Raw genomic sequence first — 42,767 nt, forward strand, 5'->3', positions numbered from 1 at the left:
CCGCTCTAAAATTTGTCCGGACAAATTATAAGTCAAGCACAAAAGCGCCGACCCGCGCTTTCCGTCAGAACGGCTTAACCGTCCCAAGGTAGGAGGTGACAATCAGCAGCCCGTAAACGATGAAAACCCAGATACGGGTACGGTCCATCGTGCGGCGCAGCGGCACCTCCGTCTCATCGCTCGACCCTTCCTTCAGCAGGCGGCCGAGCTGCGGACCCACCGGCTTGAAGGCGACGTCGATCATGATGGCGGCAACGAAGATCAGCCCGAACAGCAGCGCCTTCATGGCAAGCCATTTTTCGGCCAGCGGCGCGCCCGTGGCGAGCGAAACGATCCCCAGGCCCAAATAGCCGATGGTGATCACATTCTTCAGCCAGAATTCGATTTTCCGGTTGCGCGCGGCACGCGGCGTCATGTCGTGGAAATGCGCGTCCCAGACGAGCCAAAGCCATGCGAGCCCCGTCAGCCAGGCACCTGCCAGCAACAAGGACGGCACCGCCCAATACCCCCCCAGGGTCACCACCGAAAGCGACACTGGCACCATCAGGGCCCATGCCGTGCGCGGCGTCATGTCGACCAGGACAAGCAGCTTCAACAGAGCGATTCGCTGGTCCAGCGTATAGAGGTGGCGCTTGCGGAAATGCTGCCCCGCGAGAAAAACGCCGACGTCGCCGCCGAGCCACAAAACAAAGAGAAACAAGTGGAAATAGACGAGGCTGGGATAGGCCAGATCGGCGAGTGACATCTGAAATTTCTCCTCCATGGCTCAGGGCCGCTTGACAGCTTCCTGCTTACATGAAAATTTGTCCGGACAAATTAGAAAATCGTCGGCAGGCGGAACAAGCCGATCCGGAACCAGAAAAATAGGGAGAATGATATGAAGCGCCTTCTGCTTGTAGCGACGACCGCGCTGAGCGCAGGCATTGCCACGCCACTGCACGCCCAGACCAACAACTCGCAAACGCCTGTCCAGGCTGGCGATCAATCGGGCGGCGGCATCCAGGAAATCGTCGTTACCGCCCAGCGCCGTTCGGAAAGCCTGCAAAATGTACCGATCGCGGTATCGGCCTTCTCGGCGGATCAACTGCGCAGCCAGGGCGTTTCCAGCACACTCGAACTGGGTCGCTTCGTCCCCAATCTGGTGTCGATGAACAATACCGGCGTCGGATCCGCAAACGCCTTCTACCTGCGTGGCCTGGGCAATACGGAAACCATTCCGACCTTCGACCCGCCGGTCGGCACCTATGTCGACGAAATCTATCTCAGCCGCCAGAATGCCAATAACATCAACCTGTTCGACGTCGAGCGGGTCGAGGTTCTGCGCGGTCCGCAGGGCACGTTGTTCGGCCGCAACACGACCGGCGGCGCCGTCAACGTGATCCTGAAAGAGCCCGGCAAGGAATTCGGCGGCTTCGCGGAAGTCGGCTATGGCCGCTTCAACAAGAAGATCGCCCGCGGTTCGGTCGACGTGCCCTTGGCCGACACCCTTTCCATCAAACTGTCCGGCTATTGGCAGAATGACGACGGCTATGTGAAGAACGTCACGACCGGCCAGCGCATCAACGACGATGACGGTTGGGGTGCGCGCATCGGCATCCATGGTGAATTGAGCCCGTCGGTCCGCTGGAACGGCTCCTACGCGCATATCGTCGCCAACGGCGAGAATATCCTGAACTTCCAGTGCAATCCGGCCAATCCCTCGGACTGCAACGGCCGTTTCGCCACCACCGGCATTCCTTCGGGCAAGAGTTCGCCCAACTCCCCCTTTGCATCGCTGCCGATCAGTGGTCGCAAGAAATATTTCCTGATGGGCAATTATACGACGACCAATCTCGTCACGTCGAACTTCGAAGTCGACCTGGCGGAAAAGATGACGCTGAACCTCATCACGGGATTCGTCGCCCAGGACCAGCAATATGGTCTCGATTTCTATGACGGACGCAGCGGTCCTTCGCTCGCCAATCCGGTTCCAGCCGTGCGGGGTTATGAGCGGGGCGGGTTTGCGATCCTCAACGACGGCACCCACCAGCAGTTCAGCCAGGAAGCCAAGATCAATGGCAGCATCGCCGATGGGCTGATCGACTATGTCACCGGCGCCTTCTATCTCGTTGAACGCAATCGCACCGACTTCGCCGACACCTTCACCCTGTCGCCGACCAGCACGCTGGTGCTGGCGGATCGCATCCTGCGCAACAAGACCGAGGCGCTGGCCGGATACGCCCAGATCGATGTCAACGTCACCGACCAGATCAAGCTGACCGGCGGCATCCGCTACACCGACGAAACCAAGACCCTGCAGGTGCAGGACAACCGAGCGAGCTGTAATGACGGCACGATCGAGGCGACCTGCCTCGACACCTTCAATCTTGTCGGGCCTTCGGGACTGAAGATTCCCAACAAGCTGAAGACCAAACAATGGACGCCGCGCTTCGCGATCAATTACAAGGTCAATAAAGACATCCTGCTCTTCGCCTCGGCGACGCGCGGATTCAAGTCAGGCGGCTGGAACGCGCGCGCGACATCTGTCACGTCCTTCCTTCCCTTCGGACCCGAAAAGGTCTGGAGCTATGAAACCGGCATCAAATCCGAATGGTTCGACCGCCGCCTTCGCGCCAACCTCACCTTCTTCTACATGGACGTCAACGATCTCCAGACGCCTTCCGCTCTGGTCAATCCCAATGGCTCGGCCACCTTCATCACCCGCAACTTCGCCGACATGACGAACAAGGGCATAGAGGCCGAGTTCACTGTCGTGCCGGTCGAAGGGCTGAACCTTTACGTCAACGCCGGTTATCAGGACGCCAAGTTCAAGATCGATCGCAACGCGCCCGATTTTGACGAATATGGCATCCAGTCGGTCAATGCGCAGCAGAAGGCATGCCAGGCCCTGATCGCCGCGGGCAATATCCCTGGCGGCACCGGTACCACGGCATCCTGCGGCGTGGGCATCGTCGCCCCGGACGGCACCATCGCCGATCCGACGCGTGTGCCGAACTGGACGATCGCCTTGGGCGGCAACTACACGATGCCGCTGGGCGGCAGCGGCCTGTCGCTGGTTCCCTCCCTCAACGCCAGCTATCGTAGCAGCCAGGAAACCAACGCCGCCAATTATACGATCTACTCAGGTTCGATCACGGGGACCAACGGCACCTATCCGGCCAATCCCTACGGCGGCGACGAGATATTGAATGGCTCGTTCACCCCATCGGCCTGGTTCGTCAATGCCGGCCTGGCGTTGAACGGCGCGGACAAGAAGTGGCAGCTTTCGGTGTCCTGCACCAACTGCCTCAACAAGACGGCTGCCAACACGTCCCTGGCGAACACGCGCTATATCGACCCGCCCATGACCTGGGTGGCGCGCGCTCGCTACAACTTCTAGTAACCTCCCCGCCCGGCAGGACTGCAAAGCGCATCCTTGCCGGGCGGCAGCTTGGAATAGGTCCGAGATGTCGCGTTATGACACTGTAATACAAGGAAATGGTCCAGGCATGACGATCGCCACCGGCGCGCGCTCGGAATTCAGATTAGGTGCCAAGCCGCTCGCGGCGGCGTTGATCGGGGTCGCGTGTGGCGCGTCACCGCTGCCGTTCAACGTCCTGCCGCTGGTCATGGGGCCGGTCAGCGCGGAATTCGGATGGGATTTCGCCGCCACCAGCGCGGGCGTCACCGTCTTTGGCATCATCGCCGCATTGCTCGCGCCCTTTTACGGCGCGCTTTCGGACCGTTTCGGCGTCCGTCCGGTCGTGCTCTGGTCGCTGTTCCTGTTCGGCGTCGTCTTCGGCTCCTTCTATTTCCTGCCTGCTTCCAAGATCGGCTATCTGCTCTTCTGGGCGGTGCTGGGCGCGATCGGCATCGGTTCGACGCCCGTCACCTGGAGCCGCGCGATCAGCATGTGGTTCAACCGCCATCGCGGTCTGGCCCTGGGCATCATGCTGCTGGGCACCAGCCTGGCCGCCATGGTCGTGCCGCAGATCGCGCAAAGGGCCATTTCGGCCGGGGGCTGGCGGATGGCCTTCCCGGTCGTCGCGCTGCTGCCTTTGCTCGTCGCCATCCCCCTCGCCTTCCTGTGGTTCCGCGAGCCCCGGCCCGACGAACGTCCTGAAGGCGTGGCCGACGCGACCGGGACCATCTTCGGCATCACCTTGAAGGAGGCCATGGGCGGCGGCCGTTTCTGGATCCTCTTTACCTCGATCCTGCTGACCGCCTTCGCCTATGGCGGGGCGCATATCCATATCGCGCAGATTGTCGGCCTGCACGGTTTCTCCGCGCAGGTCGCCGCAAGCGTGCTGGGCGTGGTCGCCATCGGCATCCTCGTTGGGCGACTGCTCGTCGGCTATATGTTCGACCGTTTCTGGGCGCCGGGCGTCGCCTTCCCTGCGCTGCTGCTGCCCGCCATCGCCTGCTGGCTGCTGATGGGCACGAACGCGTCGCTCAGCCATGTGATCGTCGGCGGTTTCCTGCTGGGCTTCGCGGCTGGAACGGAATCCGACATCATCGCCTATCTTGCCGCCAAATATTTCGGCATGGCGCATTATGGCCGCATCTACGGCGTGCTCTATATGCCCTTCGCCATCGGCTCCGCCATCTCACCGATCGTCTACGGCATGGTGCGCGACCGCACCGGCGGCTATGATCTGATCCTTGGCGTGGCGATGGCCATGTTCGCGGTCGGCGGCGCGCTGTTGTTGGCGCTCGGCCGTTATCCCGACCTCAAAACGCTCCGTTCAGGAAATTGACGTGGAAATTCTCGCTCCCCAAGATGATCTCGCCCTCGCGGCGATCACCGAGGCCGTCGGCGCCGAAGCGCTGATCACCGACGCCGCCGAACGCGCCTATCATTCCCAGGACGTGTTCAGCACCGGCCCGACCGTCCTTGCCGTGTTCCGTCCCACCGACAAGGACATGCTAGCCCGCGGCATCGCGGCAGCGACGCAGGCGGGGGTGGCCATCGTCCCGCGGGGTGGCGGCATGAGCTACACCAGCGGCTATCTTGCGCCGGAGGCCGGGGCGCTGCTGATCGACACCGGATCGATGAACCGCATCCTCGACCTCAACGAGGAAGACATGACCGTCACGGTCGAATCCGGCTGCACCTGGGACAAGCTGCAACGCACGCTCAAGCCCAGGGGGCTGCGCGCGCTCGCCTGGGGCACGCTGTCGGGCATCAACGCCACGGTCGGCGGCGGCATGAGCCAGAACGGCGTCTTCTGGGGCGCATTGGGCGGCACGGTGGTCGACGCCGCGCTCAGCTTCGAGGTGGTGCTGGCCGATGGCACGATCCTGTCGACCGGCAGCAATTTCTTCCGTCCCTTCGGCCCCGACATCACCGGGCTGTTCGCCGCCGACTGCGGCGCGCTGGGCGTCAAGGCGACCATCACCCTGAAGCTGGTGCGCGAAGGCACCGCCTTCTCCTATGGCTCCTTCTCCTTCCCCGACGCCAATGCCTTCTTCAGCGCGATGAGCGCGATCGCCCGCGAAGGGCTGGCCTCCGAAAGCTTCGGCTTCGACCCCTATCTTCAGGCCCAGCGCATGAAGCGCGACAGCCTGACCAAGGATGCCAAGTCACTGGTCAACATGATGAAGGCGCAGGGCTCCGTCCTCAAGGCGCTGAAGGAGGGCGCGAAGGTCGTCGCCGCCGGCCGCTCCTTCCTCGACGACGTGCCCTTCTCGCTGCACCTGATCTGCGAGGGCCGCTATCAAAGCGCGGTCGACGCCGACATGAAGGCGATCGAGGCGATCGCGGTGAAACATGGCGGCAAGGCCATCGAAAACACCATTCCCAAGATCATGCGCGCCAATCCCTTCCCGCCCGTCAATTCGATGGTCGGCCCGGATGGCGAGCGCTGGGTTCCCGTCCACGGCTTCCTGCCCCACAGCCGATTGATCGAGGCATGGGACCGCATCCAGGCGCTGTTCGAGGCGAACAAGGCCGAGATGGAAGCCCAAGGCGTCGCGGCGGGCGCCATGCTTGCTGCTGTCAGCCGCTCCACCTGCCTGATCGAGCCGGTCTTCTTCTGGCCCGACGCGCTGGAGGAACTGCATTGCCGATCGCTGGAACCTAGCCATCTCGCCAAGCTCAACCGCTTCCCCGCCAACGCGACGTCGCGCGCCGTGGTCGACCGGCTACGCAAGGAGATCGTCCGGATTTTCCGCGATCTCGGCGCGACCCACCTCCAGGTCGCCCGCACATACCCGCTGGAAGAGGCCAGCGACCCGCGCGCCTGGACCCTGCTAAGGGCGGTCAAGCAGACCGTCGATCCCCAGGGGCTGATGAACCCCGGCAGCCTGGGGCTGTGACGCGATGAGCGCCGTCAAGCCCTATGCCGCCCTCGCGCTTCAGATAGCCGCCCGCTCGGTCGAGCGGCTGCCTGACCGCGCCGCCGCAACCGCCCAGATGCTGGCGATGATCGAGGAGATCGGCGTCAAGCTGCGCGCCTCCTCCGTCTTCATCCAGCAATATGGCGGCAGCCCCGTGCGCCTCGCGGTGCTGCCCGAATATTTCCTGACCAGCTATCCCGGCCGCATCTCGATTCCCGACTTCGCGGAAAAGGCGGCGCTGGACATGGACGGCCCGGAATATGAGGCGCTGGGCCGGATCGCCGCCGCGCAGGACCTGTTCCTGGCGGGCAACGCCTATGAACGCGATCCGCATTTCCCCGGCCTCTATTTCCAGACGAGCTTCGTCGTCGCGCCATCGGGCCAGGTCGTGCTGCGCTATCGCCGGCTCAATTCGATGTTCGCGCCGACGCCGCATGACGTCTGGTCGAAATATCTCGACATTTACGGGCTGGACGGCGTGTTCCCCGTCGCCCGGACGGAGATCGGCAACCTCGCCGCCATCGCGTCCGAAGAAATCCTCTACCCCGAAATCGCGCGCGCCCATGCGTTGCGCGGGGCGGAGATTTTCGTCCATTCCTCCTCGGAGGTCGGATCGCCGCTCGCCACGCCCAAGCAGGTCGCCAAGCGCGCCCGCGCGTTCGAGAATATCGCCTATGTCATCTCCGCCAACACGGCCGGGATCGAAGGATCGGCCATGCCGCTGGCGTCCGCCGACGGCAATTCGATCGTCATCGACTATAAGGGCAATCCGCTCGCGGAATCGAGCCCCGGCGAAACCTTCACCGCCTTTGCCGATGTCGACATCAACGCCCTGCGCGCCCAGCGGCGCAAGCCCGGCATGAGCAATTTCCTCGCCCGCCAGCGGCTGGAGCTTTTCGCCCCCGTCTATGGCGGGGAAACGCATCAACCCGCCAACAGCCTGATCGCCGACGGGGTGGTAAAGGTGCCCGACCGTGACCATTTCCTGAAGGTGCAGGAACAGGTGATCGACCGTCTTTCGAAGGATGGACTGATATGAAACAGGATGTACCCCCGCCCTATACCGCCGTCGCCCAGCATGCGGTCTTCCCCCAGCCGACCCATGACGAGGCGGCGCGCTACAATTTCCTGACGGCATTCAACAAATATCTGTCCGGATCGATCGGCGCGGGCAACAGGATCGCCTATGACACGCGCGTCCTGCCCGCTTTCCAGGCGGACCATGGCCGCGATCCGCAGGATCGTTTCGAAATCCGCGATGCGATGAACCAGGACCCCTGGCACCGCTACTGGTCGGCGCTGAAACGCAATTCGATGGAAATGCGCCAGCAGAACGGCCGTTCGATCACGCTGCGCCAGATCGATGAACTGAGCGCGAAGGTGCGCCAGTATAATGAGGGCCGCGAGACGCTCCAGCTCGATCCCGACCTCCCCATCCCGCACTATATGGATGCGGTCGACATCCACTGCATGCCGGGCAATTATCAGGGGGAGGAACGCCCCGGCGACATGTCGGCGGGCGCCAATTATGACAGCGGCCTCTTCGCCACCACCGCGGGCGGGCTGGGCGCGCTGTCGGACGGCGGCGGGCAGGCGCTGGTCGAATGGGTGCGCAAGGAGCGCCCCGACTGGCAGCCCCGCCGCATCCTCGATCTGGGCTGCACCGTCGGCCATAATATCGTGCCGCTCGCGCTCGCCTTCCCCGATGCGGAGGTGATCGCCATCGACACGGGCGCGGCCGTGCTGCGCTATGCCCATGCCCGCGCCCAGTCGCTGGGCGCGACCAACATCACCTTCATCCAGATGAATGCCGAGGATATGAGCCGTTTCCCCGACGGCCATTTCGACTGGGTGCAGACCACCATGTATCTGCACGAACTGTCGGGCAAGGCGCTGCCGAAGATCATCGCCGAAAGCGAGCGCGTGCTGGCGCCGGGCGGCCTCATGTTCCATCTGGAACAGCCGCAATATAGCGACGACATGCCGCTGTACGAACAGTTCATCCGCGACTGGGACGCCTTCAACAACAACGAACCCTATTGGTCGGCGATGCATGCGCTGGACCTGAAACAGGTGATGGAGGACGCCGGCCTGCCGCGCGACTGCCAGTTCACCGCCCGCGTGCTGGCCGTGGTCGACCGCACCATCTTCCCCGCCGCTGCCGAGGGCGCGGAGGAAGATCATGGCCGTGCCGCCGCCTGGAATGCCTATGGAGCGTGGAAACCCGAAGCATGAGTGACAATGACGTGGATTATATCGCCCGCGCAGGAAAGCGCGCCAAGGGTAAACGCCCCGACACGCTGCACGATTTCAACGCCGAACGCACGCTGTCCATCCTGATGGCGGTCGCGGGCGAAGTGGCGGTGCTCAAGGAACGGCTCGACACGGTCGAACGCCTTCTGGACGACAAGGGCACGATCAGCCGCGCCGATATCGAAGCCTATCAGGCGACGGGTGACGCCGCCTATGAGCGCGCCGTCGCCACCAAGGAATATGTCGCCCGCATCATGCGCGGCATGCAGCAGGAGATGGAAGCGATGCAGGCAGCGCCCGAACGGCCCACGGCCGAAATCAGCATCGAACTGAAGAACAGCTGATGCAGCACAGGACCATCAGCGGTCGCATCCGCTACACATCGAAAAAGCCCGAAATGCTGGATCGGGAGCGGGGCCGCGAATGGTTCAGCTTCACCCATCATGGCGACGGCAGCACCATCTTCCGCGCGCGCTGCGAGATAGAGGAGCCCGCCCCCACGGTGATGCGCGACATCGTCTATGTGCTGGACGGCCAGGGACAACCGCAGGATCTGCACGTCCACCTGACGGTGGGTGACGAGTATATGGGATCAGGCTGGCTCCACCACACGCCCGGCGAGAATGGCGGGCTGATCGAATGCGAAAGCTACGGTCCCTCCATCGGCCGCATTTCGCAGAAAATGCCCTATGCCGGACGGATCGACGGCTTTGGCACGCATCCGATTGCCGGCGATGGCTATACGACCCGCTGCATGGATGTGTCGAAGGGTCCGCATCGCCGCAAGATCCGCGTCTTCCTGCCTTCTCCCGACCATCGCGGCGCCACCCCACCTCTCATCGCCGAGGTGCAGATCGGCCTGGAATATGTCGGCGACGAAACCGTCACGGTCGCAGCCGGAACCTTCGACTGCCGCCATTTCCGCTTCATCGACGACGAAGGCCCCGGCATGGGCGGCACTCCCCACCCCCATTATGACATGTGGGTCACGGCCGACAGCGACGCCGTCTTCGTGCGGGGCGGCGTCGGCGGCTATATGCAGACCTGGTACGAACTGGTGGAACTGGAACGCTGAACCGCCTTCCTGGCCGGGGGCGTTGCATCACCCCCGGCTTCGATCAACCGCCCAGCGCTTCTTCCGAATAGGCGGCCAGCGGCAGCGCATCGCCGGATTGACGGATCAGCGCCTGCCTGCGGAAAAAGCGCAACAGGCCGCTTTCGCCCATGCGCGATGGCCCCAGCCCGCTTTTGCCGAAGCTCGACTTCTCGGCCTCCCAGACCAGCCCCGTCAGCGATCCGTCATTGATGGATACCCCGCCCGCATTCAGCCGCACCGCGACCGCCTCCGCCTCCTGCACGCTCCCTGCGATCACGGCGGCAGACAGACCGAATATGCCGCTGTTCGCATGGGCAACGGCCTCATCCTCGGTATCGAAGATCCTCACCGGAATGACCGGCCCGAACGTCTCCTCCTCCATGATCGCCATGTCCGGCGTCACGTCGACCAGAACCGTCGGGCGGAGGTATCGGCCACCGCCCAGCGTTTCGACCTGACCGCCCGCCAATAGGCGCGCGCCCTTTGCCACGGCGTCGTCGATCTGTGCCTGAACGATGCCCGCCTGCCTGCCGAAGATGAAGGGGCCGATGTCCCCCGCATGCACATCGGGATAGTTGAGCCGCGTGGCCCGCGCCTTGCGCACCAGCGCCGCCAGAAACGGCTCGGCGATGGCGCGGGCGACATAGACCCGCTCGATCGACTGGCAGGCCTGCCCGGTGTTCAGGACCGACGCGCGCAGGGCGATGTCCGCCGCCTTTCCCGGATCGGCGCTGGCCAGGATCAGCATCGGGTCCTTGCCGCCCAGTTCCAGGCTGGCGGGAATGAAGGCGCGCGCGGCGGCCTCCCCCACCTTGCGCCCTGTGGCGACCGATCCGGTGAAGGCGATGAAATCGACCTGATCGACCAGCACCGCACCTGTCGCGCCATCCCCTTCGATCAGGGTCAGCACGCCCGCAATCTCCGGCACTTCCGCAATGGCCGCCATCAGCGGACGGATGAAGCGCGGCGTCACTTCGGATGGCTTGATGATCACCGCCGATCCCGCCGCCAGTGCCGGAATCGCATCGATCAGCGCCAGCGTCAGCGGGAAGTTCCATGGGCTGATGACCCCCAGCAGCGCATAGGGCACCAGCCGGGTCGTGGTCGTGATCGTGGGAATGCCGGTCGGCCGATCCTGTACCTGCGCCGCCTTGATGATCGCGGGCGCGCTGTCGGCCCAGCGGATCAGCGTCCGGGTCATGGCATCGACCTCGATCGCGGAGATCGCCGCCCGCCCGGTATCCGCGGTCAGCGCCTCGATCAACGGGCCGCGATGACGGCCCATCGCTTCGGCCAAGGCACGCAGCACGACGCCCCGCTGTTCCGGCGACTGCGCCGCCCAGCCGATCTGCGCCTGCCGCAACCCCGTGGCGATCGCGGCGATATTCTGCCCGTCGAGCGGAGTGATGCTGTAATCCACCTGCCCCGTGCGTGGATTGACGACCGCCAGGCTCATTGCTGTCCCTCCCAACTGGTCACAATCTCCTCGCCGGTCGCGAACCATGCCTCGGGACGCGCGGCAAGGGTCTGGAGCAATGCCTCGAACGCGGCGATGCGATAGGGAAGCGCCATGATATAGGGGGTGATGTGCAGCGGCAGGACGCGTCCGCCATGATCGGCCGCTTCTTTCACCAGCCAGTCGAAGGCATCGACCATCTGCTGCGCATAGCTGTCCGCCGACTGCTGCTGCACGGTGATGATCTGCCGGTCCGACAGTTCATGGTTGAGCGGCAGGTTGACCAGCCCGTTGGCGAAACGCCAGGGCAATTCGTCATTCACCCAGTCGCAAGTGTAGCGCAATCCCGCCTCCTTCAGCAGCCGGGGCGTGTTCCAGCTTTCCGAACGGGCGATGGACAGCCATCCGGCCGGCCGCTTGCCCGCCGCCGCCTCGATGGAGGCGAGCGACTGTGCGATCAACGCGCGCTCATCGGCTTCGGGCAAAGTGCTGGCGATCGTGCCGTTCATGTCGGTCGAATGGGCGATGATTTCATGCCCGTCCGCCATGATGTCCGCGATGATCTGCGGATAGCGCTCGGCAATCGCGCCGTTGGTCGCGATGGAGGCCTTCACCCCCGCCTTCCGAAACGCATCGAGCAGGCGGTAGAAACCGACCCGCGTGCCATATTCCCGCGCCGTATAATGACGATAGTCGGGATAGCTCGTCTGCATGTGGCCGGGCGCCCGGAATGGCGTGTCCGACGGCGTCATCGGAAACCATTCGAGGCTCACGCACAGCCAGACCGCGACCGGCTTGCCGTCCGGCCAGGCCACGGGCTTCCGATCGAAGATCGACGACCAGGGATAAAGATCATGGTCATAGCCTTCACGGCGCTTGGGATATTCGAGATAGGCGGGATCAAGCGCCATGAGCGGCCTCCGCATAATGATGGTCGTAATAATGGTCGGCAATCTCGCCCGCCCGCGCGATCCAGGCGCGTCCGTCCTCCGCGATATGGCGCAGCACCTCGGCAAAGGGGCCGATGCGGTGCGGCTGGCCGATCAGATAGGCGTGCAGGGGAATGCACATGACCGTGCCGGACGTCTCCCCCTCTTCCGCAAGGCGTTCATATTGGCGGATCAGCGTGTCGGCATATTCGCGCGGCGACATATTGTAGACGAAGAAGCCATAATGGTCGTTGACCTCCAGACTATAGGGGATGGAGATCAACTTGCCCGATTGCACCTTCACCGGTTGCGGCTGGTCGTCATGATAAAGGTCGCAAGTATAGTCGAGGCCATATTCCGCGATCAGGTCCAGCGTGCGCGGCGTATGCGTCAGCGCGGGCGCCAGCCAGCCCCGGATCGTCTGCCCGGTCGCATCGCGCACGGTGCGGATCGAATCCTCTATGATCGCGCGTTCCTGCGCTTCATCCATGCCGTAGGTGTAACGGGTGTTGTAGATGCCGTGGCTGAAAAATTCCCAGCCGCGTTCATTGGCATCCTTCACCACGTCGGGATGATGCTGGCACAGCGCGACCGACAGCGAAACCGAGCCGGGAAAGCCATATTTGGACATGGCGTCCGCCATGCGCCAGTGCGACACCCGGTTGCTATGATCGCGATGCGCATAGCCCACGACATCGGGATGCGGTTTCGTCCAGCTTTTCCGATGCGGATTGGCCGGCGGGTCGATTTCATAATATTCCAGATTGGGCGCGACCCAGATCGCCACCTTCTTGCCGCCCGGCCAGACGATCTTGCTGCGGTTGCGATAGGGGACGAAGTCGTACAGTCCCGGATCGGCCTTCTGCGCCTCGCTCATCAGCGCGCCTCCAGCCAGTCGATCACCGCCTGCACCGGCTCCACATCCGCATATTTGAGCTGAAGATCGGTGAGGTTGGCGAAATGATAGCTTTCATGCTTGTCCGCGCAGGTCTCGATCGGAACGATCGTGCGGAACCCATAGGACAGCGCGTCGACCGCCGTGGCGCGCACGCAGCCCGACGTGCTGCCGCCGGTGACGACCACCGTGTCGACCTTGTGCCAGCGCAGATAGCTATTGAGCGGCGTTTCGAAGAAGGCCGACGGCATGCGCTTGGTATATTGCAGGTCGTCGGCATCGATCTCGCAACGCGGGTCGAAGGCATGGCGTTCGCTGCCATATTTGATGTTCTGGAGCGAATCCGGCGTGTCGGTGCGCGTGCCCCAGACACCCGCATCGCCCGCATCATCCTTGTACCCCACGCGGCTCCAGATCACCGGCATGCCCCTTTCGCGGGCAAGGCGGGATATGGTGTTGGCATATTCGATCTGGCGCGGGTCCGTTTCATAGGCCGTCTTGAACATGTCGGTCCGTGTATAGGCCTGCTGGAAGTCGACATTCACGATCGCCAGCTTCTCCCCGAATCCGAATTTGTTCCGAGCCGGATTCGCCATCACTTCCTCGAAAATCTGTCGCGCGGTCCGCCCGTCACAGACCATGTTCGTACCCAGCAGCACCATGTGAAACTCCTGCAAAATCGTGATTCGTACAGTAGTTTGCAAAAAAGACTTGTCGAGTGGAATTTGTCCGGACAAATTAGGCGGCATGACGATCACCCGCCACTTCATCCGCGTCGGCAACCGCCGCGTCCACTATCGCAAGGCAGGCTCGGGACCGACCCTGCTGATGGTCCACCAGAGCCCGCGCAGCTCGGCCGAATATGAGCCGCTGATGCGCAAATGGGCGCAGCATTTCACCTGCATCGCGCCCGACACGCCGGGCTTCGGCCAGTCGGACGCCCTGCCCGGCAATCCCGACATCGAGGCCTTTTCGGCAGCGCTGGTCGGACTGCTGGACGCGCTGGGTATCCAGAAAACGGCGGCCTATGGCTTCCATTCGGGCGGCATCATCCTGGTCGGCGCGGTCAAGCGTCACCCGGAACGCTTCACCGCGCTGGCGACCGGCGGCTACGCCGTCTGGACGCCGGAGGAAATGGCGATCTTCGACAAGGATTATCTGCCGCCCTTCCAGCCCAGCGGCTATGGCGAACATCTGACCTGGCTGTGGAACCGCATCATCGAACAGACCTGGTTCTTCCCCTGGTTCGACGTGCGCGACGGGGCGCGGATCAGCGTCGCCCATGACGATCCGGTCAAGACCGACGCGGTGATCCGCGACATGCTCGACAGCGGCGACGCCTACCGCGCGGGCTATGGCGCGGTGCTTCGCGCCCCGCGCGACATCCCCGCGACCGATGCGGAAACCATTCCCGTGCTGATCGCCGCCTATAATGGCGACCCCCTGCAAGCCCATATCGCCCGCCTCGGCGCCATGCCGCCGAGCTGGCGGGCCGAAGCGGTGGCAACCCCCGCCGATCTGGAAGATGCCTGCCTGGCGCATCTGCACGCCGCCGACGCCCTCCCCTGTCCCGCCATCGCGGAAAGCCAGGACGGCGGCTTTGTCCATGTGGACAGCGCCGGTTTCAGCGGGCTGATCCATTGGCAGGGCAATCCGGAAGCCGAAACGGTGCTGATCCACGCCCCCGGCCGCGCCGCCGAGCTGTTCGACAGCGGTGATGCGTTGGCGATCGATCTGCCGGGCCATGGCCTGTCGGACGACTGGCAGCCAAGCTTCGCGCCCGACATGGAAAGCTGGACGGCGATTGCAGCGGCCATCATCAGCGGGATCAGCAAGGCAAAAGCGCCAACGATCATCGGCGAAGGCTTTTCCGCACTGCTCGCCGCGAAGGTCGCAACGCAGGTCGGTGCCCGTGGCTGGGGCGCGGTCGACGCGCATCTCCCGCTGCCGGAAAATGCATCGCTCTGGGCGGAAAAGGCCATTCCGGACCAGACGCCCGACCGTCATGGCGCCTATCTCAACGCCGCATGGAACGCCGTGCGCGCGGGCCATTTCTTCTGGCCCTGGTTCGAGGCGAAGGCCGCCCATGCCGTTCCCTTCACCGCCACGGACATTGCGCCGGAAGCGCTTGCCATCGAACATCGCAGCCTGATCCGCGCCCGCGCGGGCCGCGCGCTGCTGGCAGTGCTGGCATCGGCGGATCGCGACGCGCTGATCGCCGCCGCGCCCGCCCCGCTCACATGGGAACGCGCCGACTGGGCGCAGGCCCGTGCCGACATCTGGTCACCACAAGGTTTCTGAAAGGGAGCATCAAATGGGAATTCGCGAAGACATGCCACTGCTCGCGCGCCATGAGGGCGTGTGGGACGGGGTCTACACCTATTATAATGCGGCCGGCGAGAAGATCGACGAGCACAAGTCGCGCCTGTTCTGCCGCTTCCCCGAAGGCGGCGAGTTCCCCTATCACCAGACCAACCATTATCTGTGGGACGATGGCCGCACCGAAGTCCGCGATTTCCCCGCCGCCTATCACGACAAGCGCGTATGGTGGGACAATGAACTGATCAAGGGCTGGGCCGCCGAAGTCGGGCTCGACGAATATAACCGCACCGTCATGCTCTACTGGCAGCGCCAGGGCGATCCCAGCCTCTATCTCTACGAGATGATCCAGCTTGCGGATGACGGCCTGACCCGCTGCCGCACCTGGCACTGGATCCGCAACGGCCTGCTGGAAACGCGCACCGCGATCCAGGAAAAGCTGGTCAGCCGCGACTGGGCGGCGGTGGAAAAGGAAATGGAGGCTCAGACTGTCTGATCCCCAGACCCTGTTCGGAAAAATCTGGGACCGGCACGTCGTTGCCGGTCTCGCCGGCGGCGCGGAGCTGCTGGCGATCGACCGGATCTTCCTGCACGAGCGGACCGGCGCTGCTGCCCTCAACAGCCTGAAGGCAGCGGGCCGCCCGGTGGCCGACCCATCGCGCGTCTTTTGCGTGATGGACCATATCGTCGATACCCGGCCGGGCCGGGGCGACCAGACCTTGATGCCCGGAGGACAGGCCTTCATCACCGAAACGCGGGCCGCCGCCAGGGAAGCGGGCATCACCCTGTTCGACGTGACCGATCCGGACCAGGGCATCGTCCATGTCGTCTCGCCTGAAATGGGTATCGTCCTGCCCGGCTGCACGCTGATCGCGCCCGACAGCCACACCTGCACGCAGGGCGCGTTCGGCGCGCTGGCATGGGGCATCGGCTCGTCGGAAGCCGAACATTCCATGGCGACCGGCACGCTGCGCCTGACCCGCCCGAAGACCATGCGCGTCACCTTCACCGGCACGCTGGCACCCGGCGTCACGCCCAAGGACATGATCCTGACGCTGATCGCGCGCCACGGCGCGGGCGGCGGCAAGGGCTATGCCGTCGAATTCGCCGGGGAAGCGGTCCGCGCGCTGGACATGGAGGGGCGCATGACCCTCTGCAACATGGCGACCGAATTTTCCGCCATGACCGGCATGATCGCCCCCGACGCGAAGACCTATGACTGGCTTCGCGACCGCCGCTATGCCCCCCGCGATGCGATGTTCGACCGGGCGGTCGCTGACTGGCAGACGCTCCCCTCCGATGAAGGCGCGCGGTTCGACATAGAGATCGACATCGACGCGTCAGCGATCGAACCGATGATCAGTTGGGGCACCTCGCCCGAGCACAGCACCGGCATTTCCGGCAGCGTGCCCGCCAATCCGCCCGAACGGCCGGTCGCCTATATGGGCGTCGAACCCGGCCAGAAACTGATCGGCATGCCGATCGACGCCGCCTTCATCGGCAGTTGCACCAACGGCCGCCTGTCCGATCTTCGCCGCGCCGCCGCGCTGCTGAAGGGGCGCCATGTCGCGTCGGGCATCAAGGCGCTGGTCGTGCCCGGCTCCATGGCGGTGCGCCGCGCCGCCGAGGCGGAAGGGCTGGACCGCATCTTCACGCAGGCCGGTTTCGAATGGCGCATGAGCGGCTGTTCCATGTGCTTCTATGCCGGGGGTGAGAGCTTCCCCGCAGGATCACGGGTCATTTCCTCCACCAACCGCAATTTCGAAGGGCGCCAGGGACCGAATATCCGCACCCATATCGCCAGCCCGGAAACCGTCGCCGCCAGCGCCATCGCCGGTTGCATCGCCGACCCGCGGGAGATTGCGGCATGAAGCCCTTCACCACGCTCACCGCCATCGCGGCGCCGCTGATCCGCGACAATATCGACACGGACGCGATCATCCCCTCGCGCGAGATGAAAAGCACGGGCAAGACGGGACTGGCCGAGGGGCTTTTCGCGCCATGGCGCTATCTGACGCCGGGCGGTCGCGATCCCGATCCGCAGTTCATCCTCAACCAGCCTGCCTATGCGCAGGCGGAAATCCTGCTGGGCGGCCGCAATTTCGGTTGCGGGTCGAGCCGCGAACATGCGGTCTGGGCGCTGGCCGAATATGGCATCCGCGCCGTGATCGCGCCGAGTTTCGCGCCGATCTTCGCGGGGAACTGCACGCGCAACGGCATCGTTCCGGTCGTGCTCGACGACGACGCCATTGCCGCGATCGGCCATGACGGTGGCCTTGTGACGATCGATCTGGCCGCGCAGACCGTGGCCCTTCAGGACGGCCTGCACTGGTCGTTCGAGATCGGGGCGGAAGCCAAGGCGATGCTGTTCGAAGGCCTCGACCCGATCGACCTCACCCTTAAAAGCCGGGCGGACATCGCCGCCTTCCAGACCGCCGACAAGGTCGCGCGCCCCTGGATCTACCTTGGAGACTTGATGCCATGACGCGCATCCACATCAGCGAAGTCGGGCCCCGCGACGGGCTGCAAAGCATCAGCCGGGTCATGCCGCTCGAAGCGAAGAAGGCATGGATCGCCGCCGAAGCCGCCGCCGGCGTGCCGGAGATCGAAGTGGGCAGCTTCGTCCCACCCTCGCTCCTGCCCCAGATGGCCGACACCGCCGAACTGGTCGCCTTCGCGAAAGGGATAGAGGGCCTCGCGGTCGCCGTGCTCGTCCCCAATTTCAAGGGCGCCGAGCGGGCCGTGGCGGCGGGCAGCCAGAAAATGTCGCTGCCCTTTTCCATGTCCGAAACGCACAGCCTGAAGAATGTCCGCAAGGATCATGCCGCCGTCCTTGGCGAAATCCGCGCCATCGCCGAACTGGTCGCCGCGCAGCCGCCATCGACGCGCCCCCATTTCGAGGTCGGCCTTGCCACGGCCTTCGGCTGCACCATCGAGGGGCCGGTGGACGAGGATAATGTCGTCCGCCTCGCCGCCGCCGCCATCGAAGCGGGCGCCGCCGAAGTCGGCCTGTCCGATACCACCGGCTATGCCAATCCCGCTCAGGTCAAGCGCCTCGTCCGGCGCGTCAAGGCGGAGGTCGGCGCCGACCGGCTCAACACGCTGCACCTCCACAACACGCGGGGCCTTGGCCTCGCCAATGCCCTCGCCGGGCTGGAGGAAGGCATCACCACGCTCGACGCCTCGCTGGGCGGGCTGGGCGGCTGTCCTTTCGCGCCGGGCGCATCGGGCAATATCGTTACGGAGGATCTGATATTCATGCTGGAAGCCATGGGGTGCCAAACGGGGGTCGACCTCGAAAAGCTGCTGAAGGTGCGCGGCATCATTACCGACGCGCTGCCCGGCGAACCCCTTTACGGCTTCACCCCGGACGCGGGCCTGCCGCTCGGCTTCGCGCAGGTGCCGGCATGACCGCTCCTGCACCTCTCGCCGGCCTGAAGGTCGTCGAATTCACTCATATGGTGATGGGCCCGGCCGCTGGCTCGATCTTCGCCGCGCTGGGGGCGGAGGTCGTTCGGGTCGAACCGCTCGAAGGGGACAAGACGCGCACGCTGCTGGGCTCGGGCGCGGGCTATTTCCCCATGTATAACCGCCACAAGCAGAGCGTTTCCCTCGACCTCAAATCGCCCGAGGGCATCGCCGAAGCAAAGGCGCTGGCGGCCGGTGCTGACATATTGATCGAGAATTTCCGTCCTGGCGCGCTCGACAAGCTTGGCCTGGGCTATGACGCGCTCGCTGAACTCAACCCGCGCCTCATCTATTGTTCCGCCAAGGGTTTCCTTCCCGGCCCCTATGAAAAGCGCACCGCGCTCGATGAAGTGGCGCAGATGATGGGCGGCCTTGCCTATATGACCGGCCCGCCGGGACGCCCGCTGCGCGCCGGGTCCAGCGTGATCGACGTCACCGGGGGCATGTTCGGCGTGATCGGCGTGCTCGCCGCGCTCGAAGAGCGGCACCGCACCGGCAAAGGCCGACTCGTCCAGGCATCGCTGTTCGAAACGACGGTCTATCTTGTCGGGCAGCATATGGCGCAGCTCGCCGTCACGGGTAAGGCAGCCAGCCCCATGCCCGCGCGCATTTCCGCCTGGGCGATCTACGACGTGTTCGAAACCAGGGACGATCCCGTCTTCATCGGCGTCGTCACCGATGCACTATGGGAAAAATTCTGCCAGCTCTTCAGTCTCGACGATCTCTGGGCCGACGAAAGCCTGCGCCGGAACAATGAACGCGTGCTCCAGCGCGATCATATCCTGCCGCAGATCCGCGCCCTGATCGGCAATTTCACCCGCGCCGAGGTGATCGAGCGGCTGGAAGGCACCGGCATCCCCTTCGCGCCGATCGGCAAGCCCGAGGACATGTTCGACGATCCGCATTTGCTGGCCACCGGCCTGCTGGAGCCGGTGACACTGCCCGACGGCCGGGAAACCCAATTGCCGACCTTGCCGATCGCCTTCGATGGAGCGCTGGTATCGCGGCCCGCCACGCTCACCCCTGCCGGGGCTGACGCGCGATCGAAATAAGCAACCGGCGGAGGAGCCCATCCGGACGACCGGGCTCCTCCGCCAGCCATTTCACCCCTCGCTTCCCTTGATCAACGCCATGCGCAGGCACTGGCAAACCACCTCGTCCCGCTGATTGACCAGGCGGTGGGTGAAGGTGACGATCCCCGCGCCAGGTCGGGACTTGCTGGGTTTGAGGTCCGTCACCTCCGTCTCGGCGCGCAGCGTGTCGCCGATGAAGACAGGCTTGGGCATCACCAGCTTGTCATAGCCGAGATTGGCGACCAGCGTGCCCAGCGTCGTGTCGCCGACCGACAGGCCGACCATCAATGAGAAGGTGAAGGTGCCGTTGACCAGAATCTGACCGAATTCGCTCGCCTTCGCCGCTTCCAGATCGATGTGCAGCGGCTGCGGATTATGCGTCATCGTCGAGAAGAGGAGATTGTCCGTCTCCGTCACCGTACGGCGGATTTCATGGCGCAGCGTTTCACCGATCGTCCACTGATCAAAATACTTGCCAGCCATCAGGCGGTTTCCTCCCTCTCGATCTTCACCAGCAACGCGCCTTCGCTCACCTGCCCGCCTTCGCTGGCGTTGAGTTCGGCGATCGTGCCGTCGAAGGGCGCGACCAGGCTGTGCTCCATCTTCATGGCTTCCAGCGTCAGCAGCTTTTGGCCCTTGGTCACGGCGTCGCCCGCCGCCACGACAACGGCGATGATGCGGCCGGGCATGGGCGAGAGGATCGCACCGTCAGACGCGTCGCCACCCGCGGTGCCACTGGCACGCCACGGCGTCAAGCGCCAGACCTGCCCGCCCTCGGCCACCAGGACATCCTCCCCGGCCTCCTCCCCGGCCTCGCCGCCTGCGCGCGGGTCATAAGCGATCGTCACCGCCTCGCCATCCAGCAGGAAACTGCCCGTCGCATGCACCGGCGCGTTGAGGCGGAATCCTGCCAGCGCACCGCCCCGCGTCAGGCTGCCGGCGGCATCCGCCAGCGCTTCCCCGCTCGGCCGGGCAGGCGGCATCAGCGCATCGCCTTCGCGCCCGATCAGCCCGGTATCCAGCCGCGCCGCAACGAAATCCGGATGCTCCAGCGCCTTTACCAGGAAGCCCGCATTGGTCTTGAGCGGCCAGACGGCGCTGTCGTCCAATGCCCCGGCCAAAGCGGAGCGCGCTGCGTCGCGGGTCGGGCCATGAGCAATGACCTTTGCGATCATCGGATCATAGAAGGGGGATATTTCCGCGCCCTGTTCAACCCCGGTATCGATGCGGCAGCCTTCGCCCAGCTCAAACAGGTCGAGCCTGCCGATGGAGGGCAGAAAGCCCTTGGCCGGGTCCTCGGCATAGAGGCGCGCCTCCATGGCCCAGCCGTTGATCGACAACTCATCCTGCGTCTTGGGAAGCGGCTCGCCCGATGCGACGCGCAATTGCCATTCGACCAGATCCTGCCCGGTGATCTCCTCGGTCACGGGATGCTCGACCTGCAATCGCGTGTTCATCTCCATGAACCAGATGCGATCGGCCTTCAGCCCTTCCGACCCGTCGGCGATGAATTCGATCGTGCCCGCCCCGACATAATCGACCGCTTTCGCCGCATTGACCGCCGCGCGGCAGACCGCCGCCCGCGTCTGCGCATCCATGCCGGGCGCCGGGGCTTCCTCGATCACCTTCTGATGGCGCCGCTGGAGCGAACAGTCGCGCTCGAACAGGTGCACGACATTGCCATGGCTGTCGCCGAACACCTGCACCTCTATATGGCGCGGATTGGTGACCCATTTTTCCAGCAGCACCTGATCATTGCCGAAGCTCGACGCCGCCTCGCGCTGGCAGGAGAGCAGCGCGTCGGCGAAATCCGCGGCGCTGTCGACCTTGCGCATGCCCTTGCCGCCGCCGCCTGCGACCGCCTTGATGAGCACCGGATAGCCGATCGCGTCAGCCTCCGTCTTGAGGCGCTCGGGGCTCTGGTCGTCGCCCAGATAGCCGGGAGTGGTGGGCACGCCCGCATCCTGCATCAGCTTCTTGGCCGCATCCTTCAGACCCATGGCCGTGATCGAGGAGGGATTGGGACCGACCCAGATCAGGCCCGCATCGATCACCGCCTGCGCGAACTCGGCATTTTCCGAAAGGAAGCCATAGCCGGGATGGATCGCCTCCGCCCCGCTGGCCTTCGCGGCGGCGATGATCTTGTCACCGACCAGATAGGATTCGCGCACGGGCGAGGGACCGATATGCACCGCCTCGTCGGCCGAGCGGACATGCAGCGCATCGGCATCGGCATCTGAATAGACCGCCACTGTGCGGACACCCATCCGCCGTGCGGTACGGATGATCCGGCAGGCGATTTCGCCGCGATTGGCGATGAGGAGAGATTGGATCATGGCCATTACATCCTGAAAACGCCGAACTGCGGCCGTTTGGCGATCGGCGCATTCAGCGTCGCGGCGAAGGCGAGGCCCAGCACGTCGCGGGTCTGCGCGGGATCGATGATGCCATCGTCCCACAACCGCGCCGTGGCATAATAGGGATTGCCCTCATGCTCATATTTCTCGCGGATCGGCGTCTTGAAGGCCTCGGCTTCCTCCGGGGTCCATTTCTTGGCGTCGCGATGGACGGTCGCCAGAACCGACGCGGCCTGCTCGCCGCCCATCACCGAAATGCGCGCATTGGGCCAGGTGAAGAGGAAGCGCGGCTGATAGGCGCGGCCGCACATGCCGTAATTGCCCGCGCCGAAACTGCCGCCGATCAGCACCGTGATCTTGGGCACCTGCGCCGTCGCCACCGCCGTCACCAGCTTCGCACCATGTTTGGCGATGCCCTCCGCCTCATATTTGCCGCCGACCATGAAGCCGGAGATATTCTGGAGGAACAGCAGCGGAATGCGCCGCTGGCAGGCCAGTTCGATGAAATGCGCGCCCTTGACCGCGCTTTCGCTGAACAGCACGCCGTTATTGGCGAGGATCGCGACCGGCATCCCCCAGATATGCGCGAAACCACAGACGAGCGTGGTGCCATAGAGCGCCTTGAACTCATGAAACTCGCTGCCGTCGACGATGCGCGCGATCACCTCGCGCACGTCATAGGGTGCGCGCACATCCTGCGGAATGATGCCGTAAAGGTCCTGCGGATCATATTTGGGCGGCTTCGCCTCGCGCAGATTGACGTCGGGCGTCAGGTCCGGCTGAAGCGTCGAGACGATATCCCGCACGATCGAAAGCGCATGATCGTCATCTTCCGCGACATGGTCGACCACGCCCGACTTGCGTCCATGCAGGTCGCCGCCGCCCAGATCCTCGGCGGAAATCACTTCCCCGGTCGCCGCCTGCACCAGCGGCGGCCCGGCAAGGAAGATCGTGCCCTGATTGCGCACGATAACCGTCTCGTCCGACATGGCGGGCACATAGGCGCCGCCCGCCGTGCAGCTTCCCATGACGCAGGCGATCTGCGGAACGCCTTGCGCGGACAGATTGGCCTGATTGTAGAAGATGCGCCCGAAATGCTCACGATCGGGAAACACCTCCGCCTGGTTGGGCAGGTTCGCACCGCCAGAGTCCACCAGATAAACGCAGGGCAACCGGTTTTCGAGCGCGATCTCCTGCGCGCGCAGATGCTTTTTGACGCTGATCGGATAATAGGTCCCGCCTTTCACCGTCGCGTCGTTGCAAGCGATCATCACCTGCCGTCCCGACACCTGGCCGATGCCCGCGATGATCCCCGCGCCGGGCACCTCATTATGGTAGAGGCCGTTGGCGGCAAGCTGGCCGATCTCCAGAAACGGACTGCCCGGATCGAGCAACCGTTCCACCCGGTCGCGGGGCAGCAGCTTGCCGCGTGCGCTATGCTTGGCGCGCGCGCTTTCCGATCCGCCCTGCGCCGCTGTCGCGACCTTCTCCCGCAATTCCACCGCCAGCGCGCGGTTGTGCGCGGCATTGGCGCGGAAGCCCTCTCCTTCCGGAGAAAGCTTCGTATCCAGTACCGCCCCGCTCATGCGCCGATCAACTCGCGGCCGATCAGCATCCGCCGAATCTCGTTGGTGCCGGCCCCAATATCCAGCAACTTGGCGTCGCGCATATAGCGCTCCACCGGCCAATCCTTGGTATAGCCAGCGCCGCCCAATGCCTGCACCGCCTCCAGCGCCGTCTTCATCGCATTTTCCGACGCCAGCAGGATCGCGCCCGCCGCATCGAAGCGCGTCGTCCGGCCCGCATCGCACGCCCTGGCGACCGCATAGACATAGGCCCGTGCCGAATTCAGCGCGACATACATGTCGGCGATCTTGGCCTGCATGAGCTGGAACGCGCCGATCGGCTTGCCGAACTGCTTGCGTTCGCGAACATAAGGCAGCACGATGTCGAGGCAGGCCTGCATGATGCCGAGCTGGATGCCCGACAGCACGGTTCGCTCATAGTCGAGGCCCGACATCAGGACGCCGACGCCGCCGTTCAGCGGGCCCATGATATTCTCCTCGGGAACCTCGCAATCCTCGAACACCAGTTCCGAGGTCGGCGATCCGCGCATGCCGACCTTCGCGATCTTCTGCCCGATGGAAAAGCCCTTCATCCCCTTCTCGACCAGGAAGGTGGTGATGCCCTTCGCCCCTTCCCCCGTCTTGGCGTAGACCACCAGAGTGTCCGCGTAAGGCGCGTTGGTGATCCAGAATTTCGTGCCGTTGAGGATATAACGGTCGCCCTTCTTCTCGGCCTTGAGCTTCATCGACACGACATCGGACCCGGCGCCCGCTTCCGACATGGCGAGCGAGCCGACATGCTCGCCGGAAATCAGTTTGGGCAGATATCTGGCCTTCTGCGCCTCATTGCCCCAGCGGCGGATCTGGTTGACGCAGAGATTGGAGTGCGCGCCGTAGGACAAGCCGATGGAGGCCGAGGCGCGCGCCACCTCCTCCTGCGCCACGACATGTTCCAGATAGCCCAGGCCCAGGCCGCCAAATTCCTCCTCCACGGTGACGCCGTGCAGCCCCAGTTCGCCCATGGCCGGCCACAATTCCTCGCGCGGGAACCAGTCCTTCTCGTCGATCTCGGCCGCCAGCGGCGCGATCCTGTCGGTGGAAAAACGCCATGCGCTTTCCCGGATCATGTCGGCATTGTCGCCCAGCGCGAAGTCGAAATCAGTCATGGAAGCTCTCCTGTCGGGGCCTTTTCTAGCTTGCCCCTTCCCCAAGGAAAAATTGAACTTTCACTAACAACATCATTAACGCTATCTATGCACGGGGCCAACGCCTCTTACGGCGGTTCATATCCGGCCCCAGGGAATTTCATGCTCGACCGCTATCTTCTGCGCTATTTCCTCGCCGTCGTCGACCAAGGCAATTTCTCGCGCGCGGCAAGCCATTGCAACGTGTCGCAACCCACGCTGTCGGTCGGCATCGCGAAGCTGGAACGGACGCTGGGCATGCCCCTGTTCGTGCGGTCCAACCAACGGGTGGAACTGACCGATGGCGGCACCCGCTTCCTCTCCCATGCGCGGCGGATCGAGCGGGAATTCAACCTCGCCATGCAATCCATGGGCATGGCCGAGACGCTTACCTCCCTGCGGATCGGCATCCTGTCCAGCATTGCGGGTGAAATCGTCGCGGCCTCCGTCGCACGGACGCGTCCGGAGCGGCAGCACCGGTTCGAACTGCTGTTCGGCAGCGAGCGGGAATTGACCGGCCATCTCGCCAAGGGACGGATCGACGTCGCATTGACATTGGTGGGACGCGGCGGCGACCGCTTCCTGGAGTTGCCGGTCCACACGGAAGGCTATGCGCTGGCGATGGCTGCCGACCATCCGCTCGCGCAAGACGGTGAGATCGGCGCGGACCGCCTGGCCAATGAGGTGATGATCGTGCGGCGCCATTGCGAGGCGCTGTCGGACACCAGCCGCTTCTTCACGGAGCGCGGCGTACGACCGCACTTCGCGCTGCGTTCGACCAATGACGAACGCGTGCTGCAAATGGTGGGCGCCGGCCTGGGGATCACGGTCATGCCGCAAAGCTACCGGGCGCAGGACGTGGTGCGCCCCAGGCTGAGCGGTTTCGACCTGACCCGCACTTTGGGTTGGGCGGCGACACAGGACGCGGAACACATGCTGCGCGCATCGCCGCCGGTGATGGCGGAAATCGCCAGGCAGTTGGTCGGCAGGGGCTAGTGTGGTGGATTTGAAATACGCCTCATCATAGCGGCCAGGTGGAAGGAAAGCGGGGCACCAGCCTTCCACCGCCATGCCGCGAAAGAGGACGCGTTTCCTGCCTCAGGCCGCGATCAGATTGACCGCATTGGGTTTGGCGGGCGGAAGGCCGCCAGCCTTCGCCTGCGCCAGCAGCGCCTCCTTGCGGGCAAGCATCTGGTCGCGCAGCGCGACCAGATCGACGTCGGTCTTGCGACATTGGGCGAACATGCCCTGGGATGGCATTTCCTCCTCATGGACGTGATGCTTGATCTCTTCCGACAGCACCTTCACCTTCGCATCATAATAATCGTCATCGGGCGAACCTGCCTCGATGTCGTTGACCAGCACCTTTGCGCCGTCATGTTCGACCTGGGCTTCGTCGAGCGTGTCATCTTCTATCTTGCCGCGGAAAGCGGGATAGAAAATCTCCTCCTCGATCAGGGTATGGATCTTGAGTTCGGTGCAGATTTGCAGGGCCAGGGCTTGCTTCCGGCTGGCGGCGCCCGCTTTTTCGAACTGCTCGAACAACGTCTCGACCTTGCGGTGATCGGCCTTGAGCAATGCGATCGCGTCGGTGAACTGGGTCGTTGCCATGCTACTCTCCTCGGAGTTTACCTGGCGAAACTAAGCATCAAACAGGCTGGTCGGTTCCCCGCAAACGATTCGCAGTACGACGAGCGGAGGCCCTGTCTGATGCAGATCAATCCAGCGTTGCGCCCACCGCGGCGAGCGATCCCCATCGCCGCCAAACACCGCGTTCAAAGATGCAGGTTGAAACTCAGCAGGGCGCGGGCATCGTGACGCATTTCCCCATCCGCGGCCAGTCCCAGATCGCGCATGGGCCGTTGCAGCGAGGCCAGGGAAAATCGCCAGTCGGCCTGCCCGCTGCGGGAACCCGAACCCCAGGTGAAGGAAAGTTGGGGGCCATGTCCGGTCGCGGGCGCGCCGCCCAGCGCCTCGGCCATGCGCGTCAGGTCGTCCTGTCGCCTGGAGCGCGCGACGGACATATAATCCAGCATAAGGCGCGCATCCTTGCCAAGGGACAGGCCGCCGCCCACGCGTGCAATACCCGTCGCCAGCCTGTGCGGCGTCACCTCCAGCACGGACAGTCGACGGGCCATGCGCGCATATTCCCCCTCCATGACCAAGGCGACGCCGGGCAGAATCGGCCATGAAGCACTGGCACCGAGGAATTTGAGCGTCCAATGATCGATCGCATAGGGTGTGTCGGAGTGCAGCGCGCCATTGAACGCCCGGCCCGCCGACAGCGTGACGTCCACAGGTCCGATGCCTTGCTCCCTCGTCCAGATCTTCCTGTTGGCAAGATCGAAACGGTCCGTGACGTTGAGGCCGTTATCCCATGGCAGTCCCGCCGGATCAGCGGAAGGCGCGTCCGATCTGGCGAGACGATCCCCCATTTGCGCGACCAGAATGCTGGCGGGCCAAGGGTCGCCGTCCGGTCTGGCGAGCGCCGACGCTGGCCATGACAATGGGATCGATGCGAGAATAATGGCCGATAAGAAGGGTAGATGCCGTGTCATCGCCGAACCTCCCCGTTCCATCAAAAGACGACACCGGAAAGCACAACCGCAGTCGACGAGCGCAAAAGAGTTGCCTCCCCCTATCGGCCATGACCGGAGTGGTTCATTGTGGTGCGGGTCAAATCATGAGAGTTTGACCCGGTTCGACAGCGGAGCGGGAAGAACGGGTCCGGATGCACAGCCTCCTCCATCACCGTCGGCTGCGCGTCGCCGTGCAATGCTGCATAGGGCTGGCTCTGCTGCTGCTCTTCCTGCGCCAGATCGACATGGGCGCAGCCGCCTCCATCCTGCTGCGCGCGGCGATGCCGCCACTCGTCTTCGCGCTCTTCGCCTTCGCGCTGGATTTCCTGTTGCGGGCCGTCCGCTTCTGGATGTTGCTGGAGGCGGTGGCGGGCCGGAAACTTCCCCTGCGGGCCGTCCCCGCGCCCTTCATCGCCAGCTTCGGCATCAGCGACCTGCTGCCGCTGCGGGCCGGGGACGTGTTCCGCCTTGCCTGGTTCCAGCGTCAAATGGACCTGCGCACCGGCAGCGTTCTGGGTGCGATGCTGATCGAACGTTTCTATGATCTCGCCGCCCTGCTGTTGCTGGGGGTGGCGCTGGCCGCTCTGCATTTGCCCGCCGCTGGCGGCGCCGCGTTGATCGTCGCCGCGCTGGCCGGCATGATCGGCGCGCCCCTTGTCCTGAGCCGACTTCCCGCCCCTCCTCCGGCCGCCCCTCCTCCCGCCACCCCTCCTCCCGCCACCACGCCGGGCAGGACCCTCAGGGGCCGGATCGCCCGTGCCGTTCGCGACATGCTGGCGACCTTTGCCATCCTGCGCTCCCCGCAACGAGTCCTGATGCTGAGCACCCTCTCGATCCTCTGCTGGTTGCTGGAGGCGATGCTGTTCCTCGGCGCCTGGAACAGCCTGAGCGGTCCGCTGGCACAGTGGCAGCCGCCCATGGCCGCCTTCACCGCCAGCACGCTCGGCACGCTGGTTCCCGGTCTCCCCGGCCATTTCGGCACGTTCGAACTGTTCGGGCTGGCGGCGTTCACGCGCAACGGCATCGCCGCCGATCATGCCGCCGCCGTGCTGCTGCTCGCCCATCTCCTGCTCTGGGCACCGACCGCCCTTTTCGCGATCCTCTGGCTGCCCTTTTCAGGAAAGACGGCGAAGCAGCCCGATGGCCTGCTGCCGCAGGGGTGACCGGTGCGCCGAGGCGCCCGATACCGGCCGGTGCGCCCGATAGCCGTCATAGCTTTCCGCCAGCATCGCCGCATTGGACCAGCGCGGCTTCCATCCCATCGCCAGCAGCGGCGCGACGTCGAAATGGCAGTCGCGATGATAGGTCCGATATTGCCATGGCACCAGCGGTGACAGACGGAGCGCGTGCAGCATCCCCAGCGCCATCATCGCCGGCATCACCGGCAGGCCGACGATCCGCGACCGGCTTCCCGCATGATCGATCAACCCCTCCAGATCCTGCCGCAACGTGCCGAATTCGTCGGTCCCGACATTATAGGTCCCGCTTCGCTCCAGCGACAAGGCGAGCAGGATGAAATCCACCAGATCGTCGACATGGACGAACTGCATCCGGTTGCCGCCATCGCCGATGACGGGCAGCCGTCGATGCTCCGCAATCCAGTCGAACAGGATCTGGTAGATGCCCAGCCGCCCCTCCCCCAGCGTCGCTCGTGGCCGGATGGTGATGAGCGGCACGCCCGCCGCCTCGCACAGCCGGGCCATCAGCCTTTCGGCCATGAGTTTCGAACGACCATAGCCTTCCAGCGGTTGAGGGATCATATTGGCGGTGATCGGCCCATCGGGCGGCAGGCCGTAGACCGACGTGCTGCTCAGATGGACGATGGCATCGACCCCGGCGCGGATCGCTTCCTCCCCCATGACGCGGCTGCCCTCGACATTGACGGCCTGATAACGGCGTCCGGCATCGGACTGCGCCACCAGTGCGGCATAATGGTGCAGCACGTTCACGCCCCGCAGCGCGTCGGCCATCGCGGCGCGGTCGCAAATGCTCGCCTGCCGGAACTCGACGCCCCGCGGCAGCGTGGAATCGCGCAGCAGGTCGACCACACGCACCCGTTCGCCCCGTTCCCACAGCCGCCGCGCCATCCGCGCGCCGATGAAGCCGCAGCCGCCCGTCACCAGATGCAGGGTCATGCAAATCTCCGCTCGATGGCATGCAGCGCGTTGCGATGCGCGATGGCCATCACGCTGCCTTGCGGGTTGGCGATGGTCGGCCCGCACATCAGCGAGGCATCGGCGATGCGCAGGCCATGGGCATCGTGAATCCGTCCCCATGAATCCGTCGCGCCCAACCGCCTGTCCTCGCCCATCGGGCAGGAGGCGAAGACATGCACCGATGTCAGCATGGCGGCCTTGCGCGACAGGCGAGCGGGGAGCGACGCAAGTTCCGCCGCCGAATACAGCAGCCCGAACCCCGGCAGGCAGGGCTGCACCGCCTGCGCGCCCGCAGCGAAAAGGGCGCGGACAAGATGCTTCAGCCCATCGTAAAGCTGGTCCAATTCGATATCGTGATGACGGACCGACACCAGCGGATCGCGGCTCCCCGGCAGGGCCCGCACCCGGCCATGGCCCGTGCCGTTCTGCACATAATAAAGCCCCATCCGGTCGGCATCGGCGCCGATCCGCGCCCGCATGGCTGGGTTCGCTGCCAGCGCCAGCGCCAGCATCGCGGGGGAACTGATCGAGCAGCCGATGCCGAATCGCGGCTCGAACATCTTGATCTGGTGGACCGGATCGGGATCGCCGGGCCGGTTGACCGGCGCGTCGAACAAGGCGACGGCCTTCAGCATCGGGTGGAAACGCAGGCTGTTGCCGATATTGTGCCTGAAACCCGAGCGGCGCAGCAAAGCGGGCGTCTGCACCGCCCCGCAGGCGACGAACAGCGTATCGGCGACGATCGTGACCATAGGCCCCGACCGATGGAGCACCGCCACTTCCCAGCGCCCATTGATGCGCCGGATGCGCTGCGCCCGCATGTCCGCGATCAACCGCCCGCCCGCCCGGCGAAAACGGGGCACGAAGGTCGCGCTCATCGACTGCTTGCGCCCAGCTTCATAATCGTAGAGCCGGTGCGCGGCGACGGCATCCCAGCCCAGCCTGACCGCGCCCTCCCCCAACCGCTGCGACAGGGGCGGCGGCGTGCCCGGAAAGGCGGCGATCCGCGCCGTCGCCTCGCACGCCTCGAAATGGGGGGCAAGTTCGTCCGGGGTCAGGGCATCGACACGATGACTCGCCACCCATTGTTCCAGCACATGGGGCGGGGTGCGGTGATAGAGGCCGCGATTGACCTCGCTGCCCCCGCCGACGCAGCGCCCCTCGACATAGGTGACGGACGGATGGCCGAAGGCCATGGTGACACCCGCATTGCGATATTTATGCAGGATCTCCTCGCCCGAAAAATGCGCCATGGCGTCCAGCGGCAGGTCGGGTCCTTCCTCGATCAGCAGGGTGGAATAGCCCGCTTCCGCACACAGCGTCGCGGTGACGGAGCCGCCCGGTCCCGATCCGATCACCGCCACATCGGCGCGTATCCTGTCCTTGACCGGCTCAGTCATGCCAGAGGCTCACCAGGACCAGGCTGACATAGAAGCGGATCAGCATCCGCGCGGGCCCGGTTTCCCACGCCTCCATCTGGGCGCGGCGCTGGCGTGGAGACAGGCGATGGAAAAGCCGCCCGCGCCGGGGCAGGGCCCACAGATCGAAGAACAACGTCGCGGCACGCAATGGCGGGCGCAGATAGACGGGCATCGCCGCGAAGCTCGCCAGCACGAAATCGCGCGCGCCCTGCACCGATCCGGTCGCGCCCCGCTCCCGTTCGGCAACGGTGGCGGCCAGTGCGCCGACGGTGGCGGCGAAGTCAGGCAGCATGGCGGAAGATCGGTTCGTCATAGTGACGGAAATCCCGTCCCCGGATCAACGCCCTCACCCCCGCCCGCCTTGCGGCTTCGCCATCCCGATCGTCACGGTCGCCGATCATCAACGTGCGCGCGGGATCGGCGCGGGCCGCCGCCATCAGCCAGCGCAGCCCGGCCGGATCGGGCTTCAGGCGTCCGACATCCTCGGCCGCGACGGTGAACCGCGCCGACAGGCCCAGCGCCGCCAGCTTCGCCTCCACCCGATAATCGCTGTGGACGGCCACCGCACAGCTCACCGAAAGGCGCGCGAACAAGGCTTCCACCCCTTCGACGCGAAAGCGACGGAGCAAAGGCAAGGGCCGTTCCTCCATCCACTCCCGCACCACCGCCCGGACCGTCTCGGGATCACGGCCGGGAAGCCGATATTGCTCCTGCGCGAAATCCCGCGCCGTCGTATCGGCCAGCGCCTCCCGGCGGCGGCGATAGGCGCCCAGCATGCGCGCCACCGCCATGGATCGGCTCTGGATGGTCTCCCTCGCCAGCATGACCGCCATCCGCCTTCGCAGGGGCGGCTGATCATAGAGCGTGCCGTCCATGTCGAACACGACCAGGTCGAAGCGATCCCAGTCGATCATGGCCGCACATGAACGAAGCTGGGCGTCGAAAGATAATTGAGGAACGGCATGTCGACGAAGGTCAGGATGGCCAGCGACGCCGCCACCGCGAAGCTCGCCGCCATCAGCCGGCGCGAACGGAACAGCCGCTCCGGCCGTGCCGCCACCGACCCCGGCAGCATGGCCAACCAGAAATAGCTGGCGAACAGGATCGCGATGAAGGGGAGCGCGAAAATATATTCCTGCCGGTATTTGATCAGGAACACCGCTAGGAAGAAAGCGGACAGCATGGCGTAGAGCAGGCAGGACACCGCCAGATTTTCCGCCGTGTAACGGCCGAAGGACCGGCGGTAGCGCGGCAGCAGATCGGCGCCTCCATCGGCCGTGATGTCGCGATATTCCGCCAGCCGCTTCGCCGCCATCAGGAAGGCGCCGCCCATCCAGTAGGCGAACAGCAGGCTGCTGGGCGGCATGGTGACAGGGTCGATCATCGTCCAGCCCAGCATCAGCCGGATCGGGTTGTTGATGCTCTCGCTCACCACGTCCAGATAGACCCGGTCCTTGGTCCGCACCGGCTGGACATTGTAGATCAGTCCCGACAGCACGAAGGCGGCGGCGGTCCAGGCGAACAGCGGCCCCAATTGCACCGCCAGACCCAGGCCGATGCCCACCAGCAGCAGATATTCGCAATAGATGAGCGGCGCCGACAGGCTGCGATGCACCGCCGTACGCGCCGATTTCAGCGGGTGATAGGCATCGAATTCCCGGTCCAGCCATTCGTTGATGACATAGTTGGCCGAGGCGATGGCAATGGCGCTGAGCAGGCCGAGCAGGATGGTGACCAACATGACGGCATGATCGGGCGCGGTCGCGGGATGGCGCAGCACATGGGCCAGGACGATGCCCGGCAGGATGAACACATGCTTCGTCATATGATCGAGCCGGGCGATGGCGACATAGTCGCGCAACCGGCCGCGGGCGGGCATCGCCTGGACAGGGACGAGGCGGGCCGTGAAACCGTCGATGCTCATGATGCGCTCTCCCTGGGGCCGTAGATGGCGCCGTCCGTGCGGCGGGCGATGAGGCGAAGGTCGAGGCGGCGGACCAGTTCGGCCTCTCCCGCCATGTAGAAGCGCCAGTCGACGCCGTTCAGGAACACGATATAGGCCTTGCCCCCCGCCAGTGCCTTGCGGGCGTCGGCCAGTTGCGCGGCATAGGGGAAATCCGGGTCCTCCCGTCCCGTGCGCAACAGGATATGGGCCGGGATATTTCGCGCGGGACGGCGCAGGACATAGCCGATCGCGTCCGGCCCGTTACTGTAGAGGATGGCATCGCGAGGCAGTTGTCCCAACGCCGCCAGCGTGGGCGAGCGCGTCCATTGCAGGGATGCGAAGCCCAGCCCCTGCCTATAGGCCTGATGCACCCGGTCGGCGGTGCGCAGCATATGGCTCACCCCCATGAAGAGGGCGAGGCCCACCAGCGCGCCATGCAGCTTGCGTACGCCTCCGGTCTGCACCGAAAGTCGCGCCAGCACGATGGTCATCGCCATGACGCTGGTGCAGTAGACCGGATAGGCATAGCGGCTGTTGAGGTGCAGATTGGCCTCGATCGAGGTCGCAAGCACGATGAAGCCCAGATAAGTGAAGAAGAACAGGCCCAGCGGCACTGCCAGCATGGACGGGTCGGGCTTTCCTTCGCGCGATAAAGCACGCCTGCCGTGTTTCCAGAGCAATGTCAGGCTGGCCGCCAGCGCCATCAGGAACAGGGCGGCGCGCGGGCCGAAAGGCACTTCGTCGGGCACGATCCAGGCCGTGAGCGCGCTGAAACTGGTCAACCAGTCCCCTGCGGTCATATTGCCCAGCCATTCCAGCGGGCGACCCGTCGACCGGCCGATCAGCCATTCGCTGATCCCGGCCCAACCGAGGAAAAGAAGGGCGGAGGGCAGCGCCACATAAGCCACATCCGCCACCCGCCGCCCCAGGGGACGACGCGGGTCGATCAGGAGGAACAAGGCGATCGCGGCCCCCAGAGGCGGCCCGGTGAAGCGCACCAGAGAGGCGAACCCGACGCCGCATCCCACCCCCAGCAACCAAGGCCGATCGCCCGACCGTATATAATTCAGCAACGCCCCCATGCTCGCCAGAATCATGGTCAGGAATAACGGCTCCGACATGGCCAGCGCATGCAGGGCCACCGTCTGCGGCGCGATCACCACCAGCGCCGTGCCCAGCGCGGCATAGCTCGCCCGCCCGCTCGCTTCCCGAAGCACGGTCCAGGTGAGAAACGCGTTGATCGCGCAGAGGGCGAGGCCGATACCCCATGCCCCCGCCGCAATGTCTATCCCGGTCGCGGCCACCAGATGCAGCAGCGCGGGATAAAGCGGCGCATCCCAGGGCCGCGCCGCCAGCCCCATATAGCGGGTGCTGTCGGGGTAAATGCCGATGCCATGATGGGTCGACAGGGTGAACAACAATATGGCGATCAACGGAAAACCGATGGCGCCGAACCGGTCCAAGACCGGCGTCGGCATGGCGGCGGACAGCGCTTCCTGGGGCCTGAACTGGAACATTCACCGATCCTTCGCGAAGGGTCGGCTCAGCACCCGCCGGGCATTCTCGATCACGAAGCGAAGCGCGCTGTCGGCGATACCCCGGTCGAAAATCTCGTCCAGCCCGTCGACCAGCTGATCGATCTCCGCCCGCGTCACGATGAAGGGGGGCATGAAGTGCAGGATGTCCCGCGCGCCCGGCTGGAAATGGACGATGACATTGTGCCGATCGTACAACTGCCGCGCGACCGCCCCGATCAGCACGGTCTGATAGGTGAGGAAGATGGGATTGTTCGACACGTCGATCAGCTTGGCGACCAGATCCTCCCGGAAGTTGAGCCGGATCGCGCGGAACAGTCCCCTGCCCCGCACGTCGATCAGCGTGCGCGGATAGCGCGCCTTCAGCGCCTCCAGCCGCCCTTCCAGATAGCGGCCCATTTCCGCCGCATTGTCGATCAGCCCGTCGTCATACAGGGTGTTGAGCGTCTCGATCGCCACCGCGCAGCTCTCGCCCAGACCGCTGAAGGTCGAACTGTGCAGGTTGCAGTCGTTGCGGTTGCCATAGGCCCGCTCGAACAGCGCCCGCGCCGTCACCATCGCCCCCATGGCGCATTTGCCCCCACCCAGCGTCTTGGCGAGCGTCACCATGTCGGGCACGACATTTTCGTGCATGAAGGCGCAGAAACGGCCTGTGCGGCCCGTGCCTACCTTCACCTCGTCGAAGATCGAGAGGATGTCATTTTCGCGGCAAAGCTGCGCGAAGGCGGCCAGATAGCCGGGCGGCGGCACCTCGCACGCCGTACCCCGGATCGGCTCGATGATCGCGGCGATGATGCTGTTCCCGCCGTTCCCCATCGCTTCGGCCGCCACCGCCGCGCGCATCGCGTCGATATCGCCATAGGGCACGTAGACGACATGCTCCCTGGGCACACCGAGCAGGAAACCCTGCTGCACGTCGGTCGCCGTCGTCAACGCCAGCGCGCCATGGGTCTTGCCATGAAAGGCGCCGCGCATGCAGAGGAATTTATGCTTGCCCTTGGGCGTCTGGATACGCTCGGCCAGCTTCATCGCCGCCTCGTTCGCCTCCGCGCCCGATGTGGTGAAGAAACTGGTGTCGAGCGGATCGGGCAGGATCTGCGCCAGATTATGGGCCAGTGCCGCCTGCAACTTGCTGGGCGACAATTTCGCGCAGTCGATCACCCGCCGCTCGTGGCAGGTGCGCTCGGCGGCGATGATGCGCGGATGATTATGGCCCAGTCCCACCACGCCCATGCCGGTCGAAAAGTCCAGCACACGGCGCCCGTCGGTCAGGTGCAGCGTCGTCCCCTCCGCCGCCTGCACGTCCATCCGGTCGAGACCCAATATGCCGAATATCTGGAGCATGTGGCGATTGACATGATCGGCATAGAGCCGGTTCGCCCGCCCCATGTCGAGCGCCAGCGCCTCGTCCAGCGACAGCAGTTGCGGTTTCACCATGAAGGACGGCGACGGAAGCTCTTCCCGGATCTGCGTCGCCATCTCGATTCTGCCTCAGCCGTTTTGAATGCGGACAGAATAGGGGACGGGGCGCAGCCACCGGAATCCATGGAATTATATACGTCGAAGGAACCGGGGCCTAACCCTTCCTGCTATCCCCCTTTGCCCCAGCTACGTACCAGCCGGGGATTCGCCGTCGCCCCTTTGATAATAGAGCGCGGCCAAGGCCGTCCGGTTGTTCACCCGCAGCTTCTGGAAGATATTGTGCAGGTGGATTTTCACCGTTCCCTCGCCTGCCCCCAATTCCCTGGCGATCAGCTTGTTCGACAGCCCGCTGCACGCCAGCCCGGCAATCTCCCTCTCCCGCCGGGTCAGTCCCGCCAGCCCGGCCGGCACCGCAGGGATGGGCAGGTTGCCCAGCTTCGCCGCCACATCGTCCGCGAACCAACGCCGCCCAGCCGCGACGCCGCGCAGGCAGTCGATCAGCATGTCGGGCGCGGCTTCCTTCAGCAATATGCCCCATATGCCGTGCGCCAACGCCTCGGCCGCTTGGCTCGGCGTGATCATCGCCGTCAGGAACACGACGCGTACCGGCAGGTCCGCCGCCCGGATGCGCCGCAGGATCGCCAGTCCGCTGACGTCGGGCATGTTGATGTCCAGCACGGCCATGTCGGGCTTCAGCCTGTCGATCATGGCAAAGGCATCGACGCTGCGCGTCGTGCTGCCGGCGACGCTGAAATCCGTCTCCATCGCCACCAGATCGGCCAGGCCGCGCAACAGCACGGGATGATCGTCCACCAGAAAGACAGTGTGCCGGCTCATGACGCGGGCATTCCGGGTTCGGACATTTCAGGCAGGGGCATCTCGATCCGCAATGCCAGGCCCGGGGCATAGCGGGTGATGGCCAGGCTGCCGTCCATATCCTCCACCCGCGTCCGCAGCGATCGCGGCCGGGGCGGATCATCGCTTTCCCCCACGATCATGCCGCAGCCATTGTCCGCGATGCAGAGGCTGAGGCCATGGTCGATCCGGCTCAGTTCCACGTTCAGCCGCGTTGCCCCGCCATGGCGCACTGCATTGGCGGTCGCCTCCGACAGAAGCTGCGCCAGCTCGCGATGGACGCGCGCGGTCGCCTCCATGTCGGGCGGCGTGACCGTCAAACCGATGTCGCAGCCCCACTGGTCGCACAGTTCGTTCACATTCTGCGACAGGCTGGCGGACAGCGGGCGAAGAGCCGCCAGTTTCCGGCCGTCCTCGACGAACAGCCTTATCCGCCGCTGCTGCGCCGCCATAAGCGCGCTCACCGCCTGAAGCGTCCCGCGCGCGGCAGGAGGCAGACCGGCGGCGACCGCCTTCAGTTTCAGCGTGGCGGCGGTCAGGTCCTGGAGCACGCTGTCATGCAGGTCGCGGGCCAGGCGCACCCGTTCCTGGTCGCGCGCGCTTTCGGCGATGGCATGGGTAAGCGCGAACCGTTCCAACTCATCGCCAATGCGCTGGGCGGTGATCCGCGCGAGCGATGCGTCGTCCTCATGGCCGTGGCGGATATCGAGCACATGGAGCCGCCCCTTGTTGCGGGTGCCGACGAAGGGCGCCGAACGCATCTCGCGAGGCGCGGGCATGGCCCATCCGGCCGATTGCAAGATCGCGGCGATCCCGGCCCGTCCGGTCCCGTCGGGCAGCGGCAGAAGGGCCAACCCTTCCGGCCCGAACAGGGCGGCACGACCGACCGGATCGCCCCTGTCCTGCCAGGTCAGGATCAACCGCGGCGCGCCCAGCAGGCGGGAGGCATGGTCCAGCAGGTCATGCAGCCACGCCCGCTCGTCCATGCTGACCGGGGCGGCCGACCAGGAGGCGAGTTGGGCGAAGCGCTGCCCGCTGCGGGCGCGATAGGCGCCGAAATAACCCAGCATGGCCGCCGCCACCAGGAAATAGGCCGACCGCATGATGACCAGATTCAGCTCTGAATCGCCGTCGGTCAGATCCCGCCATCCCACGGCAATCATCATGCCCTCCATGACGATCGCGCCCAGCACCGCGCCGCGCATGCCCCAGCGCATGGTGGTCGCCAGCAGGATGAAGGGCACGAACGGAAAGAAAGGGCTGTCCAGCTCATCGGTCAGATAGACCAGCGTACCCAGAGCCAGCACGTCCACCGCATGGGACAGCAGGTGCACCGGATGGGCGAGCGGGCGGCGCGGCGGGCACAGCATCAACAGCAGCGAAAAGGCGACATAGGCGGACAGCACCAGATGCGCTTCGTTCAGCGACCGTGCCGGACGGGTGGGGTCAAGATAGATGGCAAGCGCCGCGAACAGGGCCGATACCAGCCGGCCGGCCGAAATCAGCCGTTCCGGATCGGCGCCGATATGGAATTTCACCAGCAAGTGCAGCCGATGGAACGGGGAAACACCCGGCAGATTATCGGAATGGCTCGATTGTCCCATTCATCACCCTCGCAAATGTCTCTCACGGAGGACGGGACCGCTCAATTGCGATTATGGGTAACGGGATGGACGCCAGGTTTGAACCTTGCGCTCTTCGAACCGGCGGCGCGGCCTCTACGACTATCCGCTCACTGGCGCTCGTCCGAAAGCCGGGCATGATCGCGCGCATGTCGTGGCGGGCGGTACCAGCACGAAACGGGTCGGGTCGATAAGGAGAATGATCATATGAGCGGCATCAACCGTCGCGAACTGGGTCTGGGCCTGGGTGCCGCCGCACTGGGCACCGCACTGGGCGCCGCCATGCCCGCCGCTTCGGCAAACGCGCAAGCCTCTGCCCGCGCCATGCCGAAGGACGCCCTCTCCTTTCCATCCGGCTTCCTCTGGGGCTGCGCCACCGCCTCCTATCAGATCGAGGGCGCGGTGAAGGAGGACGGGCGTGGCCTCACCAACTGGGACGTGTTTTCGCACACCCCCGGCAAGGTCGCCAATGGCGATACCGGCGATGTCGCCTGCGACAGCTATCACCGCTATCCCGAGGACATCGCCCTGCTGAAGGCGCTGGGGGTCAAGGCTTATCGCTTCTCCGTCGCCTGGTCGCGCATCTTCCCCGAAGGGAGGGGCAGGCCCAATGCGAAGGGGATCGATTATTACGACCGGCTGGTCGACGGGCTGCTCGCCGCCGGAATCGCGCCGCATGTCACGCTGTTCCACTGGGACCTGCCCCATGCGCTGCCGGGCGGCTGGCAGAATCGCGACACCGCCTATGCCTTTGCCGACTATGCAGGCACCATGGCGGGGCATTTGAGCGATCGGGTGCAGCATTTCATGACCGTCAACGAACTGCGCTGCTTCACCGATCTGGGCTACATGACCGGCGGCAAGGCGCCGGGCCTGAAACTGCCGATGCGACAGGTCAATCAGATCCGCCACCACGGCGTTCTGGCCCATGGGCTGGGCGTCCAGGCGGTGCGCGCCCATGCCCGGGCGGGGACGCTGGTGGGTCTGGCCGACAATCCGGCGCTGTTCGTGCCCGCCATCGAGAGCGCCGGGCAAATAGAGGCCGCGAAGAAGGCAGTGCGCGCGGAAAATGCGATGTTCCTCACCGCGATCATGGAAGGGACATATCTCGATTCCTACCTGACCGCGCAGGGCAGGGACGCCCCGCTCGTCAAGGACCGCGACATGGCGCTGATCGGCAGCCCGCTCGATTTCCTGTCGATCAACGTCTATACCGGCAACAGCGTGCGCGCCGACGGATCGCCCAAAGGCTATGAAATTCTGGCCCACCGGCCGCAATCGCCGCGCATGTCCTCCCCGTGGCTCTACGTCACGCCGGAGATACTGTATTGGAGCATCCGCGCCGTCAGCGAACTCTGGAGGCCCAAGTCCCTCTTCATTTCCGAAAACGGCTGTTCGGCTGACGATGTCGTCGCCGCCGACGGCAAGGTCTATGATGCCGACCGTGTCATGTACTTGCGCAACTATATCACCCATATGCAGCGGGCCGCGCGCGAGGGCTATCCGGTCGACGGCTATTTCATCTGGAGCCTGATGGACAATTTCGAATGGGAGGACGGCTATACCAAGCTGTTCGGCATCCACCATGTCGATTTCAGGACCGGCAAGCGCACGCCCAAGCTGAGCGCCGACTGGTATCGGGAACTGGTCCGGACGAACAGGCTGGTCTGATCGGCCCCGTCATCGCCGTCTCCGCAAAGGCGGGAACGGCGACGGGAAGGGCGTCAGAAGGTCCGCTCCAGCAGCATCAGCGTCGGTTCGCCCTCGACCGGCGAGGCGGTAAAGCCCTTTTCCTGCTCCAGCGCGATCGCGGCGTGGTTTTCGCGGCTCTCGATCGACTGGAGCCGCTTGACGCCCCAGCCCTTCGCCTCCTGCGCCACATGGTCGAGCAAGGTCCAGCCGATCCCTCGCCCCTTGTGGTCGGTCCGGATGGCGATGGCGACCTCACCGGTTTCGCGCCGCTTGTCCGCCGCCAGCGTGGCGACGGCCAGGATCGTCCCGTCCTCGCCCAGGGCGAGATAATTTTCATGGGCCTGATCCTCATGCCGCGTCAGGTCGGACAGTTGCGCCTGGGTCAGCGCCTGCACCGCACTCAGGAAGCGGAAGCGGCGATCCTCGTCGGACACCTGCCCGAAAAAGGCCGTCAGTGCCTCGCCATCGGCGGCGGTCGCGGGACGCACGCGGAAGGAAAAGCCGGTGCGGGTATGAAGTTCAGTCATAATGGTCCTCCTCAGGCCGGCGTCAGTGCCTTGACCACGAAGGGCAGGCGCTCGCCATCAGGCTCGGTCAGGGTCAGATAGCCCCCGCCCGGATCGCATGGGCGTCCAGACGGAAGATCCTTTCATCATCCTCTTCCCCCGGCTCATAGGACAGCGCCCAGCCTTCGCGGGTGCGCAGCAGCGTGCCGTGGCGGTCCGGCTCATTGGGCCAGAAACGGCGCACCGTCGCCAGTTCCGGATGGCTACGCCAGGCCGGTTCGTCGATCAGCCCGTCCTCCCCCAGGGGCAGGCGCAGCACATAGCTGCGTGCCGCCGACCCGTTGGGGAAGGCGGGCGTACGGGCAAGTTCCAGGCGTATCGTCATCCAGCTCATGGCCATTGCAATCGGATTCCGCGGCGAAAAGCGATATAAGGATTATCCCTGATGGCGATGGAGGCGGGGGACGCCCTAGTCAGTCAGGGAACACACGATGCATGGCAAGGAGACAGTCGATGAAATCGGTCCTGCTGCACATTCATGAAGACCATGGCGCGGAAAGCCGCTTGCAGGCGGCCTGCGATATCGCCCGCGCCTCGGGCGCGCACATCCATTGCGTGCAGGTGACGGCCGTGCCCGATTTCGTCGCGGCGGACATGTATGGCGGCGCCTCCATGGCCCCGGCGATGATGGCGGAGCTGTACGACATCGACGAAAAGGCCCGCAAGCGGACCGAAGACCGGCTGCGGCGGGAGGATGTGAGCTGGGACTGGCGCCATGCGGAGGGCGATCTGGTCCACGGCCTGCTGTCCGCTTCGGCGCTGACCGACGGGATCATCGTGACCCTGCCCTCGGGTCCGCGCAAGGAACTGGCCGATCCACTGCACCTGGCCGCCGACCTGGCGCTGGCCGGGCGGGTGCCGGTGATCGCGGTGCCGCAGGCTGCGAAATCCTTCCCCGTCACCGGCCGCGCTCTGGTGGCTTGGGAAGGATCGCAGGAAGCCTCCACGGCGCTGCGCCTCGCCGTGCCGCTGCTCAAGCTCGCCGAGGAAGTGCATGTCGTGACGGTGGAGGAAGCGGGCAAATATCCCTTCCCCGCGACCGACGCGCCGGAATATCTCGCCCGCCACGGCATCAAGTGCCAATATCATAGCTGGCCGCAGGACGGCCGCACGATCGAGGCGACGCTGAAGGCGGCGATCGGCGTGCTGAAGCCCGACTGGATGGTGATGGGCGCCTTCGGCCATAGCCGGCTGCGCGAGATGGTGTTCGGCGGCGTCACCCGCTCCATGTTGCGCGAAGTGCACGTACCGCTCTTGCTCGCCCACTGATCAGGCGGCATGGTGGAGGCATGGCGGTAGCGGATGATGAAACCGATGGCTTGAGCGCGCGCGCGCATAGTCTGGAACAGGCTCTGCTCGACTCGATCCTGGCGACGGTGCCCGATGCGCTGATCGTCATCGACATGCATGGGTCCATCGTGTCCTTCAGCGCGGCGGCGCAGAACATGTTCCAATATGCCGAAAGCGACGTGCTGGGCGAGAATATCTCGATGCTGATGCCGTCCCCCGACCGGGAACGGCATGATGGTTATATCGGCCATTATCTGGATACGGGCGAGAGGCGGATCATCGGCATCGGTCGCCTCACCAGCGCGCGGCGGCGGGACGGATCGGTCTTTCCGATCGAACTGTCGGTGGGCGAGGTCAGCGACCAGGGACGGCGGCTGTTCACCGGCTTCATCCGCGACCTGACCGAACGGCAGCAGGCCGAACGGCGGGTGGCCGACTTGCAGGCGGAACTGGCTCATACCAGCCGGGTGACGGCGATGGGCACGCTCGCCTCCGCGTTGGCGCATGAGCTCAACCAGCCGCTGACCGCCATCGCCAATTATATGGAGGCCGGGCGCGACCTGCTCGATGCCGAGGGGCCGGTGGACCGCGACCTGCTGCGCGAGGCGATGGACGAAAGCGCGGCCCAAGCCCTGCGCGCCGGGGAGATCATCCGGTCGCTGCGCGAATTCATCAAGCGCGGCGAAACCATGCGCCAGCCCGAATCCCTGCGCGGCTTGCTGGCCGAGGGCGCGGCGCTGGCCTTCATCGGCGTCGACAGCCGGGGCCTCG

At 64.9% G+C, this 42,767-nt stretch carries 40 protein-coding genes; 18 read left to right on the forward strand and 22 right to left on the reverse strand.

Annotated features, from left to right (window positions below; genetic code table 11):
• Positions 1-64: 64 nt before the first annotated feature.
• Complete coding sequence (locus CAF53_RS21230; protein WP_100239598.1) at positions 65-745, reverse strand: hypothetical protein; 681 nt, start codon at positions 743-745, stop codon at positions 65-67.
• A gap of 132 nt (positions 746-877) precedes the next feature.
• Here CAF53_RS21230 and CAF53_RS21235 point away from each other — a divergent pair, with 132 nt between their 5' ends.
• The 7 genes from CAF53_RS21235 to CAF53_RS21265 all read left to right on the forward strand — a co-directional run bounded on the left by CAF53_RS21235 (position 878) and on the right by CAF53_RS21265 (position 9,646).
• A complete protein-coding gene (locus tag CAF53_RS21235; protein ID WP_100239490.1) occupies positions 878-3,379 on the forward strand; it encodes a TonB-dependent receptor in 2,502 nt (833 codons plus the stop codon).
• A gap of 109 nt (positions 3,380-3,488) precedes the next feature.
• Positions 3,489-4,736, forward strand: a complete 1,248-nt coding sequence (locus CAF53_RS21240; protein ID WP_199797860.1) for an MFS transporter — start codon at positions 3,489-3,491, stop codon at positions 4,734-4,736.
• Between the two features lies 1 nt (position 4,737).
• Positions 4,738-6,297 (forward strand): FAD-binding oxidoreductase, encoded by a 1,560-nt coding sequence (locus CAF53_RS21245; RefSeq protein ID WP_100239491.1) that lies wholly within the window; start codon positions 4,738-4,740, stop codon positions 6,295-6,297.
• 4 nt (positions 6,298-6,301) lie between these two features.
• Entirely contained in the window at positions 6,302-7,357 is a 1,056-nt protein-coding gene (locus CAF53_RS21250) for a nitrilase-related carbon-nitrogen hydrolase (RefSeq protein WP_100239492.1), read from the forward strand.
• Positions 7,354-8,553, forward strand: coding sequence for a class I SAM-dependent methyltransferase (locus CAF53_RS21255; protein WP_100239493.1), 1,200 nt, complete (start codon positions 7,354-7,356; stop codon positions 8,551-8,553). Before CAF53_RS21250 ends, CAF53_RS21255 begins: the two co-directional genes overlap by 4 nt.
• Positions 8,550-8,915, forward strand: coding sequence for a hypothetical protein (locus tag CAF53_RS21260; RefSeq protein WP_242443549.1), 366 nt, complete (start codon positions 8,550-8,552; stop codon positions 8,913-8,915). Before CAF53_RS21255 ends, CAF53_RS21260 begins: the two co-directional genes overlap by 4 nt.
• A complete protein-coding gene (locus CAF53_RS21265; RefSeq protein WP_046765192.1) occupies positions 8,915-9,646 on the forward strand; it encodes a hypothetical protein in 732 nt (243 codons plus the stop codon). The genes CAF53_RS21260 and CAF53_RS21265 overlap by 1 nt, the downstream gene beginning before the upstream one ends.
• A 43-nt stretch (positions 9,647-9,689) precedes the next feature.
• Here the strand turns inward: CAF53_RS21265 and CAF53_RS21270 are convergent, their stop codons facing one another.
• From CAF53_RS21270 to CAF53_RS21285, 4 genes are read right to left on the reverse strand one after another with little or no spacing between them, the layout of a single operon-like run.
• Entirely contained in the window at positions 9,690-11,123 is a 1,434-nt protein-coding gene (locus CAF53_RS21270) for an aldehyde dehydrogenase family protein (protein WP_100239494.1), read from the reverse strand.
• Positions 11,120-12,034, reverse strand: coding sequence for a polysaccharide deacetylase family protein (locus CAF53_RS21275; protein WP_046765190.1), 915 nt, complete (start codon positions 12,032-12,034; stop codon positions 11,120-11,122). Before CAF53_RS21275 ends, CAF53_RS21270 begins: the two co-directional genes overlap by 4 nt.
• The gene (locus CAF53_RS21280; RefSeq protein ID WP_100239495.1) at positions 12,024-12,929 is read right to left on the reverse strand and encodes a polysaccharide deacetylase family protein; all 906 of its coding nucleotides are present in this window, start codon (positions 12,927-12,929) and stop codon (positions 12,024-12,026) included. The genes CAF53_RS21275 and CAF53_RS21280 overlap by 11 nt, the downstream gene beginning before the upstream one ends.
• On the reverse strand, positions 12,929-13,609 hold the full coding sequence (locus CAF53_RS21285; protein ID WP_100239496.1) for an isochorismatase family protein: 681 nt from the start codon (positions 13,607-13,609) through the stop codon (positions 12,929-12,931). The genes CAF53_RS21280 and CAF53_RS21285 overlap by 1 nt, the downstream gene beginning before the upstream one ends.
• A gap of 85 nt (positions 13,610-13,694) precedes the next feature.
• On the opposite strand from CAF53_RS21285, the gene CAF53_RS21290 reads away from it, so the two are divergent.
• Genes CAF53_RS21290 through CAF53_RS21315 form a run of 6 tightly spaced genes read left to right on the forward strand, consistent with a single transcriptional unit; the run spans position 13,695 to position 19,786 of the window.
• The gene (locus CAF53_RS21290) at positions 13,695-15,248 is read left to right on the forward strand and encodes an alpha/beta fold hydrolase (RefSeq protein WP_100239497.1); all 1,554 of its coding nucleotides are present in this window, start codon (positions 13,695-13,697) and stop codon (positions 15,246-15,248) included.
• Between the two features lie 13 nt (positions 15,249-15,261).
• Positions 15,262-15,762, forward strand: a complete 501-nt coding sequence (locus CAF53_RS21295; RefSeq protein ID WP_100239498.1) for a DUF3598 domain-containing protein — start codon at positions 15,262-15,264, stop codon at positions 15,760-15,762.
• Entirely contained in the window at positions 15,755-17,137 is a 1,383-nt protein-coding gene (locus tag CAF53_RS21300; protein ID WP_242443563.1) for a 3-isopropylmalate dehydratase large subunit, read from the forward strand. The genes CAF53_RS21295 and CAF53_RS21300 overlap by 8 nt, the downstream gene beginning before the upstream one ends.
• Positions 17,134-17,751 carry a 3-isopropylmalate dehydratase small subunit gene (gene leuD / locus CAF53_RS21305; protein WP_100239500.1) on the forward strand — a complete coding sequence of 206 codons (618 nt, stop codon included), beginning with the start codon at positions 17,134-17,136 and terminating at the stop codon, positions 17,749-17,751. The genes CAF53_RS21300 and leuD overlap by 4 nt, the downstream gene beginning before the upstream one ends.
• On the forward strand, positions 17,748-18,677 hold the full coding sequence (locus CAF53_RS21310) for a hydroxymethylglutaryl-CoA lyase (RefSeq protein WP_100239501.1): 930 nt from the start codon (positions 17,748-17,750) through the stop codon (positions 18,675-18,677). Before leuD ends, CAF53_RS21310 begins: the two co-directional genes overlap by 4 nt.
• Positions 18,674-19,786 carry a CoA transferase gene (locus CAF53_RS21315; protein ID WP_100239502.1) on the forward strand — a complete coding sequence of 371 codons (1,113 nt, stop codon included), beginning with the start codon at positions 18,674-18,676 and terminating at the stop codon, positions 19,784-19,786. Before CAF53_RS21310 ends, CAF53_RS21315 begins: the two co-directional genes overlap by 4 nt.
• A 51-nt stretch (positions 19,787-19,837) precedes the next feature.
• Here CAF53_RS21315 and CAF53_RS21320 read toward each other — a convergent pair whose 3' ends face one another.
• The 4 genes from CAF53_RS21320 to CAF53_RS21335 are packed head-to-tail and all read right to left on the reverse strand — an operon-like array spanning position 19,838 to position 24,895.
• The gene (locus CAF53_RS21320; RefSeq protein ID WP_046765182.1) at positions 19,838-20,290 is read right to left on the reverse strand and encodes a MaoC family dehydratase; all 453 of its coding nucleotides are present in this window, start codon (positions 20,288-20,290) and stop codon (positions 19,838-19,840) included.
• Positions 20,290-22,143 (reverse strand): acetyl/propionyl/methylcrotonyl-CoA carboxylase subunit alpha, encoded by a 1,854-nt coding sequence (locus CAF53_RS21325; protein ID WP_100239601.1) that lies wholly within the window; start codon positions 22,141-22,143, stop codon positions 20,290-20,292. Before CAF53_RS21325 ends, CAF53_RS21320 begins: the two co-directional genes overlap by 1 nt.
• Before the next feature lie 5 nt (positions 22,144-22,148).
• Complete coding sequence (locus CAF53_RS21330) at positions 22,149-23,750, reverse strand: carboxyl transferase domain-containing protein (RefSeq protein ID WP_100239503.1); 1,602 nt, start codon at positions 23,748-23,750, stop codon at positions 22,149-22,151.
• Complete coding sequence (locus tag CAF53_RS21335) at positions 23,747-24,895, reverse strand: isovaleryl-CoA dehydrogenase (RefSeq protein WP_100239504.1); 1,149 nt, start codon at positions 24,893-24,895, stop codon at positions 23,747-23,749. The genes CAF53_RS21330 and CAF53_RS21335 overlap by 4 nt, the downstream gene beginning before the upstream one ends.
• A gap of 141 nt (positions 24,896-25,036) precedes the next feature.
• Here CAF53_RS21335 and CAF53_RS21340 point away from each other — a divergent pair, with 141 nt between their 5' ends.
• Positions 25,037-25,909, forward strand: coding sequence for a LysR family transcriptional regulator (locus tag CAF53_RS21340; protein ID WP_046765179.1), 873 nt, complete (start codon positions 25,037-25,039; stop codon positions 25,907-25,909).
• A 102-nt stretch (positions 25,910-26,011) separates the two neighbouring features.
• Here the strand turns inward: CAF53_RS21340 and CAF53_RS21345 are convergent, their stop codons facing one another.
• Together CAF53_RS21345 and CAF53_RS21350 are read right to left on the reverse strand one after the other, a co-directional pair.
• Positions 26,012-26,524 (reverse strand): hemerythrin domain-containing protein, encoded by a 513-nt coding sequence (locus CAF53_RS21345; protein ID WP_046765178.1) that lies wholly within the window; start codon positions 26,522-26,524, stop codon positions 26,012-26,014.
• A gap of 164 nt (positions 26,525-26,688) precedes the next feature.
• Positions 26,689-27,471, reverse strand: coding sequence for a hypothetical protein (locus CAF53_RS21350; RefSeq protein ID WP_157801332.1), 783 nt, complete (start codon positions 27,469-27,471; stop codon positions 26,689-26,691).
• A 173-nt stretch (positions 27,472-27,644) separates the two neighbouring features.
• Here CAF53_RS21350 and CAF53_RS21355 point away from each other — a divergent pair, with 173 nt between their 5' ends.
• Positions 27,645-28,655, forward strand: a complete 1,011-nt coding sequence (locus CAF53_RS21355) for a lysylphosphatidylglycerol synthase transmembrane domain-containing protein (protein WP_100239506.1) — start codon at positions 27,645-27,647, stop codon at positions 28,653-28,655.
• On the opposite strand, the gene CAF53_RS21360 is transcribed toward CAF53_RS21355, so the two are convergent.
• From CAF53_RS21360 to CAF53_RS21400, 9 genes are all read right to left on the reverse strand, one after another.
• On the reverse strand, positions 28,608-29,627 hold the full coding sequence (locus tag CAF53_RS21360; protein WP_046765175.1) for an NAD(P)-dependent oxidoreductase: 1,020 nt from the start codon (positions 29,625-29,627) through the stop codon (positions 28,608-28,610). The genes CAF53_RS21355 and CAF53_RS21360 overlap by 48 nt on opposite strands.
• Complete coding sequence (locus tag CAF53_RS21365) at positions 29,624-31,048, reverse strand: GMC family oxidoreductase (RefSeq protein WP_100239507.1); 1,425 nt, start codon at positions 31,046-31,048, stop codon at positions 29,624-29,626. Before CAF53_RS21365 ends, CAF53_RS21360 begins: the two co-directional genes overlap by 4 nt.
• Positions 31,041-31,382, reverse strand: a complete 342-nt coding sequence (locus CAF53_RS21370) for a hypothetical protein (protein ID WP_157801333.1) — start codon at positions 31,380-31,382, stop codon at positions 31,041-31,043. Before CAF53_RS21370 ends, CAF53_RS21365 begins: the two co-directional genes overlap by 8 nt.
• The gene (locus CAF53_RS21375) at positions 31,351-31,983 is read right to left on the reverse strand and encodes an HAD family hydrolase (RefSeq protein WP_100239509.1); all 633 of its coding nucleotides are present in this window, start codon (positions 31,981-31,983) and stop codon (positions 31,351-31,353) included. Before CAF53_RS21375 ends, CAF53_RS21370 begins: the two co-directional genes overlap by 32 nt.
• On the reverse strand, positions 31,980-32,993 hold the full coding sequence (locus CAF53_RS21380) for a UbiA family prenyltransferase (protein ID WP_052757495.1): 1,014 nt from the start codon (positions 32,991-32,993) through the stop codon (positions 31,980-31,982). The genes CAF53_RS21375 and CAF53_RS21380 overlap by 4 nt, the downstream gene beginning before the upstream one ends.
• On the reverse strand, positions 32,990-34,531 hold the full coding sequence (locus CAF53_RS21385) for a glycosyltransferase family 39 protein (RefSeq protein WP_100239510.1): 1,542 nt from the start codon (positions 34,529-34,531) through the stop codon (positions 32,990-32,992). The genes CAF53_RS21380 and CAF53_RS21385 overlap by 4 nt, the downstream gene beginning before the upstream one ends.
• Positions 34,532-36,028, reverse strand: a complete 1,497-nt coding sequence (locus CAF53_RS21390) for an aminotransferase class III-fold pyridoxal phosphate-dependent enzyme (RefSeq protein ID WP_100239511.1) — start codon at positions 36,026-36,028, stop codon at positions 34,532-34,534.
• Positions 36,029-36,157: 129 nt separating this feature from the next.
• The gene (locus tag CAF53_RS21395; RefSeq protein ID WP_100239512.1) at positions 36,158-36,808 is read right to left on the reverse strand and encodes a response regulator transcription factor; all 651 of its coding nucleotides are present in this window, start codon (positions 36,806-36,808) and stop codon (positions 36,158-36,160) included.
• A complete protein-coding gene (locus CAF53_RS21400) occupies positions 36,805-38,430 on the reverse strand; it encodes a histidine kinase (protein ID WP_100239513.1) in 1,626 nt (541 codons plus the stop codon). The genes CAF53_RS21395 and CAF53_RS21400 overlap by 4 nt, the downstream gene beginning before the upstream one ends.
• A 225-nt stretch (positions 38,431-38,655) precedes the next feature.
• Between CAF53_RS21400 and CAF53_RS21405 the strand changes: the two genes are divergently transcribed.
• Positions 38,656-40,119, forward strand: coding sequence for a GH1 family beta-glucosidase (locus CAF53_RS21405; protein WP_100239514.1), 1,464 nt, complete (start codon positions 38,656-38,658; stop codon positions 40,117-40,119).
• Positions 40,120-40,172: 53 nt separating this feature from the next.
• Here the strand turns inward: CAF53_RS21405 and CAF53_RS21410 are convergent, their stop codons facing one another.
• Positions 40,173-40,667, reverse strand: coding sequence for a GNAT family N-acetyltransferase (locus CAF53_RS21410; RefSeq protein ID WP_100239515.1), 495 nt, complete (start codon positions 40,665-40,667; stop codon positions 40,173-40,175).
• 73 nt (positions 40,668-40,740) lie between these two features.
• A complete protein-coding gene (locus CAF53_RS21415) occupies positions 40,741-41,031 on the reverse strand; it encodes a hypothetical protein (RefSeq protein WP_242443550.1) in 291 nt (96 codons plus the stop codon).
• Between the two features lie 128 nt (positions 41,032-41,159).
• Here CAF53_RS21415 and CAF53_RS21420 point away from each other — a divergent pair, with 128 nt between their 5' ends.
• Positions 41,160-41,975 (forward strand): universal stress protein, encoded by an 816-nt coding sequence (locus CAF53_RS21420; protein ID WP_046765167.1) that lies wholly within the window; start codon positions 41,160-41,162, stop codon positions 41,973-41,975.
• Between the two features lie 20 nt (positions 41,976-41,995).
• Positions 41,996-42,767, forward strand: a 772-nt coding sequence (locus CAF53_RS21425) for a PAS domain S-box protein (RefSeq protein WP_100239516.1), incomplete at its 3' end; no start/stop codon positions are given.

This window comes from Sphingobium sp. LB126, assembly GCF_002795205.1.
GTDB classification, from domain to species: Bacteria; Pseudomonadota; Alphaproteobacteria; order Sphingomonadales; family Sphingomonadaceae; genus Sphingobium; species Sphingobium chungbukense.

Excerpts from the sequence above, each read along its gene's own strand:
- CAF53_RS21230 (WP_100239598.1), bottom strand. The coding sequence starts at position 745 with ATGTCACTCGCCGATCTGGCCTATCCCAGCCTCGTCTATTTCCACTTG.
- CAF53_RS21235 (WP_100239490.1), top strand. The coding sequence starts at position 878 with ATGAAGCGCCTTCTGCTTGTAGCGACGACCGCGCTGAGCGCAGGCATT.
- CAF53_RS21240 (WP_199797860.1), top strand. The coding sequence starts at position 3,489 with ATGACGATCGCCACCGGCGCGCGCTCGGAATTCAGATTAGGTGCCAAG.
- CAF53_RS21250 (WP_100239492.1), top strand. The coding sequence starts at position 6,302 with ATGAGCGCCGTCAAGCCCTATGCCGCCCTCGCGCTTCAGATAGCCGCC.
- CAF53_RS21255 (WP_100239493.1), top strand. The coding sequence starts at position 7,354 with ATGAAACAGGATGTACCCCCGCCCTATACCGCCGTCGCCCAGCATGCG.
- CAF53_RS21260 (WP_242443549.1), top strand. The coding sequence starts at position 8,550 with ATGAGTGACAATGACGTGGATTATATCGCCCGCGCAGGAAAGCGCGCC.
- CAF53_RS21265 (WP_046765192.1), top strand. The coding sequence starts at position 8,915 with ATGCAGCACAGGACCATCAGCGGTCGCATCCGCTACACATCGAAAAAG.
- CAF53_RS21270 (WP_100239494.1), bottom strand. The coding sequence starts at position 11,123 with ATGAGCCTGGCGGTCGTCAATCCACGCACGGGGCAGGTGGATTACAGC.
- CAF53_RS21275 (WP_046765190.1), bottom strand. The coding sequence starts at position 12,034 with ATGGCGCTTGATCCCGCCTATCTCGAATATCCCAAGCGCCGTGAAGGC.
- CAF53_RS21280 (WP_100239495.1), bottom strand. The coding sequence starts at position 12,929 with ATGAGCGAGGCGCAGAAGGCCGATCCGGGACTGTACGACTTCGTCCCC.
- CAF53_RS21285 (WP_100239496.1), bottom strand. The coding sequence starts at position 13,609 with ATGGTGCTGCTGGGTACGAACATGGTCTGTGACGGGCGGACCGCGCGA.
- CAF53_RS21290 (WP_100239497.1), top strand. The coding sequence starts at position 13,695 with ATGACGATCACCCGCCACTTCATCCGCGTCGGCAACCGCCGCGTCCAC.
- CAF53_RS21295 (WP_100239498.1), top strand. The coding sequence starts at position 15,262 with ATGGGAATTCGCGAAGACATGCCACTGCTCGCGCGCCATGAGGGCGTG.
- leuD (WP_100239500.1), top strand. The coding sequence starts at position 17,134 with ATGAAGCCCTTCACCACGCTCACCGCCATCGCGGCGCCGCTGATCCGC.
- CAF53_RS21310 (WP_100239501.1), top strand. The coding sequence starts at position 17,748 with ATGACGCGCATCCACATCAGCGAAGTCGGGCCCCGCGACGGGCTGCAA.
- CAF53_RS21315 (WP_100239502.1), top strand. The coding sequence starts at position 18,674 with ATGACCGCTCCTGCACCTCTCGCCGGCCTGAAGGTCGTCGAATTCACT.
- CAF53_RS21320 (WP_046765182.1), bottom strand. The coding sequence starts at position 20,290 with ATGGCTGGCAAGTATTTTGATCAGTGGACGATCGGTGAAACGCTGCGC.
- CAF53_RS21325 (WP_100239601.1), bottom strand. The coding sequence starts at position 22,143 with ATGATCCAATCTCTCCTCATCGCCAATCGCGGCGAAATCGCCTGCCGG.
- CAF53_RS21330 (WP_100239503.1), bottom strand. The coding sequence starts at position 23,750 with ATGAGCGGGGCGGTACTGGATACGAAGCTTTCTCCGGAAGGAGAGGGC.
- CAF53_RS21335 (WP_100239504.1), bottom strand. The coding sequence starts at position 24,895 with ATGACTGATTTCGACTTCGCGCTGGGCGACAATGCCGACATGATCCGG.
- CAF53_RS21340 (WP_046765179.1), top strand. The coding sequence starts at position 25,037 with ATGCTCGACCGCTATCTTCTGCGCTATTTCCTCGCCGTCGTCGACCAA.
- CAF53_RS21345 (WP_046765178.1), bottom strand. The coding sequence starts at position 26,524 with ATGGCAACGACCCAGTTCACCGACGCGATCGCATTGCTCAAGGCCGAT.
- CAF53_RS21350 (WP_157801332.1), bottom strand. The coding sequence starts at position 27,471 with ATGACACGGCATCTACCCTTCTTATCGGCCATTATTCTCGCATCGATC.
- CAF53_RS21355 (WP_100239506.1), top strand. The coding sequence starts at position 27,645 with ATGCACAGCCTCCTCCATCACCGTCGGCTGCGCGTCGCCGTGCAATGC.
- CAF53_RS21360 (WP_046765175.1), bottom strand. The coding sequence starts at position 29,627 with ATGACCCTGCATCTGGTGACGGGCGGCTGCGGCTTCATCGGCGCGCGG.
- CAF53_RS21365 (WP_100239507.1), bottom strand. The coding sequence starts at position 31,048 with ATGACTGAGCCGGTCAAGGACAGGATACGCGCCGATGTGGCGGTGATC.
- CAF53_RS21370 (WP_157801333.1), bottom strand. The coding sequence starts at position 31,382 with ATGACGAACCGATCTTCCGCCATGCTGCCTGACTTCGCCGCCACCGTC.
- CAF53_RS21375 (WP_100239509.1), bottom strand. The coding sequence starts at position 31,983 with ATGATCGACTGGGATCGCTTCGACCTGGTCGTGTTCGACATGGACGGC.
- CAF53_RS21380 (WP_052757495.1), bottom strand. The coding sequence starts at position 32,993 with ATGAGCATCGACGGTTTCACGGCCCGCCTCGTCCCTGTCCAGGCGATG.
- CAF53_RS21385 (WP_100239510.1), bottom strand. The coding sequence starts at position 34,531 with ATGTTCCAGTTCAGGCCCCAGGAAGCGCTGTCCGCCGCCATGCCGACG.
- CAF53_RS21390 (WP_100239511.1), bottom strand. The coding sequence starts at position 36,028 with ATGGCGACGCAGATCCGGGAAGAGCTTCCGTCGCCGTCCTTCATGGTG.
- CAF53_RS21395 (WP_100239512.1), bottom strand. The coding sequence starts at position 36,808 with ATGAGCCGGCACACTGTCTTTCTGGTGGACGATCATCCCGTGCTGTTG.
- CAF53_RS21400 (WP_100239513.1), bottom strand. The coding sequence starts at position 38,430 with ATGGGACAATCGAGCCATTCCGATAATCTGCCGGGTGTTTCCCCGTTC.
- CAF53_RS21405 (WP_100239514.1), top strand. The coding sequence starts at position 38,656 with ATGAGCGGCATCAACCGTCGCGAACTGGGTCTGGGCCTGGGTGCCGCC.
- CAF53_RS21410 (WP_100239515.1), bottom strand. The coding sequence starts at position 40,667 with ATGACTGAACTTCATACCCGCACCGGCTTTTCCTTCCGCGTGCGTCCC.
- CAF53_RS21415 (WP_242443550.1), bottom strand. The coding sequence starts at position 41,031 with ATGACGATACGCCTGGAACTTGCCCGTACGCCCGCCTTCCCCAACGGG.
- CAF53_RS21420 (WP_046765167.1), top strand. The coding sequence starts at position 41,160 with ATGAAATCGGTCCTGCTGCACATTCATGAAGACCATGGCGCGGAAAGC.